This is a genomic window from Pelomonas margarita, from assembly GCF_043555875.1.
GTDB classification, from domain to species: Bacteria; Pseudomonadota; Gammaproteobacteria; order Burkholderiales; family Burkholderiaceae_C; genus Pelomonas; species Pelomonas margarita.
Genome location: NZ_JBIGHW010000017.1, coordinates 1 through 57,671, shown reverse-complemented (window position 1 = coordinate 57,671; position 57,671 = coordinate 1). Strand labels below are relative to the sequence as shown.

Below are 57,671 nucleotides of genomic sequence, written 5' to 3'. Positions count from 1 at the left end.
CCATTCAATACACGCTGCGCGACAGCAGCGGCGTCGACGCGCTGCAGCCTGGCCTGGTCACCGTCACCATCACGCCGCAGAACGTCAGCATCGCGCTGCCCACGCTGGTCAACCTGCTGAACGAGGACCAGCCGCTGCTGCTGGTGGGCTTGGGCGGCAACACCATCAGCATCGGCGACGTCAATGGCAACCTGATCTCGGTGACGCTGAGCGTGGGCAGTGGTGACCTGACCCTGGGTTCCACTGCCAATCTCACGCTGGCCAGCGGCGACGGCGTGAACGACAGCTCGATGACCTTCTCGGGCCTGGCCACCGACATCAACGCCGCGCTTGCAGGCTTGATCTACACCCCGGGCGCCGACTACAACGGGCCGGTAACGCTCAACATCACGGCGCTGGACACGCTGCTCGGCCTGCCGGTGGTGACGGCTCAACTGCCCATCGGCATCGCACCGGTCGCCGACGTGGTCGACGACGCCGTGCTGCTGGTGCAAGACCAGCCCGTCAGCCTGAACGTGCTGGCCAACGACAACTTCGAGAATCCAGGCCGCGCCGTCACAAGCTACACACAAGGCGCGCACGGCAGCGTGACCATCGATGCTGCAGGCAACGCCGTCTACACGCCAGGCGCCGGCTACTACGGCCCGGACAGCTTCACCTACACCGTCACCAGCAACGGCACCACCGAGACCGCCACCGTCACACTCAGCGTGGACGCGCACCCGGTAGCCGCCGCGCCGCTGCCCCCCCGCGCAGCCGTCGACGGTCAGGCGCAGAGCTTCAACGTGGCCGGGGCCTTCAACGACCCGGACGGCGACACCCTCACCTACAGCGCCAGCGGCCTGCCGCCAGGCCTGTCACTGGACGCCGTCACGGGCCAGGTCAGCGGCACGCTCACCCCCAGCGCATCGGCCGGCGGTGCCGGCGGCGCCTACACGGTCAACATCACCGCCAGCGACGGCAAAGGCGGCACGCTGACGCGCAGCTTCACCTTCACCGTCGCCAACCCCGGCCCGACGGCCAACGCCGACAGTGCCAGCGGCGCCGAAGACACCACCATCAGCGGCAACGTGCTGACCAACGACAGCGACGACGACGGCCTCACCGCCACCCTGGCCAGCGGCCCGGTGAACGGCAGCGTCGTGCTCAACGCCGACGGCAGCTACGTCTACACGCCAGCAGTCGACTTCAACGGCAGCGACACCTTCACCTACACGGTGACCGACGCCCAGGGCGCCACCAGCACGGCCACTGTCACGCTGACGGTGACGCCCGTGAACGATGCCCCTGCCGGCACCACACTGGCTGCGCGCAGCGGCATGGACGGCCAGGCGGTGTCCATCGCCACCGCGACGGCCTTCAGCGATGCCGATGGCCAGGCGCTGACCTACAGCGCCAGCGGCCTGCCCACCGGGCTGACCATCGACCCTGCCACGGGCGCCATCACCGGCACGCTCGCTGCTGCCGCTTCCGCCGGCGGCAGCAGCGGCGTCTACGCCATCACCGTCACGGCCAGCGACGGCCAGGCCAGCAGCAGCCAGACCTTCCACCTGACGGTGAGCAACCCCGGCCCGACGGCCAATGCCGACAGTGCCAGCGGCGCCGAAGACACCACCATCAGCGGCAACGTGCTGACCAACGACAGCGACGACGACAGCCTCACCGCCACCCTGGCCAGCGGCCCGGTGAACGGCAGCGTCGTGCTCAACGCCGACGGCAGCTACGTCTACACGCCGGCAACCAACTTCAACGGCAGCGACACCTTCACCTACACGGTGACCGACGCCCAGGGCGCCACCAGCACGGCCACTGTCACGCTGACGGTGACGCCCGTGAACGATGCCCCTGCCGGCACCACACTGGCTGCGCGCAGTGGCGTGGACGGCCAGGCGGTGTCCATCGCCACCGCGACGGCCTTCAGCGATACCGATGGCCAGGCGCTGACCTACAGCGCCAGCGGCCTGCCCACCGGGCTGACCATCGACCCTGCCACGGGCGCCATCACCGGCACGCTCGCTGCTGCCGCTTCCGCCGGCGGCAGCAGCGGCGTCTACGCCATCACCGTCACGGCCAGCGACGGCCAGGCCAGCAGCAGCCAGACCTTCCACCTGACGGTGAGCAACCCCGGCCCGACGGCCAATGCCGACAGTGCCAGCAGCGCCGAAGACACCACCATCAGCGGCAACGTGCTGACCAACGACAGCGACGACGACAGCCTCACCGCCACCCTGGCCAGCGGCCCGGTGAACGGCAGCGTCGTGCTCAACGCCGACGGCAGCTACGTCTACACGCCGGCAACCAACTTCAACGGCAGCGACACCTTCACCTACACGGTGACCGACGCCCAGGGCGCCACCAGCACGGCCACCGTCACGCTGACGGTGACGCCCGTGAACGATGCCCCTGCCGGCACCACACTGGCTGCGCGCAGCAGCATGGACGGCCAGGCGGTGTCCATCGCCACCGCCGCAGCCTTCACCGACCCCGACGGCCCCGCTGCGAGCTACAGCGCCACCGGCCTGCCACCCGGACTGAGCATCGACGCCAGCACCGGCATCATCAGCGGCACGCTCACTGCTGCCGCCTCGGCCGGCGGTGCGGCTGGCGTCTACAGCGTCACGGTCACCGTCAGCGACGGCCTGGGCGGCACGGCCAGCCAGAGCTTTGCCTTCACCGCCAGCAACCCCGGCCCGACGGCCAATGCCGACAGTGCCAGCAGCGCCGAGGACACCGTCATCAGCGGCAACGTGCTGGCCAACGACGGCGACGACGACACCCACACGGCCAGCCTCGCCAGCGGGCCCTCGCACGGCAGCGTCAACCTCAACGCCGACGGCAGCTACACCTACACGCCGGCAGCCGACTTCAATGGCACCGACACCTTCACCTACACGGTGACCGACGCCCAGGGCGCCACGGCCACGGCGACCGTCACCGTCACCATCGCTGCGGTCAACGACAGCCCCGCAGTCAGCGGTACGCCGCTGGCCACGGCGGGAGCCAGCGACGGCCAGGCGGTGTCCATCGCCACCGCCGCAGCCTTCACCGACCCCGACGGCCCCGCTGCGAGCTACAGCGCCACCGGCCTGCCACCCGGACTGAGCATCGACGCCAGCACCGGCCTGATCAGCGGCACGCTCACAGCGGCGGCATCGACGGGCGGCGCCGGGGGTGTCTACAACGTCACCGTCACGGCGAACGACGGCCTCGGTGGCAGCAGCAGCCAGACCTTCGCCTTCACGGCCACGAACCCGGGGCCGATGGCCACCGCTGACAACACCAGCGTCAACGAAAGCAGCAGCGTCAGCGGCCAGGTCCTGAGCAACGATACGGACGACGACACGCTGACCGCTGCCGTAGCCAGCCCGCCCACCCACGGCAGCCTCATCTTCAACACCGACGGCACCTACACCTACACCCCCACGCCGGGCTACAACGGCAACGACAGCTTCACCTACACCGCCACCGACGCGCAGGGCGCCACCGCCACGGCGACAGTCACCATCACCGTGGTGGCCGTGAACTCATCGCCGGGACCGTCGGCCACACCGCTGACCAACATCAGCCTCATCGACGGACAGGCCGTCAGCATCGACGCCGGTGCCGCCTTCACCGACCCCGACGGCCCATCGCTGAGCTACAGCGCCACCGGCCTGCCCACCGGGCTGAGCATCCATGCCGTCACAGGGCAGATCATGGGCAGCCTGGGCGTCGCCGCCTCTGCCGGCGGCGCCGGCGGCGTCTACACCGTGACCGTGACCGCCGACGACGGGATTGGCGGCGTGGCGGCACAAACGGTGCAATTCACCGTTTCCAACCCCGGCCCCACCGCCGCAGCCGACAGCGCCAGCGGCGACGAGGACAGCGCCATCACCGGCAATGTGCTGAGCAACGACAGCGACGACGACATGTTCACCGCCACCCTGTCCAGCGGGCCGACACACGGCACGGTGACGCTGAACCCCGACGGCAGCTACAGCTACACCGCCAATACCAACTACAGCGGCAGCGACAGCTTCACCTACACCGTGACCGATGCCCAAGGCGCCACGGCCATGGCCACGGTGGCCATCAGCGTGAGGCCCGTGAACGACGCCCCGGCTCCCAGCGGCACGCCGCTGACCGCCCAGACCGCCGCCGACGGCCAGGCGGTGACCGTCGACACGGCGGCCGGCTTCGCCGACGTCGAGGGCCAGGCGCTCAGCTACAGCGCCACCGGCCTGCCACCGGGCCTGGCCATCGACCCGCTCAGCGGCGTCATCAGCGGCACCTTGGCGGCCAACGCCTCGGCCGGCGGCGCAACCGGCGTGTACAGCGTCACCGTCACCGCCAGCGACGGCAGCGGCGGCCAGGGCAGTCAAGCCTTCACGTTCACCGCCACCAACCCCGGCCCCTCGGCCAACGCCGACAGCCTCAGCCTGAGCATGGGCAGCAGTGCCGGCGGGAACGTGCTGGCCAATGACAGCGATGACGACACGCTGACCGCAGCGCTCACCTCGCCACCGGCCCACGGCAGCGCCACCCTCAGCGCCGACGGCAGCTACACCTACACACCGAACACCGGTTTCAGCGGCACCGACACCTTCAGCTACGTCGTGACCGACGCCCAGGGCGCCAGCGCCACGGCCACGGTGACCTTGACGGTCAGCCCAGCATCCAACACGCCGCCCACTGCCAGCGGCACGCCGCTGGCCGCCAGCAGCGCAGCCGACGGGCAGACCGTGAACCTGCCCACGGCCGGCGCCTTCAGCGACGCCGACGGCGACGCCCTGCGCTACAGCGCCGCCGGCCTGCCGCCGGGGCTGGCCATCGACACCACCACCGGCCTCATCAGCGGCACACTGACGGCCAACGCCTCGGCCGGTGGTGCGGGCGGCGTCTACGCGGTGACCGTCACGGCCAGCGACGGCAACGGCGGCACCAGCAGCCAGACCTTCACCCTCACCGCCACCAATCCTGCACCCGCCGCAGCGGCCGACAGCACCACCGGTGCCGAGGACGGCACGATCACCGGCAATGTGCTGGCCAATGACCGTGACGACGACACGCTGACCGCCACGCTGGCCACGGCCCCGTCGAATGGCAGCGTGGTGGTGGCCGCCGACGGCAGCTACACCTACACCCCCGATGCCAACTTCAACGGCATCGACAGCTTCACCTACACGGTGACCGACGCCCAGGGCGGCATCGCCACGGCAACCGTCACGGTCACGGTCGCCACCGTCAACGATGCGCCTGCGGCGAGCGGCGCACCGCTGACCGCCAAAGCCGCAGCAGACGGCCAGGCCCTGGCCCTCGGCACCGCCATGGCCTTCGCCGACGCCGACGGCGACGCCCTGAGCTACAGCGCCGCCGGTCTGCCGCCTGGCCTGGCCATCGACCCGGCCACCGGTGTCATCAGCGGCTCGCTGGCGGCCAACGCCTCGGCCGGTGGTGCGGCCGGCGTCTACGCGGTGACCGTCACCGCCAGCGACGGCCAGGGCGGCAGCAGCAGCCAGACCTTCAACGTCACCGCCAGCAACCCCGGCCCCACGGCCAGGCCTGACACGCTGAACGCCACCAGCGGCGTCCCCAGCGGCGGCAACGTGCTCGCCAACGACAGCGACGACGACACGCTGACCGCGTCGTTGGCCTCGGCGCCAAACAACGGCCGCCTCACGCTCAACGCCGACGGCAGCTTCAGCTACACCCCGAACGCCGGCTACACCGGCACCGACACCTTCAGCTACACCGCCACCGATGCACAGGGCGCCACGGCTGCGGCGACGGTCGCCGTGACCGTGAGTTCGGCGCCGAACACCGCGCCCACGGTCGGCGGCAGCCCGCTGGCCGACACCAGCGCCGACGACGGCCAGCGGGTGCTTCTGCCCACCAGTGGCGCGTTCAGCGACGCCGACGGCGACGCGCTGCGCTACAGCGCCACCGGCCTGCCACCGGGCCTAGCCATCGACGCCGTCACCGGCGTCATCAGCGGCACGCTGGCCGCTGGGGCCTCGGGTGCAGCATCAGGCGGCGTGTTCACCGTCACCGTCACCGCCGACGACGGCAACGAGGGCCGGCTGAGCCAGACCTTCGGCTTCACCGCCACCAACCCTGGCCCGACTGTCACGGCCGACACCGCCCTCGTCCCCGAGGACGGCGCCATCTCCGGCAACCTGCTGTCCAACGACAGCGATGACGACGCCTTCACCTCGACGCTGGCCTCCGGCCCGGCCCATGGCAGCGTCACATTGAATCTGGACGGCAGCTACACCTACACGCCCGACGCCAACTTCAACGGCACCGACACCTTCAGCTACACAGTGACCGACGCGCAGGGCGCCACCGCCACCTCGACGGTGTCGGTGACGATCAACGCCGTCAACGACGCCCCCTTGGCCAGCGGTGCAGCCCTGGTCAACGTGAACGGCATCGAGGGCCAGGCCTTGACGCTGAACGCCGCCCTGCCCTTCAGCGACGCCGACAACGATGCGCTCAGCTACAGCGTCAGCGGCCTGCCGCCAGGTCTCGCCATCAACCCCGCCACGGGCGTGATCAGCGGCCGCCTCGACCCGGCAGCCGCGAGTGGCGGCACCGGCGGTGTCTACACGGTGACGGTGACCGCCGCCGATGGCAAGGGAGGCAGTGTCGGCCAGGCCTTCACGCTGACGGCCACGAACCCGCCGCCGGTGCTGGCCTCGCCAGTCGCCACCAGCCCCGAGGACACGCCCGTGACCGGCAATGTGCTGATCGGGGCCAGCGACGACGACTCGCTGGCAGCCACGCTGGCCAGCGCGCCGGCCAACGGCAGCGTCACGCTTAATACCGACGGCAGCTACACCTACACGCCCAACGCCAACTTCAGCGGCGTCGACAGCTTCCGCTTCACGGTGACCGACAGCCAGGGCGAGGCCCGCACTGCCACGGTCACGATCACCGTGACAGCGCAGAACGACGCCCCCGCAGCATCAGGCGCACCGCTGGGCGCCTCCCTTGCGCAGGTCGGTCAACCGGTCAACCTGAGCGTGGCCGCAGCCTTCGCGGACGTGGACGTCGATGCGCTGACGCTCTCGGCCGACGGCCTGCCTGCGGGAGTCACGCTGAATCCGAACACCGGCGTCATCACGGGAACGCCGACGCAGGCGGGCACCTTCACGGTCACCATCACCGCCACCGACCCCAGCGCTGCCATGGCCACGCAGACCTTCACGTGGATCGTCGAGCCGGCGCCCGCAATCGGGACAACCGGCGCCCCTGCGGCCGACGCACCGCCGCCGCCCACCCAGAACCTGCGCACCGCCAGCTACGACACCGTGCTGATCAAGGCCGTGAACGACGTCAAACGCCTGGGCGGCACGGAGGCACTCACGGGCAGCCAGGCGCTCGGCTTTTCCGTCGGCGAGGTACAGAACCTCTCGGCCACCGCCGACCTCAATCAAAGCAGCCCCATGGCCGCCGTCGTCGGCGACTTGAGCGAGGGCTTTCGGGCCCCGACGCGTCTGGACTCTGGAGGCGGCAACGCCTACGGCAGCGGCGCCAGCGCGCTGAGCCCCGGCCTGGCCGCCGGCCTGCCGCGCCTGGACGATGAGCTTGGGCGCGGCGGCCTGCCCTCAGCGGAGCCGGCTGGCCAGCCCGCCGCCCCGGCGCCCGAAACCCTCGCAGAACAGCTCGTGAAGAACGAGCGCCGCCGCCGCGACGAGCTGGACGATCTGGCCCATGCACTCGGCTGAGCGCCCGCCAGGCATGCTCTGACAGGACTTCGAAATGAACCGCCCAACACCGACCCTGCCCCGCCGCCGCCTGCTTGTCGCCAGCGGCTCCGCAGCCCTGGTGGGCCTGGCGGGATGCAGCACCACACCAGCTCCGCTGAATCACGACCGGCGGGCGGTGGACAACCTCAAGAACCTGCGCGCCGAAATCGCCTTGGAGGAACCGGTCAAAGGCCCGATCTCGCTGTACGAGGCCATGGCAAGGGCCATCAAGTACAACCTGGACGGCCGCATAGAAGCCATGAGCGAGTCCTTGAAGCTCAAGCAGGCGGAATTGCGGCGTGTGGACATGTTGCCCGCCCTGGTGGCGCAAAGCGGCTTCGTCGGGCGCAGCAACGATGCCGGCTCACGCAGCCGCTCGCTGCTCAGCGGCAATCAGTCGCTGGAGCCCTCCACCTCAAGCGAGCGCCGCAGCACCAGTGCCGACATCCGCGCCAGCTGGGACGTTCTCGATTTCGGGCTGGCCTACGTGCGCAGCCTCCAGCAGGCGCATGAGAGCAGCATCTCGGCCGAGCGCCGCCGCAAGGTCTTGACCCGCATCATCGAGGACGTGCGCACCGCCTACTGGCGCGCCGTCAGCGCCGACCGCACCTTCAGGCACCTGTCGGAGGTCGAGGGGATGGCATTGAAGGCCCTGGCCCAGGCCGAAGCACTGGAGAGCCGGCGTGTGGCGTCACCGCTGACGGTCCTGGCCTTCCAGCGCGACCTGTTGGGCGTGCAAAGCGAGGCCCAGAAGCTGCAACGCGAACTGACGCTGGCCAAGACCCAACTGGCGGCGCTGATGAATCTGACGCCGGCGACGCCCTACCAGTTGGTGCTGCCGGATCGGACCGATCTGGTCCCCGAGCTGCCGGGCTCGGCCAACGAGATGGTGCTGACCGGCCTGCGCTTTCGCCCGGAGCTGCGCGAAGCCGGCTACCAGCGCAAGATCACCGAGCTGGAGGACCGCGCCTCCCTGCTGCGCAGTCTGCCTTCGCTGAAAGCCATGCTGGGGCTGAACTACGACAGCAACCAGTTCCTGTACAACAACGATTGGCTGGACTTCAGCGCCCGCGTCAGCTGGAGCTTGATGTCGGTGTTCCGGCGCCCGCTGGAGAAAGCTGCGCTGCTGGCGGAACTCGACGTGCAGGACCAGCGCGACCTCGCGCTCACCATGGCCGTGATGACCCAGGTCCACGTGGCCCGCGTGCGCTTCATACGGCTGTCACAGGAACTGTCGGTCGTGCGCCAGGCCAACGGCGTGCAGACCCGGCTAACCGAAGCGTCGCGCGGCGCCTACAAGGCCCGCGCCATCAGCCAGCAAAGCCTGGTTCGTGAAGAAATGAATTCGGTGCTGGCCGAGGTTCGCTACGACACCGCCTATGCTGACCTGCAAAACGCATACGCCAATTTGTACGCGTCCATGGGCCTGGACAATTTCGACATCAAGCTGGACGGTTCAGAACCGCTGGCGCAGATCGTCGACAAGCTGGAGATCCACTGGAGCGACCGTGCCCTGTCACTGCCCCCCTTGCCGAAGGATTCGTGATGCGCGCCCTGATGCTGCCCCTGCTGCTATCGGCCATTCTGGCCAGCACGCCTTCGCCGGCTCAACCAGCCCGGCGCCCCCCGGCGCCGAGCACCACGTCAGGGCTCGCCGTGGAGGCTTCGGCGGCCGGCGCCGTGCAGGCGCGGGCCGTTGTGCGTGCGGTGCGCGAGGCCACGCTGTCCTCGCGCCTGGCGGCGCGCATCTCCCAGATGCCGGTGCGCGAGGGCGAGTCCTTCACCGCAGGCACGCTGCTGGTGGCCTTTGATTGCGAGCGCCAGCTGGCCGAGGCCAAGGCCGCCGCCGCTGCGGTGCAGGTGCAGACGAAGACGGTGGAGACCAACCATGAGCTGGACCGCTTCGAGTCCATCGGCAAGAACGACCTGCTGATCTCCATCGCGCAGCTCGACAAGGTCTCCGCCGAAGCCGAGGCCCTGAACGCGGCCGTGAAGGACTGCAGAATCGCCGCGCCGTTCAACGGCCGCGTGGTTCAGCACCTGGCTCGAGCGCACGAAGCCGTGTCCCCGAGCCAGCCGCTGCTGAAGATCGTCGACCCCGACGACCTGGAGCTGGACATCCTCGTCCCCTCCGCCTGGCTGGCGCACCTGAGGCCCGGCACGCCGCTGCTGCTGACGGTGGACGAAACCAGCGGACGCTGGAAAGGCCGCGTCGAGCGGATCATGCCCAGCATCGACCCGGTGAGCCGGACCGCCCGCCTCGTGGGAAAGCTGCAACGGCCCACGGCGAATTCCCCCCTGCCACTGCCCGGGATGAGCGGCCATGCGGTCTTCCAAAGCCAAACGCGCTGAGCGCAAGCCGCCGCCGGAGTCGGCTCCGGCAGCGGCGGCCACGCCGGAGACTGCGGCCCGGTCGTCGGCGCCCGGGCGCCCCAGGGCCTCGGCAGACGCCATGTCAGCGCGACCCGGGCCTGCGACCGCGCCCGCAGCGCGCCTCGTTGCCGGCAGCGAGCCCACGCCAACGAACCACGGCCCAGCGCTGCGCCTGCTGCAGCACGAGGCCGACGTGCGCCGCCTCGGCACGGAAGACGCACTGCTGCACCAGCTCTGCAACGGCAGCTCGGAGCTGGTGCGCAGTGACGTGGTCCTGGTGTTCCGCCGCCGCCACAACCGCCATGCCTGGGTCTGCGTGGCCCACAGCGCAGTACCCGAGGTCGACCGGGAGGCGTCGCTGGTGCGGGCGCTGGAAGCACGGCTGGGCGAGCTGAACGCCAGCGGCAACCTGGCCACCGCCGGGCCACACCTGCTGCATGCCCGGCTGGCGGCCACCGATGACGAGACCCACGATGCGCTGGCGGCCTGCAGCGCGCCGCATGGGCACTGGGTGCCGATGCCGGATCACGACGGCAGCATAGGCGCAGGGGTTCTCTACCTGCGCCACCAGCCCTACATCCCCGCCGAGGTGGTGTTGTTGCAGCGCTTGGCCGATACCTACGGTCATGCCTGGCATGCGCTGGCGGGGCGCCCCCGACTGGGCCTGGCGCGCCGGCGTTCCGTGCAGATGTCCGTGGCGGCACTGCTGGCGGCGACCGTGGCCGGCCTGGTGCCGGTGCAGCGCCATGTGATGGCGCCCATGGAAGTCGCCCCCCGCAACCCCGTGCTGATCACCGCCCCGCTGAACGGTGCCGTTCGCACCATGCTCGTCGCGCCCAACCAGGTGGTGAAGGCCGGCCAGCCACTGGTGCAATTTGAAGATCTGCAGGCCCGCAACGAGGCCACGCTGTCACAGCAGCGCGTCGCGGTGGCCGAAGCCCGGCACGCCACGCTGGGGGCGCTGGCCTTCACAGAGCCGAATGCCCGGCAGGAACTCGCCAGCGCCTATGCCGAACTGAAGCTGGCGCGGCTGACGCTGCGCTATGCCGAGGACATGCTCGCCCGCAGCGTGGTGCGCGCGCCGCTGGACGGCGTGGCGCTCTATGCCGACCGCCGCGACTGGGAAGGCCGTGCGGTGCAGGTCGGCGAGGAGTTGCTGCAGGTGGCGCAGCCGCTGGATGTGCGCTATCGCGTCGAGATGAGCATCAACGATGCGCTGGTGCTCAGGCCCGGCGCCGCCGTGTCCGTGTACCTGGACAACGCGCCCCTGGGCGGCTATCGGGCGCGGGTGCTCAGCATGGCTTACACCCCGAAGCAGCGGCCGGGCTCGGCCGAGAGCAGCTACACCGTGTGGGCCGAGCCGGTCGACGGCCAGGCGCCGCGCATCGGAGGACGCGGCACGGCGCGGCTGTACGGCGATGAGGTGCCGCTGGCCCTGCAGTTGCTGCACCGTCCGTGGTCGGCTTTGCGCCAGACGCTGGGCCTCTGAGGGCGCGCCGTGAGCCCGCCACTGCCACTGCCACCCCTGCGCCAGGAACTGCGTTTGCAGGCGCGCCCGGCAGGGCTGGACCGTGTGCCCGTCTGGCTGCTGCTCGATCCCCTGCGCGACCGGCACTTCGTCATCAGCGACGACGACCGGCAACTGCTCATGCACTGGGACGAGGGCAACAGCGCCCGCCTGGGCCAGGCGCTGGCGCGCCGGGGGCGGCGCCTCGACTTGCAGCGGCTGCAGCGGCTGCTGGATTTCCTGCGCCAGCACCACCTCGTTGTGGTGGACGAACCGCCGAAGCCGCCCACGCCACTGCAACGCTTCGTCGCTGCGCTGCAGTGGCGCTTCGTGCTGCTGCGGCCCCAAGCCTTGCTGGAGCGCAGCCTGCCGCTGGTGCGCACGCTGACATCTCCGGCCTGGTTGCTGATCTGGCTGGCGGCCACAGGCCTGGGCCTGGTGATGGCCAGCCGTCAATGGGACGCGCTCGTTCGGGATGTGCAGACGCTGCTGACGCCCTGGGGTGCCATGGGCTTCATGCTCACGCTGGTGGTGCTGAAAGTGATCCACGAACTGGGGCACGCCTGGGCCTGCGCCGCCCAGGGTGTGCGCGTGCCGCACATGGGCCTGATGCTGTCCATCGGGCTGCCCGTCGTCTACACCGAGACCGGCGGCACCCACGCCCTGCACAGCCGGCGCGGGCGGGTGCTGGTGGGAGCGGCCGGGATGCTGGCCGAGACATGGGTGGCCGGCTGGGCCCTGCTGGCCTGGTCCATCCTCCCGGACGGCGCCGCACGCAGCATCGCCGCCATGCTCGCCACCACCAGCCTGGCCACCAGCCTGGCGGTCAACCTGAACCCGTTGGCGCGCTTCGACGGCTACCACATGCTGTGCGATGCGCTGGGCGTCGAGAACCTGCAGACCCGTTCCCTGGCCTACGCGGGCTGGTGCTGGTCGCGCCTGCTGTTCGGGGCCGCCGAGCCCGCGCCGGAGTCGCCCCCACCGCGCCTGGCTGCTGGCCTGGCGCTGTTCGGCCACGCGGTCTGGCTCTACCGCCTGGTGCTGTTCGGCGGCCTCAGCTGGCTGGCCTACCATGTCGTCGGCACCTCGCTGGTGCTGCCGGTGGCGGCAGTGGCCATGTGGGTGCTCCTGCTGCTGCCGATCTGGCGGCGGCTGCAACGCGGGTGGCAGCTGGGCCTGTTCGGTCAGGCCGCCAACCGCCTGCGCCTGGCCACCACGCTGGCCGGGCTGGCGCTGCTGCTGAGCTGGCCTCTTGATCGCAGCGTGACCGTGCCCGCCGTGCTGGGCTGGACACAGCAGACCGTCATCGAAGCGCCCGAGCCCGCGCAGCTGCGAGAGCTGTCGGTGGTGGACGGCCAGCGCGTGCAGGCCGGCCAGGCGCTGCTGGAACTCGTGGCGCCAGAGGTGGAGCGCCGCATCGCGGCGGCTCAGGTGGACGAAGCCCTCGCGCGCTTGCGGCTGGACCGCGCGCCGGCCAGCGACAAGGACCGCCACGCGACGCTCATCCTGACGGCCCAGGCAGCGACGGCCCAGGCGGACCGCGAAGGTGCTCAGGGCCGGCGCTCGCAGATGGCCGTCAGGGCGCCAAGCGACGGCACCGCCGCCGATGTGGCGCCCGGCTTGCGCGCCGGCATGTGGGTGCGCCCCGGACAGACACTGCTGCGGGTGCTGCACGGCAACCGCCAGGACGTGCGGGGCTACCTGGCCGAGCGGGACTTGCGGCGGGTGCGCCCGGGCGCCCGTGGCCGCTTCGTCCCCGACGACCCCTCGATGCCGACGATGGCCGTGCAGTTGATCGGCATCGACGACCTCGCTGCCGAGCAGTTGACCCCTGAAGCCCTCGCCTCCACGCAAGGCGGCCGCGTCGCCGCCCAGACCGATGCCAAGGGGCGCGCCATCCCCCTGCAGGCGCAATTCGCCGTTCGCTTCGATCTCCAGGCTCCTGCCGACAACGGCCGCCTTGCTATGCTGCAGCGTGGTTTGGTGGTTATGGAAGCGACCCCCGAAAGCCTAGGCGCACAAGCGCTGCGCCAGGCCTGGCGGCTCCTGATTGCCGAACTGCGCACCTGAGGCGCCGTCAACCGGGATTCCGCCATGAAGCCACGTCGACACTTCCTCCGCCAAGCGGGCCACGTTGGCGCAGCCGCGATGCTGCCGGCCTGGGCCTTGGCGCAACCCCCGGTGGAAAGATGCCGGCTGCTCTTCAACCTTCCGGCGCAATCGGTGATGGGCCGCTTCGCACGCGAGGTCAGCAGCCTGATGGCGCCGCACTACACGCCGCCGCTGGTCGCGGAAAGCCAGACCATCGGCGGGCCGCTGCGCTTTGTGGATGCCATCCGCAAGGCGCCGCCGGATGGCTCCTTGCTGATGCACTCGCAGAACAGCCTGGTCACGCTGACACCCCAGCTGGCCCCCAACAAAGGCGGCTACGACCCGCTGAAAGACCTGACGCCCATCGCCGCCCTGGCGGACTTCACCTGGGTGCTGGTGGTGGCGCCGCATGTCGACGCCAAGGTGCTCACCGTCAAGGACTACCTGGCCTGGGTGACCGACAACCCCGAGAGCCGCAGCTACGGCGTCACCCAGTTCGGCTCCATTCCCCACCTGATGGGCACCATGCTGGCCAGACGAGCGGGCGCCAGCATCCGGCCGGTCAGCTACGCCAGCTCCGACTCCATCCGACGCGATCTGATGGGCCAGTCTCTGGCAGCCGCCATCGTCCCCGTCGATGCCCTGCGTACCACCGATGCGATGCGCTTGCGGCCGCTGGCCGTGGTGGGCAAGCAGCGCTGGCCCACCATTCCCGACGTGCCCACCTTTGCCGAAGCCGGCTTCCGGGATCTGGAGGTCACCGGCTGGTATGTGTGGGCCGGGCCCGCCGGGCTGGCGCCTGCGGTGCACAAGCGCCTCGTCGAAGGCCTGGACAAGGCGCTGGCCGACACCGATTTCGCCGGCATCCCGGCGCTGGCCAACGTGATCGGCAACCTCGTCACGGGAGATGCCCTGCTGGAGCGCCTGCGACGCGAGAGCCAGTACTTCGCGTCGCTGACGCAGGAGATGCGCTTCAGCACCGCGACCTGAGCGCCGGGCCTGCACCGGTTTGAGGAACACCGCGCAACGGTGAAGGCGTCGGCCGGCCGGCACGGCATGGGCCCAACGGGCAACCCAGGCCTCGCGAGCTCGGTCCGATAGAGTCCGGGCCGCCCCTGCCTTCAACGGAGAAACCGAGTGCTCACGCCACGCTTGTCCGCCAACCTCGACTGGCTGTACACGGAGCACGCCTACCTGGACCGCCCGGCCGCCGCCCGCGCCGACGGTTTCTCGGCCGTCGAGCTGCAGCAGCCTCATCTGCACGACGCCACAGCACTAAAGACAGCCCTGGCCGGGCTGCGCGTCGTGCTGATCAACGCGCCTGCGGGCGACTGGCCGGCGGGTGAGCGCGGGTTCGCCGCGCTGCCTGCCGCCCAGGCGCGGTTTCGCAACGGCACGCTGCGCGGGCTGGAGCTCGCGCACCAACTGGGCGCCTCGCGCGTGCATCTGCTGTCAGGCCTGGCGGACGACAACACCGAGACCCGCGCCACCTGGCTGGCCAACCTGGCCTGGGCGGCCGCGCAGTCGACGCTGCCGCTGGTCGTCGAGCCCATCAACCGGCGCGACATGCCGGGCTACTTCCTGCACCGCCAGGCGCAGGCGCTGGAACTGCTCGCCTTGCTGAACGCGCCACGCGTGCAGCTGCAGCTGGATCTCTATCACTGCCGCGTTGCCGAAGGCGACTCCCTGATCCATCTGCGCCGCGCGCTGGACCTCGGCGTGCTGGGCCATGTGCAGGTCGCCGGCGTGGCCGGCCGCCACGAGCCGGCAGCCGGCGACTACGACGCCGAGGTCCAGTTGCTGGCAGACCGCAACTGGCCCGGCGCCATCGGCCTGGAATACCGGCCACGCGCCGGCACCTCGGCCGGCCTGGGCTGGCTTACAGCCTCGCGCTGATCACACCGCGCAGCGCCTCGGCCAACGCACGGCGATCCCGGCCGGCCACGTCCACGCCGGGCAGGATCTGCACATCGATGCCCAGGCCACGCGCCGAGGCAATGGCCCACAGGCTCTGCACCAGCGTCGTGTCGCCGATGAAGCGCGCTGACGCGCTGAAGCGCTCACCCGGCTCGTGCCAGCGCAACACCAGCGGCAGCACCGGCGCCTGCGCAGACACCGCCGCCTGCAGCAGGTTGGCATGGAAGGGCAGCAACTCAGGGCCGGGGCCGGTGGTGCCCTCCGGGAAGAACGCCACGCAGTCGCCTGCCTGCAGCGCCGCCGCCGCCTGATGCACGACGCGCAGCGCGTCGCGCTTGCTCTCGCGCTCGATGAACAGCGTGCCCGCGCCTTCCACCAGCGCGCCCACCATCGGCCAGTGCCGCACATCGGCCTTGGACACGAAGCGCGCCTGTGGCAGCACCGCATGCACGGCCGCAATGTCCAGCCACGACACATGGTTGGCCACGAGCAGATGGCCCGTCGGCAGGGCCTGGCCCTCGACCTTCAGCGTGACGCCCAGGATGCGCAGCGTCTTGGCCGACCACCACTGGATCAGCTGATGCCGCTCGACAGCGGACAGCAACTCGAAGCGGCGCTTGACCAGCCACAGCCCATGCAGCACATGCGGCACGAGGCGCGCGAGGCGCCAGACGGCGCGCATCAGGCCTCCCGCCGGGCAGCCCCTCGGGGGGCTGCGCGCGACGCTCGCATGAGGAGCGTCATGCCGTTTCGAAGGCCACGTGCCCGGCCACCAGCGTGCAACGCACGCGCGCCGGCAGCTCGAAGCCGGTGCGCTCGAACGCGAACGGCGTGTGCTTGCCCTGGCTGGCGAGCTGCTCCGGCGTGACGGACCAGCTGGCGTCGGCGTCAAACACGCAGACGTCGGCAACGCCGCCTTCCACCAGGCGGCCGGCGCTGGCCGCCAGCGAGCCCAAGGCGCCGCCCATCACACGCACCGGCTCGGCGGTCACGACGGCCAGCGCACGCTGCAGCGGCAGGTCGGCGTCGCGAGCCCAGCGCAGCGCCAGGCTCAGCAGCAGCTCCAGGCCCGTGGCGCCCGGCGTGGCCTCGGCGAAGGGCACGGCCTTCTCGTCGGTGGTCACGGGCATGTGGTCGGACACGAGCGCATCGATGGTGCCGTCGGCCAGGCCGGCGCGCAGCGCATCGCGGTCGCGGCCCTGGCGCAGCGGCGGCGTCAGGCGCATGGCGGAGTCGAAAAAGCCGATGTCCACGTCGCTGAGGTGCAGCGAGTTGATGGACACGTCGGCCGTCACCGGCAGGCCTTCCTTCTTGGCCGTGCGCACGAGCTCGACGCCGGCGGCACTGCTGAGGCGGCAGATGTGCACGCGCGCGCCGGTCGCGCGCACCAGCTCGAAGAGGGTGTGCAGCGCAATCGTCTCGGCGCTGACCGGCACGCCGGACAGGCCCAGCCGCGTGGCCACCGAGCCGCTGGCCGCCACGCCGCCGCCCAGGTAGGCGTCCTGCGGGCGCAGCCAGACGGTGTAGCCGTAGGTGGCCGCGTACTGCAGCGCACGGCTGAGCACGACCGTGTCCTTGATGGGTACCTCGGCCTGCGAGAAGCCGATGCAGCCGGCCTCGGTCAGCTCGGCCATCTCGGTGAGCGCCTTGCCCTCCAGCGCACGCGTCAGCGCGCCCAGCGGGAACAGCCGGCAGCGGCTGAGCTTGCGGGCACGGAACTTCAGCATCTCCACCAGGCCGGGCTCGTCCAGCACGGGGTCGGTGTCGGGCGGGCAGACCAGGCTGGTCACGCCGCCGGCGGCTGCCGCCGCCAGTTCGCTTTCCAGCAGGCCTTCGTGCTCGTGGCCGGGCTCGCGCAAGCGGGCGCACAGATCCACGAGGCCAGGCGCCACGATGAGGCCGGTGGCGTCGATGGTCCGGTCAGCCGCGAATTCGCCCACGTCGCCCAGCTTGACGATGCGGCCGTTCGCGATCGCGACGTCGCCGATGCGGTCGAGGTTGGAGGCCGGATCGACAAGGCGGCCGTTCTTGATGAGGATCTTCACTTGCAGCACTCCCGTGCAGAAAAGGCGCGCGCAGCGTCGCCGTCCATCCAGTGACTCCCGCCGATCCGGCTTTGCCGGGCGGCCGGGAGTGCCCCCTTGAGGGGGTGGCGCGAAGCGCCGCGGGGGTGGGATGTCCTCATGCTTCGTTCCCTGCGAGGATGGCCATGACAGCCATTCGGACAGCGATGCCGAATGTCACTTGAGGAAGGATGACGCTGCTCTTGCCGTCCGCCACCTCGGACGCGATTTCCACGCCGCGGTTGATGGGCCCCGGGTGCATGACGATGGCGTCGGGCTTGGCCAGCGCCAGCTTGTCCGGCGTCAGGCCGAAGTGCTTGAAGAACTCGCCGCTGCTGGGCAGCATGCCGCCGTTCATGCGCTCGTTCTGCAGGCGCAGCATGATGATGACGTCGGCGTCCTTCACGCCCTCGGCCATGTCGTGGCAGACGCGCACGCCCATGTCGCGCAGGTCGCCGGGCACCAGGGTCTTGGGGCCCACCGCGCGGATCTCGGGCACGCCCAGGATGTTCAGCGCGTGGATGTCGGAGCGGGCCACGCGCGAGTGCACGATGTCGCCGACGATGGCCACCGTCAGGTTGCGGAAGTCCTTCTTGAAGTGCCGGATCGTGTACATGTCCAGCAGGCCCTGCGTCGGGTGCGCATGGCGGCCGTCACCGGCATTCACGACGTGCACATGCGGCGCACAGTGCTGGGCGATCAGGTGCGGCGCGCCGCTCTCGCTGTGGCGCACGACGAACATGTCGGCGTGCATCGCGCTGAGGTTGGCCACCGTGTCCAGCAGCGTCTCGCCCTTGGCGGTGGAGCTGCGCGCGATGTCCAGGTTGATGACGTCGGCGCTCAGGCGCTTGGCCGCGATCTCGAAGGTAGTGCGGGTGCGCGTGCTGTTCTCGAAGAACAGGTTGAACACCGACTTGCCGCGCAGCAGCGGCACCTTCTTGACCTCGCGGTCGTTGACGGACAGGAAGCTGCCGGCGGTGTCCAGGATCTGCTCCACGACCGCGCGCGGCAGGCCTTCGATGGACAGCAGGTGGATGAGCTCGCCGTGCTTGTTGAGTTGAGGGTTGCGTTTGCTGAGCATCACCGGACTCCCGCAGGGCCGCCCCAAGGGAGGCCGACGCCCCCTTGGGGGGCAGTGAACGAAGTGAACGTGGGGGCCATCACTTCACCTCGAAGCTGAAGCGGCCATCTTCGCCGCGGGCCAGGCGCAGTTGTTGCGCCCGGTCAAGCGTCACGCGCGCGGCCGAGAACGCCGGCTCGATGGGCAGCTCGCGGCCACCACGGTCCACCAGCACCACGAGCTGCACATTCGCCGGGCGGCCGAAGTCGAACAGCTCGTTGATGACGGCACGCGTCGTGCGACCGGTGTAGAGCACGTCGTCGATGAGCACGATGTGCCGGCCGTTGACCTCGAAGGGCAGCTTGGTGTGGTCGGCCTTGGCCAGGCCGCGCGAGCCGAAGTCGTCGCGGTGCATGGCGCTGGAGATGGTGCCGGCCGCCACGCCGAGGTCGGCCGCCAGCCGTTCGGCCAGCCAGGCGCCACCGCTCCAGATGCCCACCAGGGCGGTGTCGGCGGTCAGCAGTCGCTGCACACCCTTCTTGAGCTCGAGGTACAGGGCCTCGGCATCCAGCTTGAGGTCGCTCATGGATGTTCTCTGAAAAATTGTTCGAGGATCAGGGCGGCGGCGGCGGCGTCCACATCGTGTGCGCCTTCGGCTTCAGCTTCGACGCTGGTGTAGCGCTCGTCCACCTCGAAGACCGGCAGGTGGTAGCGCCCCGAGAGGCGGCGGCCGAAGTTCTGCGCCTTGGTCGTCATCTCGTGCGGCGCTCCGTCGGGATGGCGCGGCACGCCGATGACGAGGGCATCGGGCTGCCAGGTCTTGATGAGGGCGGCAATGGCGTCGAAGTCGCCGCTCTTGAGCGTGCCACGCGGTTCGGCCGCGCCGAGCAGGCGCGTGCCACTGGCCACGCCGATGCGGCGGGTGCCGAAATCAAAAGCCAGAAAGGACTGAAGCGTCGCCGCGGCAGCGTCGCGCTTCATCAGGCGTGGCCCGCGTCCGCGCTGAGCATGCGCGGGTCCACGCCCAGCAGCGCCAGCGCGCGCTCATAGCGCTGCTCCACCGGCGTGTCGAAGATGACCTCCGGCGCGGCGTCCACCGTGAGCCAGCCGTTGCGGCCGATCTCTTCCTCCAGCTGGCCGGCGGCCCAGCCGCTGTAGCCCAGCGTGACGAGCAGCTTCTTGGGGCCTGCGCCATTGGACAGCGCCTCCAGCACGTCGCGGCTGGTGGTCATCTCCAGGCCGCCGGGCACGGCCAGCGTGGCGTTGTAGTGGCCGCCCTGCTCGTCCAGCGGCTCGTGCAGCACGAAGCCACGGTCCGTCTGCACCGGGCCGCCGTAGTAGACCGGCGTCTCGGCCAGCGGGTCGGCGGGCGGGCTGAGCTCCACCTTTTCGAACAGCGTGCCCAGCGTCAGCTCGGTGGGCTTGTTGACCACCAGGCCGAGCGCGCCGTTGTCGTTGTGCTCGCACAGGTAGATCACCGTGCCCGCAAAAGCCTCGTCGGCCATGCCGGGCATGGCGATGAGGAACTGGTTGGTCAGGACGATCCGGTCGGCAGGCATGGGAGTCATTTTATTCTGCGGGTATGCATTCCCCTCTTGAAAGCGCCCTGGTCTGGTTCCGGCGCGACCTGCGCGTCGACGACAACGCCGCGCTGTACCGCGCCCTGACGCAGTCCCGCCGGGTGTACGGGGTCTTCGTGCTGGACCGGGACATCCTCGACGCCCTGCCCCGCGCCGACCGACGCGTGGAGTTCATCCTCGGCGCGCTGCGCGTGCTGGACGAGGACCTGCGCCGGCTGGGCGGCGCGCTCATCGTGCGCCACGGCGGGGCGGCGCAGGAGATCCCGCAGCTGGCGGCGGCCCTGGGCGTGCAGGCCGTGTTCACCAACCACGACGACGAGCCCCAGGCGCTGCTGCGCGATGCTCAGGTCGCCGAACTGCTGCAGGCCGGCGGCACGGCCTTTCACACCTTCAAGGACCACGTCATCTTCGAGCGCCGCGAGGTGCTGACGGCCACGGGCGGCCCCTACGGCGTGTTCACGCCCTACAAGAACGCCTGGCTGCGCAAGGTGGACGAGTTCTACCTGCGCAGCTACCCGGTCGAGCGGCACGCGCACGCGCTGGCGACAACACCGCTGGCCACCGGCGTGCCGGCGCTCGCGGACATCGGCTTCCAGCCCGCCGGGCTGATCGCCCATGTCGGCGAAGGCAGCCGTGGCGCCGAGGCGCTGCTGGACGACTTCCTGGATCGCATCACCGACTACGGCGACCGGCGCGACTTCCCCGCCGTCAAGGGCCCCAGCTACCTCAGCGTGCACCTGCGCTTCGGCACGGTGTCGATCCGGCGCCTGGCGCGCATCGCCCACCAGCGCATGCAGGGCGGTGACCGGGGCGCCGAGGTCTGGCTGTCAGAGCTGATCTGGCGGGACTTCTATCACCAGGTCATGTACCACCACCCCCATGCGATGCGGGCAGCCTTCCGCCCCGAATACGACGCGATCACGTGGGACACGGGCCCCGACGCCGACGCGCTCTTGCAGGCCTGGTGCGAGGGCCGCACCGGCTACCCCCTCGTGGACGCCGCGATGCGCCAGCTCCACCAGACCGGCTACATGCACAACCGGCTGCGCATGGTGACGGCCAGCTTCCTGACCAAGGACCTGGGGCTGGACTGGCGGCGGGGCGAGGCCTGGTTTGCGCAGCAGTTGCTGGACTTCGACCTCGCCGCCAACAACGGCGGCTGGCAATGGGCCAGCAGCAGCGGCTGCGACGCCCAGCCCTACTTCCGCATCTTCAACCCGATCGCCCAGAGCGAGAAGTTCGATGCCGAGGGCCGCTTCATCCGCCGCTACTGCCCGGAGCTGGCCGGCCTGGACAACAAGGCCATCCACGCGCCGTGGGAGCGCGCGCCGCTGGCCATGCAGCGTGTGGACTACCCGCGCCCCGTGGTGGACCACGCCGCTGCGCGCGAGCGAACGCTGGCCCGCTACAGCGTGGTGAAGAGCCGCAAGATCTGACACCCATCGCCGCCGCGTTGCCGCGTGCGGCGGTTGGGCTCAGAAAAACTCGACGTCGCTGCCCTGCTGCGTGGCTTCGACGATCAGGCCACTGGCCACCAGCGCCGCGTAGTTGTGGACCTGGTTACGGCCGTGGCCCTTGGCGTGGTAGACCGCCTTGTCGGCCCGCTCGAAGGCGGCGGCCGGCGCATCGCCCGCCCGCACTTCCGTGAAGCCGACGCTGACCGTGATGCGCCCGACCTGCGGGAACGCATAGCGCTCGGTGTTGACCCGCAGCCGCTCGAAGGCCTCGCCCGCGTGAACCTCCTCGTCGCAGCGCATCAGCACGACGAACTCCTCGCCGCCGAAGCGGTACAGCAGGTCATGGAAGCGGAACGAGCCCCGCATCAGCCGCGACAGCAGCAGCAGCACCTCATCGCCGATGAGGTGGCCGAAGCGGTCGTTGACGGACTTGAAGTGGTCGATGTCGATGACGCCCAGCACATAGTGCGGCGTCGCCGGGTCGTGGCGGCGGTCCTCGGCCTCGTGCTCGGCCGACGGCCGGGCCGGGATCTCGGTCAACACCTTCAGGAAACTCTCGTCGAAGGTCTTGCGGTTCAGCAGGCCGGTCAGCGTGTCGCGCTCGGAGTAGTCCAGCAGCCCCTGGAAGTTGTGATAGATCCGCAGCACGCTGCTGACCATGCGCTGCGCGCCCGTGCCCAGGCGGCGCGTGGACAGGATCTCGATGACGCCCACCACATCCCGCTCGGTGGCGATGGGGAAGAGGTACAGCCACTGCCCGCCCTCCACCACCTGCGTGACGCTGCGCGTGCGCATCGCCTCCAGTCGCAGCGGGTGCGTGGCCACCAGCGGCAGCGCCTCGGGCTTGGCCCACAGCGGATCGGCCGAGGCCACGGCATCGCCCGCCCGCAGGTGGGCGCGGGTCAGCCAGCGCTCCTGGCCGGGCTCGCCCACCGTGCGGTAGATGGCGACCGACTCGGGCTCCAGCAGATCGCGCAAGGCCATGACCAGCGTGACGTCCATGACGTCACGGTCACGGAAGCCGGTCAGTTCGGCAAGATGGTCGACAACCTGGGTCATGGCTTCAGGCGGTCGCCGCGGCTTGCGTGTACTGGCGGATCAGCCCCAGCAGCTGCTCCTCGTCATAGGGCTTGCCGAGGTAGTGATCCACACCCAGCTGTGCCGCGTAGTCGCGGTGCTTCTGCGCGATGCGCGACGTGATCATGATGACCGGCAGGCGGGCCAGCCGCGAGTCGGCGTGCATGTTGCGCACCAGGTCGAAACCGTCCATGCGCGGCATCTCGATGTCCGACAGCACCACCGACGGCAGCTCGTCGCCAGCCAGCTTCTCCATCGCATCCAGGCCGTCCTTGGCCAGCAGCACGCGCAGGCCCACGCGCTCCAGCAGACGCTGGGTCACGCGGCGCACGGTCAGCGAGTCGTCCACCACCATCACAAGCGGCGCCCGGCTGCCTTCCTCGGCGGCCGGCGCTGCCGGCATGGGTGCGCCGACCTGGGCCTGCGCCTCGGCCAGACGCGCCTGGGCCGCAGCGCCATACCAGTCGGCCAGCGCGACGACGTTGTAGATCAGCGCCACATCGCCGGACGCCAGCAGGCTGATGCCAGCCAGACCCGGCACGCGGTTCAGCTGCGCGCCGAGGTTCTTGACCACCACTTCCTGGTTGCCCACCACCTCGTCCACGTGCAGGGCCAGCGAGGCGTGCGCCGTGCGCACCAGCACCACCGGCGCGTGCCGGCCATGCGTGTGCCCGCGGCCGGCATGGCCCAGCAGGCCACCCAGCCAGTAGAACGGCATCTCGACCCCGGCCAACTGCAGCTGGCCCGTCGCGTAGGCCGCCTCGACGGCCTCCACCGGCACACGCTGCACCGAGGCCATCAGGGCCGCCGGCACGGCCACGGTCTGGTCGCCGCTCTTGAGCAGCACGATCTGCGTGAGCGCCGTCGTCAGTGGCAGGCGCAGCAGGAAGCTGGTGCCCTTGCCGGTGGCCGACTGCGTCTCGATGCTGCCGCCCAGCGTGCCCACCTCGGCCCGCACCACGTCCATGCCGATGCCGCGCCCGCTGAGCTCGGTGATCTGGCTGGCCGTGGAGAAGCCGGGCGCGAAGATCAGCCGGCGCAGCTGGGCCTCGTCGGGCTCGGCGCCCGGCGCGATCAGGCCCAGTTGCAGGCCGCGTTCGCGGATGCGGGCCAGATCCAGGCCGGCGCCGTCGTCGCTGAAGTTCAGCAGCACTTCATTGCCCTGCTGGCCGACCTCGATGCGCAGCGTGCCCGTGGCGTCCTTGCCCTGGGCCGTGCGCACCGCCGGCGTTTCCACGCCGTGGGCCACGCTGTTGCGCAACAGGTGCTCGAAGGCACCGGCCGTGCGTTCCAGCACCGAGCGGTCCAGCTCCGTCTGACCGCCGGCAATCTCCAGCTTCACCTGCTTGCCGGCATCGCGCGCGGCCTGGCGCACCACGCGGTGCATGCGCTCGCCGATGCTGTCGAAGTCCACCAGGCGGGTGCGCAGCAGGTCGTCCTGCAGTTCGCGCGTCAGTCGCGACTGTGCGGCCAGCTCGTCTTCACCGGTCTGCACGTTGCGGCTGAGCGTGCGCTGCAGCGTGGCCACGTCGCCGACCGATTCGGCCAGCATGCGGGTCAGTTCCTGGAAGCGGGTGTAGCGGTCGAACTCCAGCGGGTCGAACTCGCGGCCGCCCTGCTGCGCCAGCTCCTGCTGGGTGTGCATCTGGGCCTCGGCCTGCAGTTCCAGCTCACGCAGCTGGGCGCGCAGGCGCTCCAGGTTGTCGTCCAGGTCCAGCAGCGCGCCCTTCATCTGGGCGAGTTCGGACTCCAGGCGGGCGCGGCGGATGCTGACCTCGCCGGCCTGCGTGGCCATGCGCTCCAGCAGGCTGCCGCGCACGCGCACCAGCGCCTGGCCGATGGCCAGGTTGTCGGCGGACTGCGCCACCTCCGCCTCGTCGGCGAAGCGGCTCCAGTCGATCTCGCGCGCCGATTCGGCCGACACCTCCTCCACCACCGGCGCCGGCTGCGCGAAACGCGCCAGCGGCTCGGGGCGGGGCTCGACGACCGGTTCGGGCTCGGGCTGGGCCTGCGCAGCGGCCAGGCTCAGGCCCAGCGCCTCGAAGGCCTGCTCCAGCGCGTCGGCGTCCAGCTGCAGGGCCTGCACCTGAGCGGCATCGGCCGCGCCGGCATGCAGCAAGGCCTCGATGCCGGACTCCAGGCGGTGCGCCTGTTCGCCCAGGCGCATTGCGCCGGCCAGGCGGGCACCACCCTTGAAGGTGTGCAGCGCACGCATGCTGGCGTCGGAACGCCCCAGGTCGGCCGGATCGGCCAGCCAGTCGCGCAGCGCCGCATGCAGGTCGCGCAGCAGGTCGCGGCCTTCCTCGGCAAAGATGGGGAAGAGCTCGGGCTCGATGGCGTCCGGCAGACCCGGCTCGGGTTCGGGCTCGACCGCCACGACGGCCGGCGCCTCAGACTCAGACTCAAGCTCAGGTTCGGGCGCGACAGCCGGCTCGACGTCCAGCAGCGGCGCCACCACGGTCAGTTCGATGTCGTCGATCGGCTCGGCCTCGTCCAGCGGCGCGGCCACCGTCAGCGGCTCCTCCTGCGGCTGGTAGGCATGCAGGCGCGCAACGACATCCGGGTCGTTGGGCTTCAGGAAGCCGGCAGCGAACTGATGCAACAGCACGCGCACGTCGTCCGCAGCCCGCACGAACAGCTCGACGTCCTCGGCCTCGTAGGCGACGGCGCGCTGGGCACGCCCCAGCGCATGCTCCAGCTCGCGGGCCAGGCCGGACAGGGCTTCATAACCCACCGTGCCGGCGTTGCCGGCCAGCGCGTGGGCCTGCACCTCGCAGCTCTGGGGCACGACGCTGCCGGGGTCGGCCGCCCATTCGGCCAGCCCGACGGCCAGCTTGCGGGACAGCTCGTCCGCCTCGTTCAGGAAGATGTTGAACAGCGCGATGCTGATGCGCAGCGGGCCGATGAGCTTGTAGCCCTCGTCCGGATCCTGGTCCTGCGCCTCCTCGGCCACCGGCTCCACCAGCATGAGCTGGGGCGCCGCGCGCTGCACCGGCGCCTCGGCCTGCAGCTCCTCCTCGGCGGCCAGGGCCGGGAGGACGATCGTCTGCTCCTCGGGTTGCACCGGCAGTTCGCCGACAGCCGGGACCTGCGCGGCCTCGGCCAGCGGTTCGTCCAGCGCGAGTTCGAGGTGGAAGTTCGCGAGCGTCACCTCGTCGGCCATGGCCACCGGCAGCGGCATGGGCTCGGTGGCGGCGTGCGCCGGCTCGCCGAGATCCAGCGTGGGCTCGTCGTGGGCGAACGCCACGGCCGGCGCCGGCGCCGGCGCCGGCGCTTCTAGGTCGAGCAGGAAGTCCGGGGCGAGCTGCGTCGGCAGCTCGGCCGGCGCCATGGCGATCTCGACCGCCTCCGTCACCCCTGCCATGGGCATGGGCGCGGCTTCAGGCAGCGCCGGCACGGCGACGTCCGGCGCCACAGGTTCGGGTTCCAGCGCCAGGTCCACGGCAGCCGGCTCGGCCAGCGGCAGGTGCTCGCCGCTCAGGCGCAGCGCGTCGGCACTGCGGCGCAGCGGCGCGGGCTCGCTGTGGCCCGGCGCATGGCCGGCGATCTGCTCGCGCCAGTGCGCGAAGTAATCCAGCGCCTCGGTCGTGAAACCCAGCAGCGCCGCGTCGGCCAGCGGCGAGGCCTCGGCCAGGCGCGCGTTGTAGAGCTGCTCGCAGGCCCAGGCGCCTTCGCCGAAGTCGCCCAGCCCCACCATGCGGGCACTGCCCTTGAGCGTGTGGAAGGCGCGGCGGATGACGGTCAGCTGGCCATGGTCGGCCGGCGCATCGCGCAGCGCGGCGAGCGCGGCACGGGCGTTGGTGATGACCTCGTCGGCCTCTTCCAGGAAGATCTCGCGCATCTCCGGGTCGTCGGCGACGCTGGGCTCCGACGCCATCGCAGCCGCTGGCGGCGCCACGGGCGTGGGCACCGGGGCCGGCTGGGAGAGATCGAGGTCGGGCAGGCTGAGGTCGGGCAGGTCCAGCGACGCCAGGTCGATGCGCAGCGGCTGCGTGGCCTCCATGGACGGCTCGGTGTCGGGCCCGGTGTCGGGTTCGGGGTCCAGGTCGACATGGAAGCCGCTGGCCTCGAAGTCGGGCAGCTCGACGGCGCCTTCGCGGCGGCCCATCACGGCGTCCAGGCGGCCGCTCGTCTCGTCGAACTGGAACATGCGCTTGGCCAAGGCCGGCTGCACGCTCAGCATGTCGATGAGGAAGCCCAACGCGCCCAGGTTGTTGGCCAGGCGCTCGAACACGTCACGAGCGCCGGGCCGGTCGAAGTCGATCTCGGTGTTGGCCAGCCCGTCGATCTCGTCGCGCATGCGCACGGTGGCGTGGGCGGCCTGGTCCAGACCCAGCACGCTGAGCACGCCGCGCATGGCCTGCAGCTGGCCGGGCACGGGAATCAGCAGCTCGCGCTGCGTGGGGCTGCGGAAGTACTCGTCGCACTGCCGCTCGACCTCGGACAGGCTGGCGCGCAGCTCATGCACCACGCTGCCCAGCGTCTGGCGATCGGACACGCGGCGGTACAGGTCCTCCATCCAGTCTTCCAGCGGCTCGGCCGGCTGGCCGTGGGCCACGGCCTCGACGCGGCGCGCCAGGCGGCGCACGCGCTCAGCCTGCTCGGGCTGGTCGAACGCGGCGTCTTCCAGCGCAGCCTCGACGTAGAGCAGGCTGGTGGCCACTTCCATGGCAAGCGCCGGTGCCGGCGTGGCGCGCGAGCGCAGCGTCGCGACGACGGCGCGCTGCAGCGTCTGCGCCAGCACCTCGCCGCTGGGGAACAAGCGGGTCAGCGACTCGGCCAGGCCGGCGAACTGCTCATCAAGGCTGGTCAGGCGGTGCTGGTCGCCCTCGGCGGCGCTGGACCAGCTCTCCTTGGCGGCCAGCACGCGGCGGCGGGCCTGGACCACCCAGGCCGGGTCGATGCGGCCGAGGCTGTCGTCCTCGTAGTCGCCGGCGTCGGCCTCGCCCAGGCGGTAGGCCTCGTGCACAGCCGCCAGTCGCGGGCCGGCGCCCTGGGTGACGCGGCACTGCGCGCAGAAGAACAGCAGGTCCTGCGCGAGGCGCTCGGAGGCGTCGGCCCGGCCCAGCACACGCAGCTCATGCAGCAGCTTGGAGCCCAGCCGCTTGGTGTAAGCACCACTGCCCAACAGCCGCAGCGCCTGGCCTTCGAAGACCGCCGCGGCCAGCTGCCACAGCGTGCGCGCCTGACCGGCCGGCAAGGCGGCAGCCAAGCCGGCGCACAGGCCAGAGAGGTTGGCGGCATGCGCGGAGCTGGGCTCGCGCATGTGGCGCAGCAGCGCCGCTTCGAAGGACGCCCGCACGGTGTCCGCCGGACGTGGCGTCAGGCCCGCCTCCAGCGGGATGGCGCGCCAGGCCCAGTCGTGGGCCCACAGGTCGGCCGGGTGGATGCGCTCCGCGCCGTTGAGCTGCTGCAGCGCCCGGTAGCCGGGATACAGCGACAGCGACGACGTCTTGTTGCCGGCCAGCTGCCGCGCAACGAAGGACAGCAGCGCGAAGTTGGCGCGCTCGATGACCTCGACGCTGGCAGTCTCGACCTCCAGCGGCCGTTCGGCGAACCGGGCCACGGCGGCCTCGGCCGCACGCAGCAGCACTGCACCGGCATGCAGGCCCACCATGGCCAGCACGCCGCTGACCTGGTGCAGCTGCGCCGCCGCCTGCTGCAGCGGTACGCTGGGCTGGGCGTCGCTGCCCAGCGCCGAGGCGCGGTTGTCACCACCATCGCGCACGAGGCGGCGCAAGGTCTTGTGCACCGACTCCAGCGAGCGGCGCAGTTCCTCCTGCACCCACGCCAGCGGGCTCAGGTCGGCCGGGAGTTCGGAGTCTCGCGGGGAGCTGTGCATGCGGGGGTGGGTCAAGCGACCTTGAATCGGGCCACGGAGGTGCGCAGCGCTTCGGCAGAGCGCGACAGCTCATGCACCATTTGCGCGGTGGAGCGCGTGCCCTCGGACGTCTGCTCGGTCACGGCAAAGATGTGCTGGATGTTGGATGCCACCTCGTTGGCGTGCATGGCTTCCTGTTGCGCCTGCGAGGAGATGCGCACGATGAGCCCGTCCAGCTGGCGGGACACGTTGTCGATGTCTTCCAGCGCGCGGCCGGCCGCGTCGGACAGCTGCGTACCTTCCACCACGCCGCGCGTCGAGCGCTCCATGGCGGCCACGGCGTCATGGGTGTCGGTCTGAATGGTCTTGACCAGCGCGGCAATGCGGCGCGTCGCGTCGCCGGAGCGTTCGGCCAGGCGCTGCACTTCTTCCGCCACCACCGAGAAGCCGCGACCCGCTTCACCAGCGGACGCCGCCTGGATGGCCGCGTTCAGCGCCAGCACGTTGGTCTGCTCGGTAATGTCCGAGATCAGCTCCGTGATCTCGCCGATCTCCTGCGACGACTCGCCCAGGCGCTTGATGCGCTTGGAGGTTTCCTGGATGGAGTCGCGGATGGTGTTCATACCGGCGATGTTGTTCTGCATCGCGGACAGGCCCTGCTCGGCCACTTCCCGGCTCTTGCGCGCCACCTCGGCGGTGGTCTGCGCCTGCGCGGACACCTCGGTAATGCGGCTCGCCATGCCCAGCACGGCCTCGCCGGTGGCACGGATCTCGTGCAGCTGTTCCTTGGACGCAGCCAGCAGGTCGGTGGACGTCTGGTCCACCGCGCCGGTGGTGTCCGTCACGCGGGCTGCCGTGGCCTGCACCTGGCCCACCAGGTTGCGCAGCTCCTCCACCGTGTAGTTCACGGAGTCGGCGATGGCGCCGGTGATGTCTTCCGTCACCGTGGCCTGCTGCGTCAGGTCACCTTCAGCGACCGAGGACAGCTCGTTCATCAGCCGCAGAATGGCGGCCTGGTTGGCGTCGTTGACGCGCTTGGCCTCCTGCTCCTGCGCTTCCGCTTCGCGACGCTGCGCCTCGGCCAGCTCGGCACGACCGGCCTGGTCGGCCAGGTACAGGCGCAGGAAACCGACCGCACCGGCCACCAGCGCCATCAGCGAGGCAATCAGCGTCAGGCCCAGGCCCCAGCCGGCGCCGCCGGACTTCTCCAGCTCGGCTGCGGCCTGCTCCAGGCCTTTGCGCAGCGGCTCGGAGTCGCCCAGGATGGCCGTCTGCGCCTCACGCGCCGACACCAGGCCCTGCAGGTTGCTCAGAATGGCCGACGCCTGCGTGCGGGTCTGCTCGTACTGCTTGAGCAGGGTCTGCAGGCGCTCTTTCAGCTGCGCATCGCGCGCGGCGTTCAGGCGCAGCTCGGGGCTGCCGTTGATCAGCGCCTCGGTGACGAGCTTGAAGGAATTCAAGTCCTTGCCGAGCAGGAACACGGCCTCGGGGCTCACGCCTTCCTGCGTCAGGAACTCGTTGGCGCTCTTGCCGATGCGCTGGGTCAGCATCACCAGCTGACCGACCGCCGACACCTCACCGGCCGACGCGCCGATCTGCAGCGCCTGGGACGACACGGCCTCGGCGCTTTCCAGCAGGTCGCTGGACTGGCGGTTGATGGCGCGCAGCGCAGAGCCCACCTGGGTCAGGATCTTTTCCTGGCCCTGCACGATCTTGCCGTTCTTCTCGGCGCGTTCGACCAGCGGCTTGAGCTGCTCCAGCGTGGGCTGCACGGCGGCCGGAGCGATCGCCAGATCACCCTCGCCGGTACGCAGGCTGCCCACCACGGTGCTCAGCGTGCTGACCGATTCACGCAGTTCCGCGAACGCGGCCTGGTTGCCCACCAGCGCGGCAGACACGGACTTGGCCATGCGCTGCGAATGCATCAGCGCCTGACCGGCCGCACGCACCTGCGCCGCGCTGCGGTTGGAGCTGACGAGCACCAGGCTCACCGAGGCCGCCGTGCCCAGCAGGCCCAGGGCCACCAGGCCCGTCAGCACGCGCTGGCGGTGGCGACCGAACAGGTCGGCCAGCTTGGCAGAGGCCGACAGGGCCGCTGGCGGCGCGGCCAGCAGCGTCGGATCGGCCGCCTGCGTGGAGGGTGCGAAGTTGATGGTGCTGGCCGCGAACTCGCTGTTGGGCCCCGGCTCGGTCGGCACCGCCTGCGAAATGATGGAGGCAGGCTCTGCCCGCACGAGGGTCTCGGGGCGCGGCATCTCGACGCCGGCCAGCGTGGAATCGGCAGGACGGGTGCCGTCAAAGCCGGCCCCGCGCGAGTCGAACGTCGTATCGGCAGCCTCGGCCGGTGCAGCCAGCGACGACTCGTCGGCCTCGGACTTTCCCCTGATCTTGTCCAACAGACTCATCTCACCCTCGTCCTTCAATGTGTATGGACCCACGTTCCCGCGCGGGTCATGGACCTAGGAAGCGCGCATCACGCCACGATGTGCAGGAAGTTCTCCTGCCTTGACAACGCTTCCAGATTGATTTCTTGCCAATGGCGGCCGGCCTCGTCGCGGCGCAACGCGCCGGCAAAACGAGGCAGCGGGCCGGCCGGCTGCTCGGCCGCGAGCGGCAGTTGCTCGTCGCTGCGCAGGCCGGCCAGGCGGTCGACCAGCAGCGCGCAATTGAGGTTCAGCTCGGCGTTCAGCGACACCAGCCGCGTCTGGGCCGAGGCCTGGCGGCCGGGTGACGGCTCGCGCAGCCCGAGGTAGACAGCCAGGTCCACCACCGTGAACAGACCGCCACGCAGGTTGGCGACGCCCGCCAACCAGGGCTTGGCGTAGGGCACCGCCTTGATGGGCACCGGCGCAAAGATCTCGCTGGCCTGCTTCAGCGAGAACAGCAGGCCCACACCGGCGCACTCGACGGCCAGCCAGTTCGCGATGAGCGTGGTGTCACGCGCGGCCTGCATGCGCTCGGCCAGGCGCTGCTGCAGTTCACGGAGCGCCGTCTTGTTCGTCATGTCAGTGCCGCCCGGCCGCCCGAAGGCGCTGATGCGCCCCCTCGGGGGGCAGTGAACGAAGTGAACGTGGGGGCTGCGTCATGTCAGCCCAGGGCCTTGATCTTGGCGAGCAGCTCTTCCGCCTTGACGGGCTTGACGACGTAGTCGCTCGCGCCCTGGCGCATGCCCCAGACCTTGTCGGTCTCCTGGCCCTTGCTCGTACACATGATGACCGGCACGCCGGCGTAGCGCTCGTCACGCGTGATGGCGCGGGTCAGCTGGAAGCCGTTCTGGCCCGGCATGACGACGTCCATCAGGATCAGGTCGGGCTTGGCCTCGGCCAGGCGCTTCATGGCTTCCTCGCCGTTCTCGGCGGTGCGCACGCTGTAGCCGCGCTTGATCAGCATCTCCGACAGCGCGTGCAGCTCGGTCTTGGAATCGTCAACCAGCAGGATGTTTTGGATGCTCATGGCAGGGTCTCTTTTCTACGCGCTGGTCAGGGCCGGTGCTGAAGCACCGCCTGGAGCAGCTGGTCCTTGGTGAACGGCTTGGTGAGGTAGTCCTGCGACCCCACCATGCGGCCGCGCGCCTTGTCGAACAAGCCGTCCTTGGACGACAACATGATGACCGGCACGCCGGAGAAATGCGGGTTGCGCTTGATGATGGCGCAGGTCTGGTAGCCATCGAGGCGCGGCATCAGGATGTCGCAGAACACCAGGTCGGGATGGAAATCGCCGAGCTTGGACAGCGCATCGAAGCCGTCCTCCGCCAGCACCACCTCGTGCCCCCCCTGTTTCAGGAAGATCTCGGCACTGCGGCGGATGGTGTTGCTGTCGTCGATCACCAGGACCCGGGTCGGCCCTGCAGCAGAAACTCGCTCGTTCAAACCGGGTCTCCTCGGAACATCGACTCGGGCCGAAGCCGGGTCAGATGCGCACCATCTCGAAGTCTTCCTTGCGAGCGCCGCAGTCCGGGCAGACCCAGTTCATGTCGACATCGGCCCACTTCGTTCCCGGCGCAATGCCATGGTCCGGATCACCGGCTTCCTCGTCGTAGATCCATCCACAGATCAGGCACATCCAGGTACTGGGTTCGCTCACGTTGCTCAGACTTTGATCACTACAATCAACCCATTCTAGCCAGGGGCCGAGAGCGCAATGCTGAGGGCAAACGCCTGTGCCCAGGGCCTCGCGACGGCCCGTTTAGCGGCAGACTCCACGCTTGCGGCGGCTCTTGCGCCCGCACTCGCCAAGAACTCCACATGAGCCCAACTCCCCTCCCCCCCGCCCTCGAGGCCGACCTCCAGGACGAGCAGGAAAGCCCGCCGCCAGCCTGTGTCATGAGCTTCAACGCCAGCGACGCCAGCGGCGCAGGCGGCCTGGCCGGTGACGTGGCCACTATCGCGGCCATGGGTGCGCACTGCCTGCCTGTCGTGACCGCCGTCGTGCTGCGCGACACGGCCGAGACGTTCGAGCACGCCAACCTCGACCCCGACACCATCGCCGAGCAGGCCCGCCACATCCTGGAAGACGTGCCCATCACGGCCTGGAAGGTGGGCTTCCTCGGCAACGCCGAGGCGGTGAGCGCCGTGGCCGAGGTGTTGAGCGACTACCCGGACGTGCCGCTGGTGACCTACCTGCCGTCAGTGGCCTGGATCGACGAAGACGAGCAGCAGCAATACCTGGACGCCCTGCGCGAGCTGGTCCTGCCGCAAACCGTGGTGCTGGTGGGCAACCACAAGACGCTGACCGACTTCCTGCTGCCCGACTGGGACAGCGAGCGCAGCCCCTCGGCCCGCGAGCTGGCCGTGGCCGCCGCGCAGTCCGGCGCCCAGCATGTGCTGGTGACCGGCATGCAGCTGCCCAACCAGTACGTGGACAACGTGCTGGCCAATTCGTCAGGCCCCATCACGGGCGAGAAGTTCGAGCGCTTCGAGACGGCCTTCGTCGGCGCGGGTGACACGCTGGCGGCGGCGCTGGCCGCCCTGCTGTCGGTGGGTGCCGAGCTGCACTCGGCTGTCAGCGAGGCCCTGTCCTTCCTGGACCAGTCCCTGGACGCAGGTTTTCGGCCTGGCATGGGCAATGTCGTGCCCGACCGCTTCTTTTGGGCGCTGCCGCCGGCCGACGAGGAAGGCGCGGAGCCCGCAGCGTTCGAGGACATCGAGCCCGAACCGTCCCCGAAGACGCCCCGGCGCATGCACTGAACCCAACACACCTTTCCGATGGTTACCAATTCCCTGTTGTTTGAGCGCGCCGCGCGCGTCATTCCCGGCGGCGTGAACTCGCCGGTGCGCGCTTTCCGCGCCGTCGGCGGCACGCCGCGCTTCATCGCCCGCGGTGAAGGTGCCTACATCGTCGATGCCGAAGGCAAGCGCTATGTGGACTACATCGGCTCCTGGGGTCCGATGATCCTGGGCCACGGCCACCCGGCCGTGCTGGAGGCCGTCATGAAGGCCGCCACCGAAGGCTTCTCCTTCGGCGCGCCGACCGAGCGCGAGATCGAGCTGGCCGAGGAGATCCTCAAGCTCGTGCCCAGCATGGAGCAGGTGCGCCTGGTCAGCTCCGGCACCGAGGCGACGATGAGCGCCATCCGCCTGGCGCGCGGCGCCACCGGCCGGCCCAAGTTCATCAAGTTCGAGGGCTGCTACCACGGCCACACCGACGCGCTGCTGGTGAAGGCCGGCTCGGGCCTGGCCACCTTCGGCCACCCGACCAGCGCCGGCGTGACGCCCGGCGCCGCCGCCGACACCGTCGTCCTCGAATACAACAACGTCGAGCAACTGGAAGCCGCCTTCGCCGAGCATGGGCCGCAACTGGCCTGCGTCATCATCGAGCCCATTGCCGGCAACATGAACTTCGTGCGCGCCTCCGTGCCGTTCATGACGGCACTGCGCCGGCTGTGCACGCAGCACGGCGCGCTGCTGGTGCTGGACGAAGTCATGACGGGCTTCCGCGTCGCGCTGGGCTCCGCCCAGTCGCACTACGCCAAGCTCATCCCCGGCTTCGCACCGGACATCTCGGTGTTCGGCAAGGTCATCGGCGGCGGCATGCCGCTGGCGGCCTTCGGTGCCAAGCGCGATGTCATGCAACACCTGGCCCCGCTGGGCGGCGTCTACCAGGCGGGCACGCTGTCGGGCAACCCGGTGGCCACGGCCTGCGGCCTGGCGACGCTGCGCGAGATCCAGAAGCCCGGCTTCTTCGAGTCGCTGTCGGCAAAGACCCGGCAACTGGTCGACGGCCTGCAGGCTGTGGCCGCCGAGAACGGCGTGCCGTTCAGCGCCGACTGCGAGGGCGGCATGTTCGGCTTCTTCCTGCTGCCCGAGCTGCCGCAGAACTACACCACCGTCATGACGACGGACAAAGAGCGCTTCAACCGCTTCTTCCACGCGATGCTGGACGCCGGCATCTATCTTGCTCCGGCCCTGTACGAGGCGGGTTTCGTGTCGGCGGCGCACAGCCAGGCCGACATCGAGGCCACCCTCGCGGCCGCGCGCACCGCCCTGCGCTGAACCCAGGCGCTCCCTCGGGAGCGACCCCGACATGCATCTCCACATCCTCGGCATCTGCGGCACCTTCATGGGCGGCCTCGCGGCGCTGGCGCGTGAGGCCGGCCACCGCGTCACCGGCTGTGACGCCAACGTCTACCCGCCCATGAGTACGCAGCTGGAGGCGCTGGGCATCGAGCTCATCGAAGGCTTCGGCGCCGAGCAGCTGGAACTCCGGCCGGATGTGTTCGTCATCGGCAACGTCGTCACGCGCGGCGACCGCTTCCCGCTGATGGAGGCCATCCTGGATGCCGGCCTGCCCTATGTGTCGGGCCCGCAGTGGCTGGCGGAGAACGTGCTGCAGGGGCGGCACACACTCGCCGTCGCCGGCACGCATGGCAAGACGACGACGACGTCCATGCTCGCGTGGATCCTGGAACATGCCGGTCAGAAGCCGGGCTTCCTGGTCGGCGGCGTGCCGCAGAACTTCGGCGTGTCGGCGCGGCTGGGCGAGGGCCCGAGCGCCGCCGGGCCGTCCCAAGGCGCGAGAGCCCCCTCGGGGGGCAGCGCAGTGCCCGCAGGGCCAAGCGTGGGGGCCTCAAGTCCCTTCGTCATCGAGGCGGACGAATACGACACCGCCTTCTTCGACAAGCGCAGCAAGTTCGTCCACTACCGGCCGCGCACGGCCATCCTGAACAACCTCGAGCACGACCACGCCGACATCTTCCCGGACCTGGCCGCCATCGAGACCCAGTTCCACCACCTCGTGCGCACGGTGCCGGCCAGCGGCCGTCTCGTCGTCAACGCCCGCGAGGAGGCACTGCAGCGCGTCATCGCGCGCGGCTGCTGGAGCGAGGTGCAGCGCTTCGGCGCCAAGAAGGAAGAAGCCGGCATGCTGCGCGCCCGCGGCGAGCCGCAGGCCTTCGACGTGCTGCGCGGCAGCCTGAAGGTGGCCCGCGTCGAGTGGAGCCTGATCGGCGAGCACAACCAGCTCAACGCCCTGGCTGCCATCGCGGCGGCCGAGCATGTGGGCGTGTCTCCGGAGCAGTCGGCGGCAGCCCTGGCCGAGTTCCAGAACGTGCGCCGCCGCATGGAGCTGCGCGGCGAGGCCGGCGGCATCAAGGTCTACGACGACTTCGCCCACCACCCGACGGCCATCCGCACCACCATCAACGGCCTGCGCCGCCGCATCGCGCCGGCCGACCGCATCCTGGCCATCTTCGAGCCGCGCTCCAACACGATGAAGCTAGGCACGATGAAGGCGCAGCTGCCCTGGGCACTGGAGGAAGCCGACCTGGCCTTCTGCAACCAGCAGGGGCTGAGCTGGGATGCCAAGGACGCGCTGGCACCGATGGGCGCGCAAGCCGTCGTGGGCGCCGATGTGGACGCCCTGGTGGCCGCCGTCATGAAGGCCGCCAAGCCGGGCGACCATCTGCTGTGCATGAGCAACGGCGGTTTTGGCGGCATTCACGACAAGCTATTGCAAAGCCTGGCCGCCCGGACCTAAGGGTCCGAAGAGCGGCATTCACGACAAGCTATTGCAAAGCCTGGCCGCCCGGACCTAAGGGTCCGAAGAGCGGCATTCACAACAAGCTATTGCAAAGCCTGGCCGCCCGGACCTAAGGGTCCGAAGAGCGGCATTCACAACAAGCTACTGCAAAGCCTGGCCGCCCGGACCTAAGGGTCCGAAGAGCGGCATTCACGACAAGCTATTGCAAAGCTTGGCTGCCCGGACCTAAGGCTCCGGGGAGCGGCATTCGCAACAAGCTGCTGAAGGCACTGGCTGGATAAGCCCAAAGGTCACCAGGCGCGGCCTGCGCCGTACCTAGGCACTTCGCGGTTAGGGGTGGCCACCATGCTGCGGCGGGCATGAAATAGCGCCGCTCGCACTTGTCGCCGCGATCCCGCCAGGAGGCCATCCATGAAATCGCGCTCGTTTCTCATCGCCTCGATCCGTGCGACAGCCTGCGCCGCACTGGCGTTTGGGTTGCTGCACGCCAAGGCTGACACGACATCCCTGGAGATCGCAGGCGTTCTGACGGACGGGTTCGGCAATCGGATCACCGCCTCGCCCTACATGGTCTACAACGAGAGCCTCTACGACAACCCGACGGGTGGCAATCTCCTGGTCAGCCTGGGCACCGCACAAGTCCAAGTCAACAACGGTGTTTACTTCCAGGTCGTCAAGCTGGACGACGCCGCATTCGCCGGTACGGCCTACCTGCAGGTGAACATCAACGGCTTCGACATGGGGCCCCGGCTGGACATCTTTTTCAACGGCAGCAACTACTTCGCCAACGGCATGACTGGCGGCGGCCCTGGCCTGGAAGGCTCCCAGCTGTTTGTGATGTACGCCGGGCTGGTGACACCGGTACCCGAGCCGAGCGGCGGCGCACTGCTGGCCGCCGGCCTGGCATGGCTCGGCATGCTTGCGCGCGGCCGGGAAGCGCGCGAGACCCGCACCTGATCGCGCCTACGTCCCGTCCCCGGCAGCGCAGAAAAAGGAAAACCCCGCAGCCGGTCTTACCAGCGCGGGGTTCGGTAGCCCTCAAAACCGGCTGATCAGGCCGCAGGCGTCGCGTTGCGCAGGCGGATGTGCAGCTCGCGCAGCTGCTTCTCGTCGACCAGCGACGGTGCGCCGGTCAGCAGGCACTGGGCGCGCTGGGTCTTGGGGAAGGCGATGACGTCGCGGATGGACTCGGCCTTGGTCATCATCGTGACGATGCGGTCCAGGCCGAAGGCCAGGCCGCCGTGCGGCGGCGCGCCGTATTGCAGCGCGTCCAGCAGGAAGCCGAACTTGATGCGCTGATCTTCCTCGCTGATGTTCAGCGCCGCGAACACCTTGGCCTGCACGTCGGCACGGTGGATACGCACCGAGCCGCCGCCCAGTTCCCAGCCGTTGAGCACCATGTCGTAGGCCTTGGCGATGCACTCGCCCGGGTTGGACGTCATCAGGTCCTCGTGGCCGTCCTTCGGCGCCGTGAACGGGTGGTGAACGGCCGCCCAGCGGTTGTTCTCTTCGTCGTGCTCGAACATCGGGAAGTCAACCACCCACAGCGGCGCCCACACGTCGTCGAACAGGCCGTTGGCCTTGCCGAACTCGCTGTGGCCGACCTTCAGGCGCAGCGCGCCGATGGCGTCGTTGACGACCTTGGCCTTGTCGGCACCGAAGAACAACAGGTCGCCATCCTGCGCGCCGGTGCGCTTGAGGACTTCGGCCACGGCCTCGTCGTGCAGGTTCTTGACGATGGGCGACTGCAGGCCTTCGCGGCCCTTGGCGACTTCGTTGACCTTGATCCAGGCCAGGCCCTTGGCGCCGTAGATCTTGACGAACTCGGTGTAGGCGTCGATCTCGCCGCGGCTCATCGCCGCGCCCTTGGGCACGCGCAGCGCGACGACGCGGCCGCCCGGCGTCGTGGCAGGGCCACTGAACACCTTGAAGTCGACCGTGGTCATCGCGTCGGTCAGCTCGGTGAACTCGAGCTTCACGCGCAGGTCCGGCTTGTCGGAGCCGAAGCGGTGCATGGCCTCGGCGTACTTCATCACCGGGTAGTCGCCCAGTTCGACGTTCAGGTTCTTGCGGAAGACGTGGCGGATCATGCCCTCGAACATCGAGCGGATCTCTTCCTCGGTCAGGAAAGAGGTCTCGATATCGATCTGCGTGAATTCGGGCTGGCGGTCGGCGCGCAGGTCCTCGTCACGGAAGCACTTGGTGATCTGGTAGTAGCGGTCGAAGCCCGACACCATCAGCAGCTGCTTGAACAGCTGGGGCGACTGCGGCAGCGCGAAGAAGTGGCCGTCGTGCACGCGGCTGGGCACGAGGTAGTCGCGCGCGCCTTCGGGCGTGCTCTTCGTGAGCATGGGCGTCTCGATGTCGATGAAGCCGTGCTCGTCGAGAAAACGTCGAACTTCCATCGCAACCCGATAGCGCAGCATCAGGTTGTTCTGCATGTACGGGCGGCGCAGGTCCAGCACGCGGTGCGTGAGGCGCGTCGTCTCGGACAGGTTGTCCTCGTCGATCTGGAACGGGATGGGCACCGACGCGTTCAGCACCTCGATCTCGTGGCACAGCACCTCGACCTTGCCGGACACGAGGTTGGCGTTCTCAGTGCCGGCCGGGCGGGCGCGCACCTTGCCGACGATCTTCAGGCAGAACTCGCTGCGGACGTCTTCCGCAATCTTGAACATGTCGGCGCGGTCGGGGTCGCAGACGACCTGGACCAGGCCTTCGCGGTCGCGCAGGTCGATGAAGATGACGCCGCCGTGGTCACGGCGGCGATGGGCCCAGCCCATCAGGGTCACGGTCTGGTCGAGCAGCTTCTCGCTGACTTGGCCGGCATAGCAGGTACGCATGGGATTACTCCGGATTCTTTGCAGGGTGTGTGTGTCTTGCAGGCGGCGCGAATGAGCTCATGGCCCTCAGGATTGGGCGCCTGCCGAGGCGCCCAACCCTTTTAATTTCGGCCCGGCTGTTGGGAGGCGTCGGCCAGCGGCGCGCAGGGCTGGCCCGCCTGCGTCAGCGGCGCCACGGTGCCCATGGAAATGATGTACTTCAACGCCTCGTCCACCGTCATCTGCAGCGGCTTGACGTCGGCGCGCGGCACGATGAGGAAGAAGCCCGAGGTCGGGTTGGGTGTCGTCGGCACGTAGAGGCTGACATGCTCGTCCGGCAGGTGGCAGGCCACCTCGCCGCTGGGCGAGCCGGTGACGAAGGCAATCGTCCAGCTGCCGGCGCGCGGGTACTGCACCAGCACCGCCTCGCGGAACGCGTTGCCGCTGCTGGAGAACAGCGTGTCCGACACCTGCTTGACCGAGCTGTAGATGCTCTTGACGATGGGGATGTTGGACATCAGCCGGTCCCACTGCGTCAGCAGCCACTGGCCGAAGATGTTGGCAACGAACACGCCGGTCGCCAGCAGGCCGCCGGCCAGGATGGCCAGGCCCAGGCCAGGCACATGCTGCAGCGACAGGATGCTGTCGCGCCAGGCGCCGGGCATGACGAGCGCGAGCGCAGACAGCAGCGCACCGAAGACGCCGTTGACGACGTCCAGCGCCCCCGTCAGCACCCAGACGGTGATGGCGAGCGGCAGCCAGACCAGCAGGCCGGCAACCAGGTACTTGCGAAGAGAAGCGCCCACGGAGTTCCGATCAGTGGCAGGCGCAAGAGCCGCCGCAGGGGGTGGACGACGCGCTGGCGGCCTCGGCCTTGGGCGCTTCGGCGGCCGGCGCCGCAGGCTCGGCACTCGTCGTAGCCGCAGACGCTGCGGCCGCAGCGCCGGCACCGGCGGCAGCGGCGCCGCCACTGCCGCCACGGAAGTCGGTCACGTACCAGCCGGAGCCCTTGAGCTGGAAGCCGGCGGCGGTGACCTGCTTGCTGAAGGCTTCCGCCGAGCACGCCGGGCAGGTGGTCAGTGGCGCGTCGGACATCTTCTGCAGCACGTCCTTGGCGTGGCCACAGGCGCTGCAGCGGTAGGCGTAGATGGGCATGGTGTCAGGCTCGCGGGAGCAGGGTGAGACGCAAAACCCGCGATTTTAGGCGAGGCTCAGCCCTGCGGCTTCAGATGGTGGCTGACATGCTCGTGGCGGTTGGTCAGGAACTGCGGCATCAACGACCCCACCACCATGCCCACCAGTGCCGCCAGCAGGCCGGCCAGCTGGCCCGGGAAGTACTCGCTCCAGGTGGACACCTGCGGGAAGAAGGCCACCCAGACGCCGACGCCGGCAAAGATGGAGAACACGGCGCCCTGCGTCGTCGCACGCTGCCAGTACAGCCCGAACACCAGCGGCGTGAAGGCCGCCACCAGCGTGACCTGGTAGGCCGCGCTGACGAGGTCGTAGATGGGTGTGCCCTGCAGCGCGATGGCATAGGCCAGCACCGCGAACGCGAAGATCACCAGCGTCACGCGCATCGCGACCAGCGACTGCCGGTCGCTCATGCCGGGGCGGATCTGCTTCAGGATGTTCTCGACGAAGCTGGTCGTCGGCGCCAGCAGCGTGGCCGACGAAGTGCTCTTGATGGCCGACAGCAGCGCGCCGAAGAACAGGATCTGCATTAGCAGCGGCATGTGGCCCATGATGAAGCTGGGCAGCACGCGCTGGTAGTCGTTCTGGGCCAGTTCCAGCGCCTGGTCGCCCATGACGACGACCGCCGCCAGCACGATGAACATGGGCACGAAGGCGAAGGCGATGTAGCTGAAGCCGCCGATGATGGCGCCGCGCTGGGCGGTCTCGGCATCCTTGGCGGACATGACGCGCTGGAACACGTCCTGCTGCGGGATGGAGCCCAGCATCATGGTCAGCGCCGCGCCGAGGAACATCGCGATCTCGGTGAAGCTGGGCTCGGGCAGGAACTTGCCCAGGTCCTTCTGCGCGGCCAGGTTCAGCACCTTGTCGGCACCGCCGGCGAGGTCGGCCGAGAACACGGCGATGGCCGTCAGCCCCAGCACCAGCACGATCATCTGGATGAAGTCCGTCCACGCCACGGCCAGGAAGCCGCCGATGACGACGTACACCAGCACCGCCAGCAGGCCGACGATCATGCCCATCTCGGGGCTCATCGCGCCGTTGGTCAGGATGCTGAACACCAGGCCCAGCGCCGTGACCTGCGCCGCCACCCAGCCCAGGTAGCTCAGGATGATGGCCAGCGAGCAGAAGATCTCGACGCCGCGCCCGTAGCGCTGGCGGTAGAAGTCACCGATGGTCAGCAGGTTCTTGCGGTACAGCTTGGCCGCGAAGAAGGTGCCCACCAGCACCAGGCACAGGCCGGCGCCGAACGGGTCTTCCACGATGGCGCCCAGGCCGCCCTGCACGAACTTGGCCGGGATGCCCATCACCGTCTCGGCGCCGAACCAGGTCGCGAACGTCGTCGTGATGACCATCACCAGCGGCAGGCTGCGGCCCGCCACGGCGAAATCCGAGGTGTTCTTGACCCGCGTGCCGGCCCAGACGCCGATGGCCAGCGTGCCGAGCAGGTAGAGCACGACAAAGACGATGAGCGTGGTGTTCATGGGCGTGAGAACGGGTGGGGCCAGAAAATTTGGCGGGAATTATGGCGGCGCGTAGGGCGGGTCGCGACCCGCCGTTGGGTGGAAGCAGCCTTGCTCCCAGCAAGCGGCGGGTCGTGACCCGCCCTACAAGCCCAGGTCCAAAAAGCGCAGGGCCAGCCACGCAAGGCCGATGCCAAGCGAAAAGCCCACCGCCCCCCACAGCAGCCCCGACAGCAGCCGGTTGGTGCTGCGCAGCTCGCGCACCAGCGCCTTCAGCTCGGCATCGCCCTGCCCCCGGGCCTGCTGCTTCAGCGCGTCGTGCAGCAGGCGCGGCATCTGCGGCACCAGCTGCGCGAAGCGCGGCGCCTCCTTCATCAGCTGCGCCTGGAACGCCGGCCAGCCGACCTGCTCGTTCATCCAGCGCTCCAGGAAGGGCTTGGCCGTGGCCCACAGGTCCAGCTCGGGATCCAGCTCGCGGCCCAGGCCTTCGACATTGAGCAGCGTCTTCTGCAGCAGCACCAGTTGCGGCTGGATCTCGACATTGAAGCGACGCGAGGTCTGGAACAACCGCATCAGCACCTGGCCCAGCGAGATGTCCTTCAGCGGCCGGTCAAAGTGCGGCTCGCACACGGCCCGCACGGCGCTTTCCAGCGCATCCACCCGCGTCTCGGACGGCACCCAGCCCGACGCGATGTGCAACTCGGCCACGCGCTTGTAGTCGCGCTGGAAGAAGGCGATGAAGTTCTGCGCCAGGTAGTCCTTGTCCACCTCGGTCAGCGTGCCGATGATGCCGAAGTCCAGCGCGATATAGCGGCCGAAGGTCTCGGGCGCCAGGCTCACCTGAATGTTGCCGGGGTGCATGTCGGCGTGGAAGAAGCCGTCGCGGAACACCTGCGTGAAGAAGATGGTCACGCCATCGCGGGCCAGCTTCTTGATGTCGATGCCGGCGGCGTCCAGCGCGGCGCGCTGCGAGATGGGCACGCCCTTCATGCGCTCCATGACGATGACCTCCGGGCTGCACAGGTCCCAGTGCATCTCCGGCACCATGACGAGGCCCAGGCCATCCATGTTGCGGCGCAGCTGCGCCGCGTTGGCCGCCTCGCGCACCAGGTCGAGCTCGTCATGCAGGTACATGTCGAACTCGGCGACCACCTCGCGCGGCTTGAGCCGGCGGCCGTCGGCCGAGAAGCGCTCGATCCACACCGCCAGCCGGCGCATCAGCGCCAGGTCGTCGTCGATGATGTCCAGCATGCCCGGCCGCAGCACCTTGACGGCCACCTCGCGGCCGTCCTTGAGCGTGGCGAAATGCACCTGCGCGATGCTGGCACTGGCCACCGGCTCGGCGTCGAAGCTGGCGAACAGCTCGGTCAGCGGCCGGCCGAAAGCCCGCTCCACCAGCTCTCGCGACTGGGCCGCCGGGAACGGCGGCACGCGGTCCTGCAGCTTGGCCAACTCCAGCGACACATCCGGCGGCAGCAGGTCGCGCCGCGTGGACAGCACCTGACCGAACTTCACAAAAATGGGGCCCAGGCGCTCCAAGGCGAGGCGCAGACGCACGCCGCGCGGCTCCTGCCAGCGCCGGCCCAGACGGGTGGCGCGCCTCAGCAGTTGGAAGCGGCGGCGCTGCAGGCCCGACAGGGCCAGGTCATCGAGGCCGAAGCGCCAGATCGTCCACAGGATGACCAGCAGCCGGGAGACAAACCTCATGCGCCGCTACCGGCCGTCTTGGGGGCGAACCGCCCGGCCACGCCGGACAGCGTGCGCCGCAGCGCCCGGCCGAACTGGCCCAGCTGCCGGGCCGGCAAGGGACCGACGATGCCGGCCAGGTCGTCCTCGATGTCCCAGCGCAGGTTGTCCATCAACCAGTGCATCTCGCCGGCAAAGGCAGCGTCGCCCTGCACGCTGACGCGTGGAGCCTCGCCGCTGAGCGCCCCCAAGGCAAGCTTCGCCGGATTGGAAGCGTCGATCTCGATGCGCAGACCGCCCTGCCCTGCGGGCGGCGCATCAAGCCGCTCGAACAGGCCGGCGGGCGTGACGCCCAGCATCAGGTCCGGCGCCGCCGGCAGCACGGATGGCCAGCCCGACAGCGTCACCACCAGGCCCCGCCCGGCCAATGGCCGCAGCCGCTGCGCGGCGATGGGCTCGCGTGACACCACATGGTTGATCAACAGCACGAGGCGGTCCTGGAGGGCCGGCATCAGCAGTGGCGACAGGGAGGGCAAGGGCCAGGGAGAGGGCATGCGCAAGATTGTAGGCAGCGGACCCTGAACAGGGGACGGCCCTGGAACGGTTGTCAAAATTGTTAGGGGAGAATCCCGGATCGCTTTTTGCAAGCCCCTAGTCACGTCAGACCAACACCGGAACACGATGTTCGAGGACAGAAGCTACAAGAGAACGTTCTACAGCGCCCCGCAATCGGTTGAGTCGCTGGTGGCCGCCTTTCTTGAGCCGGGCATCATCGTGTTGACGTTCCTGCTCGTGAACGGCCACTTCGACGAGCCGGTGCTGCGCCCCACCCTCACGCTGTGTCTGCTGGTGTTCGCGCTGACCTTCCCGGGCCGCAACCGCTTCAACGACCACCCGGCCAGCGCCATCGTGGATGTGGTGTCGTCGTGGCTGGTGCTGCTGGGCATCCTGCTGCTGTGCGGCTACGCGACCAACAGCCTGCATTACTTCGAGACCGAGGTGCTGGCCTGGTGGGCGGCGCTCACGCCGCCCTTGCAGATCGTCGCCATCGAGGTCGGCCGGCGCGTGCAGCGCTGGCGCGGCAGCGACCCGTCCGCGCGGCGCACCGCCGTCATCGTCGGTGCGGGCCCGCTGGGCCACAAGGTGGCGCGGGCGCTGCGTGACTCGCAGGGCGTTGTCTGCCTGGGCTACTTTGACGACCGCAACCGCGATCGCCTGCACCCCGACGCCGGCGGCGAGCTGCTGGGGCCGCTGAACCGGCTCAGCGAATTCGTCCGCGAGAAAGGCGTGCGCGAGGTCTACATCACGCTGCCGCTGGGCTCGCAGCCACGCATCGTGGAGCTGCTGGAGCAGGTGCAGGGCACCACGGCCTCGCTGTTCTTCGTGCCCGACGTGTTCGGCATCAGCATCATCCAGGGCCGGCTGCAGGACATGAACGGCGTGCCCGTCGTCGGCATCTGCGAAACCCCGTTCACCGGCACCAACCGGCTGGTCAAGCGCATCAGCGACATCCTGCTGGCGTCCGTCATCCTGGTGCTGATCTCGCCCATCCTGCTGGCGCTGGCCATTGGCGTGAAGCTCAGTTCGCCCGGGCCCGTCATCTTCAAACAGCGCCGCAACGGCCTGGATGGCGAGGAAATCATCGTCTACAAGTTCCGCTCCATGCGCACGCAGGACAACGGCGCCGTCGTCAAGCAGGCCACCAAGGGCGACTCCCGCATCACGCGATTCGGCGCCTTCATCCGCAAGACCTCGCTGGACGAACTGCCGCAGTTCATCAACGTGTTGCAGGGCCGCATGAGCATCGTGGGCCCGCGCCCGCACGCCGTGGCCCACAACGAGGAATACCGCAAGCTCATCAAGGCCTACATGGTGCGCCACAAGGTCAAGCCGGGCATCACCGGCTGGGCCCAGGTGAACGGGCTGCGGGGCGAGACCGACACCATCGACAAGATGGTGGCCCGCGTCGAATACGACCTGGAATACCTGCGCAACTGGTCGCTGGCACTGGACCTGCAGATCATCCTGCGCACCGTGCGGCTGGTGGTGTTTGATCGACATGCCTACTGAACCTCTTCGCGCCCTGCGCCGGGCACGCCCGGCCCGCCTCGTCCTCGCAGCAGCCCTGGCGGCCGCGCTGCCGGGCGCCCATGCCCAGACCGACGACGCCGTCCCGTTCTACGCGGGCGGCTCGCTGGGCGTGTCGCACCTGTCCAATGTCTACCGCCAGGCCAACGCCCCCAACAGCGACACGGTGATGAGCGCCGGCCTGCTGGGCGGCCTCGACACGCGGCTGGGCCGCCAGCACCTGACGCTGGACGGCGCGCTGCAAAACAACCGCTACAGCGACAACCGCGAGCTGAACTACCGCTCGCACAGCCTGCGCGGCGCACTGAACTGGGAGACCGTGGGCAACCTGTCGGGCACGCTGAGCGCCAAGTCCGACCGCTCCATGGCCGACTTCAACCGCGGCGACGGCACGACGCAGATCTTCAAGAAGAACATCGAGAGCAACGACGAATACCAGGCCCTGGCCCGCCTGGGCGTCGGCACGCGCTACTCGCTGGAGGCCGGCCTCACGCAGCGCCAGCGCGACTTCAGCGCCGAGGAATACAGCCGCTACGTCTACCGCCAGAACGCCGGCTCGCTGGGCGCCTACGCGACGCCGGCCGGCAACGTGCGGCTGGGCCTGGTGGGGCGGCGCACCAAGGGCCACAACCCGCATTACCCGACCGGCCAGTTCGCGCTGGATCCGACCACGCTGCGGCCCGTGGCCGTCACCGCGCGCAACGACTACACGCGCGACGACATCGATTTCACGACCCGCTGGGCGCTCGGCGGCCGCAGCAGCCTGAACACCCGCATCAGCCGCAGCAAGACCAGCAACAGCCTGGACCAGCTGCGCGATTTCAGCGGCACCACCGGCTCCGTGGGCCTGGCCTGGCAACCCACGGCCAAGCTGCAGCTCAACCTGCAGTACGCGCGCGATACCGGCCAGGAGAGCACCGTCCGCACCGGTGACCTGAACCGCGTCTACACCAGCTGGCAGCTCGGCGGCAGCTACGCGCTGACCGCCAAGCTCAGCCTCAGCGCCCGGGCCAGCAACAACAGCTCGCGGCGCAGCAGCGATTCGGGCGCTGCCATCGTCGACACGCTGGACGACACCAAGGCCTACAACCTCGGCCTGCGCTGGGCTTTCTCGCGCAGCTTCAACCTGAGCTGCCAGGCAGACCATGTCGCGCGCGACAGCAGCGTGGCGGAATACATCTTCAGCGCCAACAGCTACGGCTGCACCGGCCAGGCCATCTTCTACTGACTCCACCCCATGACGACCGTCCTGCTCACCGGCGCCGCCGGCTACATCGCCTCGCACACCTGGCTGGCCCTGCAGGCGGCGGGCTACCGTGTCGTCGGCGTGGACAACTTCGCCAACAGCTCGCCGCGCGTGCTGGAGCGCCTGGCCGAGCTGGCGCCGGCCGCCATCGAGTTCGAGCAGGCCGACGTCTGCGACCCCGCGCAGATGGACGCCGTCTTCGCGCGCCACCGCCCGGCCGCCGTCGTGCACTTCGCGGCCTTCAAGGCCGTGGGTGAGTCGGTCAGCCAGCCGCTGGCCTACTACCGCAACAACATCGGCGGCCTGGTCAACACCTGCGACGTCATGAAGCGCCACGGCTGCATGCGCATCGTGTTCAGCTCCAGCGCCACCGTGTACGGCTCGCCGGACCAACTGCCACTGCGCGAGGACGCACCGACCTCCGCCACCAACCCCTACGGCGCCACAAAGCTGATGGGCGAGCAGATCCTGCGCGACCTGGGCGCGGCCGAGCCGGCCTGGCAGACCGCCAGCCTGCGCTACTTCAACCCCGTCGGCGCGCATGAAAGCGGCCGCATCGGCGAAGACCCGCGCGGCACGCCCAACAACCTGATGCCCTACGTGGCCCAGGTGGCCGTGGGCCGGCGCGCGGCGCTGTCGGTGTTCGGCAACGACTACCCCACGCCCGACGGCACCGGCGTGCGCGACTACATCCACGTCACCGACCTGGCCGAGGGCCATGTCGCCGCACTGCGCCGGCTGCTGGGCCAGCCCGGCTCGCTGACCGTCAACCTCGGCACCGGCCAGGGCTACAGCGTGCTGGACCTGGTGCGCGCCTACGAGGCCGCCAGCGGCCGCCCGGTGCCCTACGAGATCGTCGCGCGTCGCCCCGGCGACGTGGCGGCCTGCTGGGCCGACCCGGCACTGGCTCGCGAGTTGCTTGGCTGGGAGGCCAAGCTGGACCTGGCTCGCATGTGTGCCGACAGCTGGCGCTGGCAGCACGACAACCCCCAGGGCTTCAACTGATCCGAGAACTCAACATGTCGACCTCCAAGACCCCCGTTCTGCCCGTCATCATGGCCGGCGGCTCCGGCACCCGGCTGTGGCCGCTGTCGCGCGCCGGCTATCCCAAGCAATTCCTCGTGCTGTCGGGCAACGAGAGCCTGTTCCAGCTGGCCGCGCGCCGGCTGGCGGCACTGGCCGCGCCGGACCTTGAACTGGCCCCGCCCTGCATCGTCGGCAATGACGAGCATCGCTTCCTCGTACTGGACCAACTGCGCGAAACCCGCCAGGAGCCCGGCAGCGTGCTGCTGGAGCCGCTGGGCCGCAACACCGCCCCGGCGCTGACGCTGGCGGCACTCGCCGCGCTGGAAGGCGGGCAGGACCCCGTGCTCGTCGTCACCCCGGCCGACCAGACCGTCACCGACGGCGCCGCCTTCACGGCCGCGCTGCAGCAGGCCGTGCGCATCGCCGCCGAAGGCGCCATCACCATCCTCGGCATCACGCCTGACCGGCCCGAGACCGGCTACGGCTACATCCGCACCACCGCCGACACCGGCGGCCTGGCTGTGGCGCAGTTCGTTGAGAAGCCCGACCTCGCCACCGCCGAGAAGTACCTCGCCGAAGGCGGCTATTACTGGAACAGCGGCATGTTCGTGCTGCGCGCCAGCGTCTGGATGACCGCGCTGGAGCGCTTCCGCCCCGACATCGCCGAAGCCACCCGTGCGGCCTGGGCGGCGCGCAAGACCGACGGCAAGTTCGTGCGCCCGGGCAAGGCCGAGTTCGCCGCCGTGCCCAGCGAGTCCGTCGACTACGCCGTCATGGAGCGTTGCCCTGGCACGGACATCCCGCTGCGCATGGTCGCGCTGGACGCCGGCTGGAACGACCTCGGCGCCTGGGAAGCCGTCTGGCAAGTCGCCGAAAAGGACGAGGCCGGCAACGCCTTCGTCGGCGACGCGCTGATCGCCGACAGCCAGAACACGCTGGTGCACGCCACCAGCCGCCTGGTGGGCGTCGTGGGCCTGAAGGACATCGTCGTCGTCGAGACGGCCGACGCCGTGCTGGTCAGCGACCGCGCCCGCAGCCAGGAGGTCAAGCAGATCGTCAACCGCCTGGGCGCCGAGCAGCGCGGCGAGCAATCGCTGCACCGCAAGGTGCACCGCCCCTGGGGCTGGTACGACAGCATCGACAACGGCCCGCGCCACCAGGTCAAGCGCATCATGGTCAAGCCCGGCGCCTCGCTGAGCCTGCAGATGCACCACCACCGCGCCGAGCACTGGATCGTCGTCAGCGGCACCGCCGAGATCGTCAACGGTGACAAGACCATCCTGCTGACCGAGAACCAGTCCACCTACATCCCGCTGGGCCAGACCCACCGCCTGGCCAACCCGGGCAAGGTGCCGCTGGAAATCATCGAAGTCCAGTCCGGCTCCTATCTGGGCGAGGACGACATCGTCCGTTTTGAAGACACCTACGGCAGGGCCTGACATGACCATCCTCGTCACCGGCGGTGCCGGCTTCATCGGCAGCAACTTCGTGCTCGACTGGCTGCGCCAGTCCGACGAACCCGTCGTCAACCTCGACGTGCTGACCTACGCCGGCAACCTCGAAAACCTCAGCAGCCTGGACGGCGACGCGCGCCACACCTTCGTCAAGGGCGACATCTGCGACCGCGCCCTCATCGACAGCCTGCTGGCGACGCACCAGCCCCGCGCCATCGTGCACTTCGCAGCAGAAAGCCACGTCGACCGCTCCATCAGCGGCCCCGGCGCCTTCATGCGCACCAACGTCGACGGCACCTTCACGCTGCTGGAAGCCGCGCGTGCGTACTGGGGCGCGCTGGAAGGCGAGGCCAAGGCCGCCTTCCGCTTCCACCACGTCTCCACCGACGAGGTCTACGGCTCGCTCAAGCCCAGCGACCCGCCCTTCGCCGAGACCAACGCCTACGAGCCCAACAGCCCCTACAGCGCCAGCAAGGCCGCCAGCGACCACCTCGTGCGCGCCTGGCACCACACCTACGGCCTGCCGGTGGTCACCACCAACTGCTCCAACAACTACGGCCCCTATCACTTCCCCGAGAAGCTGATCCCGCTGATGATCGTCAACGCGCTGGCCGGCAAGCCGCTGCCCGTGTACGGCGACGGCCAGCAGATCCGCGACTGGCTGTACGTCACCGACCACTGCAGCGGCATCCGCGCCGTGCTGGCCGGCGGCACGCTGGGCGAGACCTACAACATCGGCGGCTGGAACGAGAAGGCCAACATCGACATCGTCAAGACGGTGTGCGCGCTGCTGGACGAACTGCGCCCCTCGGCCGAAGGCCCCTACGCCCGCCTGATCACCTACGTGAAGGACCGCCCGGGCCACGACCGCCGCTACGCCATCGACGCGCGCAAGATCGAGCGCGAGCTGGGCTGGCGCCCGGCCGAGACCTTCGAGACCGGCATCCGCAAGACGGTGCAGTGGTACCTCGACCACCCCGAGTGGGTCGCCCGCGTGCAGAGCGGCGCCTACAAGGATTGGGTCTCCAAGCAATACGCCGCGTAGGGCGGGTCATGACCCGCCGTTTGTCGGCAAGACACCCGCCTCCTCGGCGGCGGGTCGCGACCCGCCCTACAGCCCCGAACCCCCACGACTGACACGATGAAGATTCTTTTGCTCGGCAAGAGCGGCCAGGTCGGCTGGGAGCTGCAACGCTCGCTGGCCGTGGCTGGCGAGGTGGTGGCGCTGGGCCACGGTGACGGTGGCGACTTCACGCAGCCCGATGCTCTGCTGGCGCGCGTGCAGGCCATCGAGCCGCAGGTGATCGTCAACGCCGCCGCCCACACCGCCGTCGACAAGGCCGAGAGCGAGCCCGAGCTCGCCCGCCAGATCAACACCACCACGCCCGCGCTGCTGGCCATCGAGGCCAGGCGCCTGGGCGCGCTGCTGCTGCACTACTCCACCGACTACGTGTTCGACGGCAGCGGCCAGCACGCCCGCGACGAAGACGCCCCCACGGCGCCGCTCAGCGTCTACGGCCACACCAAGGTCGAGGGCGAGGAAGCCATCCGCGCCAGCGGCTGCCAGCACCTCATCCTGCGCACCAGCTGGGTCTACGCCGCGCGCGGCGGCAACTTCGCCAAGACCATGCTGCGCCTGGCCGCCGAGCGCGATCAGCTCAAGGTCATCGCCGACCAGATCGGCGCCCCCACCGGCGCCGACCTGCTGGCCGACCTCAGCGTGCACATGCTGCGCGCCGCGCGCGTGAACCCGGCCCTCTCGGGCACCTACCACGCCGTGGCCGGCGGCGAGGCCAGCTGGCACGAGTACGCCCGCTTCGTCATCGAGTTCGCACGCACGCAGGGCAAGATCATCAAGGTCGCGCCGGACCAGGTCCTGCCCATCCCCACCAGCGACTACCCCACGCCGGCCGCGCGCCCGCTGAACTCGCGCCTGTCCACCGCCAAGCTGCAGCAGCGCTTCGGCCTGCAACTGCCGCACTGGCAACAGGGCGTGCAGCGCATGCTCACTGAAATCCTCTGATCTGGAACCGCAGGGAGTGCATCCATGAAAAACCGCAAAGGCATCATCCTCGCCGGGGGCTCCGGCACCCGGCTGCACCCGGCCACGCTGGCCATCAGCAAGCAGCTGCTGCCGGTCTACGACAAGCCCATGATCTATTACCCGCTCAGCACGCTGATGCTGGCGGGCATCCGCGACATCCTCATCATCAGCACGCCGCAGGACACGCCGCGCTTCGAGGCGCTGCTGGGTGACGGCGCCCGCTGGGGCCTGAACATCAGCTACTGCGTGCAGCCCAGCCCGGACGGCCTGGCCCAGGCCTTCATCCTGGGCCGCGACTTCGTCGACGGCGCCCCCAGCGCACTGGTGCTGGGCGACAACATCTTCTACGGCCACGACTTCGCCGGCCTGCTGAGCAACGCCACCAGCCAGGGCACCGGCGCCAGCGTCTTCGCCTACCACGTGCACGACCCCGAGCGCTACGGCGTCGTCGAGTTCGATGCCGACAAGCGCGCGCTGTCCATCGAAGAAAAGCCCAAGGCCCCCAAGAGCAACTACGCCGTCACGGGCCTGTACTTCTACGACGAGCAGGTGTGCGACATCGCCGCCGCCATCAAGCCCAGCCCGCGGGGCGAGCTGGAGATCACCGACGTCAATGCCGAGTACCTGAAGCGCGGCCAGCTCAACGTCGAGATCATGGGCCGGGGCTATGCCTGGCTGGACACCGGCACGCACGACAGCCTGATGGAAGCCGGCCAGTTCATCGCCACGCTGGAAAAGCGCCAGGGCCTGAAGGTGGCCTGCCCCGAGGAAATCGCGTTCCGCTCGGGCTGGATCGACGCCGCCCAGCTGGAAGTGCTGGCCAAGCCGCTGGCCAAGAACGGCTACGGCCAGTACCTGCAGAAGCTGCTGGTCGAGAAGGCGTTCTGAGCATGAGGCCGTCGTGCACCGCCAGCGGCGGCAGGCATGGCGCCACCCAACGGCGGGTCATGACCCGCCCTACAACCCACGCCGTAGGGCGGGTCGCGACCCGCCAGCCCGGTCGGCATGCGGCCAACAATCGGCGGGTCATGACCCGCCCTACCCGCTGATGAACCTGCTGCAAGTCACCCCCACAGCCCTGCCCGAGGTCTGCATCGTCGAGCCCAAGGTCTTCGGCGATGCCCGCGGCTTCTTCACCGAAAGCTGGAACGAAGCGCGCTTCAACGCAGCCCTCGGCCACGACGTGCATTTCGTGCAGGACAACCACTCCCGCTCCTCACGCGGCGTGCTGCGCGGCCTGCACTACCAGCTCGACCCGCACCCCCAGGGCAAGCTGGTGCGCTGCACCTCGGGCGCGGTGTTCGACGTGGCGGTGGACGTGCGCCGCTCCAGCCCCAACTTCGGCCGCTGGGTGGGCGTGGAGCTGACGGCAGACAACCACCGCCAGCTGTGGATTCCGCCGGGCTTTGCACACGGCTTCGTCGTCATCAGCGAGACCGCCGACTTCCTCTACAAGACCAGCGGCCGCTACGCCCCCGAGTGCGAGGGCGCCGTGCGTTGGGACGATCCCGCCATCGGCATTCAATGGCCGCTGGACGGCATCACGCCGCAGCTGTCGGCCAAGGATGTAGCTGCGCCACTGCTGGCCGACGCCAAGACCTTCGATTGACAACCCCGTAGGGCGGGTCGCGACCCGCCGGCCCGGTTGGCATGTGGCCACCGAGCGGCGGGTCATGACCCGCCCTACGCCAACGCCAACGGGTGGGTTGCGACCCGCCGGCTCGGTCGGCATGTGGCCATCGAACGGCGGGTCATGACCCGCCCTACACCGGACCCATGCCGTAGGGCGGGTCGGCATGCGGTCATCGGACGGCGGGGCATGGCATGACCCGCCGTACAACCGAACCATGCCGTAGGGCGGGTCGCGACCCGCCGGCTCGGTTGGCATGTGGCCACCAAACGGCGGGTCTTGACCCGCCCATGCTGGGCCCCCACGGCTCAGAGGTTGAGAGTTCTTCGGCCGTGCCAGAAAGGCGCGTCAAAACGCCCTCGAACTAGGCGCAAAGCGCAGCCATAGCTCGGGCTATGGCGAGCATTTGCAACGACGGGCGAGGGCGTTTTGGCGTGCAAGGCGGGCATGGGTGAAAGACTCTCAACCTCTCAGGCCCCTGCGCTGGCAAGCAATGTGGCCGTGCGCCGCAGGCCCGCAAAAATGGAAGTCGCGACCGCCTCCGGGTAGCCGGCCGGCAGTCGGGCCGTGACGGCCGTGATCGCTCGCTCAAGGTCCTTCAGCACCTCTTCGATCACGTCCTCCGCACTTTCTCGCTGGAAGAACTTGGCAGCCGTCGCGTTGAAGTGGCGACGCTGGATGTCCTTGAAGTGGTAGTGCCGATTCTTGCTCTGCAGCGCCATCGCGAGCTTGGCCCGGTGCCAGGAGAACTGGCTTGCGCCATTTCCTTCAACAGGCCAGATGGACATCACGTCGTAGAGCGGTGTGAGCGCGTAGCGGCCGCGCGGCAAGATGCGCAGACTGAAGTTCTTGGCGTGACCGTCTGGGGCGGCCAACATCCAGAACAGCAGCTGCGCCTTGAGAAAGTTCGTGAGGTCGGCTTGCGCGTTCACGGAACCCGCAAGAACACCGGCGATGTCTGCGATGCCGGGCCCGCCATCGGCTTCGTACTTGCGGTGAGGCGCCATGCCACTGACTTGGCAGAAATCTTCCTGGGGAAGGCGCAGCAGCCAGGAGCCTGAGGAATGCATCTGCCGGTCGAATCGCTCGACGCTGAGAACCTTCTGCCCACCGAACTGAAGCATCTCGGTCTTGGCCGTCGGCAGCCCGAGCTCTCGCATCAGCTCCATGCAGAGCCACTCGTTCTCCACCGACGTGCCGAAGTCCGCCTTGCGCGCTCCCACCAGCCCGATGGGCAGCTTCAGGATGTGCGTGGTGGGCGTGGAGCCGCGAGGACGCTTCCACTGGCCGTCATGCCACAACAACGCCGTCTTCTCTTGCGCGCCCGCAAGCGAGATTCGAAAGTCGTCATCTTCGCCGCCCACGTGCTCGCCTGCCCCCGCGGCCGCCAGCAGCAGCGCCTCCACCTCAGCATCGCTGAGCGACGCGCCCTCGAGGGTTGTGACGTTGACCGGCGACTCGTCGGCGCCGAGCAGTTGAACGGCGCCCACGCAATCACGCCCGATGGCCGCGAGCAGGTCAAACGCTTCCAGCGTGTCAGTTTTGAAGCGGGTGGCCAAGCGCCTTCGGATGGACTCGCTGTCCGGCAGCAGGTTGTCGAAGTAGTGGTTGACCACGGCGCCTCGCAAGGCTTGCCCGCCCGTGAAGGGCATGGACAGCGACAGCGGTCGACCGGCGTCTGAGGCCATCCAGCCCGGGTCGTAGGCGAAAGCCATGTCGCCCCGGGCAGGGATGGTCCAGGTGCCCACCCGTTCGCCGTTGGCCCAGACAGATAGCGCCCTGGCGTGTGTCGGACGTCCCACGCCTACCACTCCACCTTGCCAACGGGCGGCACGTCCACATGCCCCTCGCCATCAGCCGCTGGCAGGCCGCCCCGAGCCTGCACCTGCAGCTCCATGCCCAGCACGGACATGACCGCAAAGAGCTGGTCCACCCGCATGCAGCCCGGGTCGGTCTCCAGCTCTGACACGCGGTTCTGGCTCAGGCCAAGTTTCGCGGCCAGCTGCTTCTGGCTGAGCTTGGCGCTCTTGCGCGCGGCTCGAAGGACAAGACCGACCTGGCTGGGAACGGAGAGGACTTGATTCATGGGCGGAGGCAGTGCGGCAGGCATATCGCCAAAGCCGATATTCGCACAATATCGCCATGGGCGATAAGCACCGAATATCGCCTATCGCGATGCAGACGGCTCGGGCGGCATGTGGCCATCGAACGGCGGGGCATCACCCGCCCGCCGCCAACGCCAACGGGTGGGTTGCAACCCGCCGGCCCGGGCGGCATGTGGCCACCGTGCGGCGGGTCATGACCCGCCCTACGCCAACCCCGTAGGGCGGGTCGCGACCCGCCGGCCCGGTTGGCATGTGGCCATCGAACGGCGGGGCATCACCCGCCCGCCGCCAACCCCAACGGCGTGGGTTGCAACCCGCCGGCTCGGGCGGCATGTGGCCATCGAACGGCGGGGCATCACCCGCCCGCCGCCAACCCCAACGGGTGGGTCGCAACCCGCCGGCTCGGGCGGCATGTGGCTATCGAACGGCGGGGCATCACCCGCCCGCCGCCAACCCCGTAGGGCGGGTCGCGACCCGCCGGCCCGGTGGCATGTGGCCACCGTGCGGCGGGGCATCACCCGCCCGCCGCCAACGCCAACGGGCGGGTTGCAACCCGCCGGCCCGGGCGGCATGTGGCCACCGAACGGCGGGGCATCACCCGCCCGCCGCCAACGCCACCGGGCGGGTCGCAACCCGCCGGCCCGGTTGGCATGTGGCCATCGAACGGCGGGGCATCACCCGCCCGCCGCCAACCCCGTAGGGTGGGTTGCAACCCGCCGGCCCGGTAGGCATGTGGCCACCGAGCGGCGGGTCATGACCCGCCCGACAACCGAACCCATGCCGTTGGGCGGGACATCACCCGCCCAACGCCAGCAAATCAGGCCTCAACCCGTCAAGCCCTGGCGTCGCCCCAGCGCAGCGGCGTCAGCTCGTCGCCCACATAGGTCGTGTGCCCGCTGCGGTCCACGCAGTACTGCGGCGAGATGATCATCTCGCGCACCGCCTGGCCTTCGCCGATGCGCGTGTGCTCGATCAGCACCGACCGCTCCACCACCGCGCCGCTGCGCAGGTGCGAGCCGTGGCCGATCCACGTCGGGCCCACCACGCGGGCGCCCGGCTCGATGCGCACGTTGGAGCCGATGTACACCGGCCCTTCGATCTGCACCTTGTCCCAGTCCACCGACGTGTTCAGCCCCACCCACACCTGCGGGCGCACCTCGCGGCCCGGGATGTCCATCTGCGCCACGCCACCGGCCATCACCTGCTGCGTGACCGACCAGTAATCCGTCACCCGGCCAATGTCGATCCAGTTGAACGGCCGGCTCTGCGCAAAAAACGGCAGGCCCTTCTCCACCAGCAGCGGGAACAGCTGGCTGCCGATGTCGAACTCCACGCCCGGCGGGATCAGGTCCAGCACCGCCGGCTCAAAGATGTAGATGCCCGTGGACGCCAGCGTGCTCCTGGCCTCTTCCGGCTTGGGCTTCTCCTGGAAGGACGTGACACGCCCGTCCGCATCAGCCACCACGATGCCGTAGTTCTTGGTCTGCTCGCGCGGCACGTCCAGCGTCACCACGCTGGCAATCGCGCCCTTGGCCTTGTGCTCGGCCACGGCGGCCGTGATGTCCAGGTCGATGACGGCGTCACCGCAGATCACGATGAAGGTCTCGTCGAAGAAACCGCCGAAGTCCTGGATCTTGCGCATGCCGCCGGCCGAACCCACCGGCTTGCACACCACCTCGCCCTGCTCGCGCACGCCCTCGTACGAGTAGCCCAGCTCCACGCCCCAGCGCCGGCCCGCGCCGAAGTAGTTCTCGATCTTCCAGTGCATGAAGGCCACGTTGACCATGATCTGCTTCACGTCGTGGCGAGCCAGGTGCTCCACCAGGTACTCCATCACCGGCTTGCCCAGGATGGGCACCATCGGCTTGGGGGTGTGCTTGGTCAGCGGCCGCACACGCGTGCCCTGGCCCGCTGCCAGGATCATTGCCTTGGTCATCAGTCTCTCCCTCTCTCTTGAATTCAACACAGCCCGCAGCAAGCAAGCTGCAGGCCAGCAGTTGCGCTTAAACCGACAGCCCGCGGCCAATGCCGCGGTACTCGATGCCCAGCGTCTTCATCAGCGCCGGGTCGTACAGGTTGCGACCGTCCAGCACCACCGGCTGCTTCAGCGCCGCTTTGATCGCGTCGAAGTCCGGTGTGCGGAACTCCTTCCACTCCGTCACGATCAGCAGCGCGTCCGCGCCCTGCAGCGCCGCGTCGGCGCGCTCCACCAGCGTCACGTCGTCGCGCGGGCCCAGCACCCGCGCCGTCTCGGGCATGGACA

The 57,671-nt window shown here is 69.5% G+C and carries 43 protein-coding genes (1 of these 43 running past the window's edge); 20 read left to right on the top strand and 23 right to left on the bottom strand.

The window, feature by feature from the left end:
* The 7 genes from ACG0Z3_RS21210 to ACG0Z3_RS21180 all read left to right on the top strand — a co-directional run.
* Window positions 1-7,709, top strand: the 3' portion of a protein-coding gene (locus ACG0Z3_RS21210) for an Ig-like domain-containing protein (protein WP_394401502.1). Its footprint begins 2,824 nt before the window's first position; 7,709 of the gene's 10,533 nt are visible here — the last part of the coding sequence; its start codon lies off the left edge, out of view; the stop codon is at window positions 7,707-7,709.
* 34 nt (window positions 7,710-7,743) lie between these two features.
* Window positions 7,744-9,276: a TolC family protein gene (locus ACG0Z3_RS21205; RefSeq protein ID WP_394401499.1), complete on the top strand. Its 1,533-nt coding sequence runs from the start codon at window positions 7,744-7,746 to the stop codon at window positions 9,274-9,276.
* Window positions 9,276-10,082 (top strand): efflux RND transporter periplasmic adaptor subunit, encoded by an 807-nt coding sequence (locus tag ACG0Z3_RS21200; RefSeq protein ID WP_394401497.1) that lies wholly within the window; start codon window positions 9,276-9,278, stop codon window positions 10,080-10,082. The genes ACG0Z3_RS21205 and ACG0Z3_RS21200 overlap by 1 nt, the downstream gene beginning before the upstream one ends.
* Before the next feature lie 100 nt (window positions 10,083-10,182).
* Entirely contained in the window at window positions 10,183-11,592 is a 1,410-nt protein-coding gene (locus ACG0Z3_RS21195) for an efflux RND transporter periplasmic adaptor subunit (RefSeq protein ID WP_394401495.1), read from the top strand.
* A 9-nt stretch (window positions 11,593-11,601) separates the two neighbouring features.
* A complete protein-coding gene (locus ACG0Z3_RS21190) occupies window positions 11,602-13,680 on the top strand; it encodes an HlyD family efflux transporter periplasmic adaptor subunit (protein WP_394401492.1) in 2,079 nt (692 codons plus the stop codon).
* Between the two features lie 156 nt (window positions 13,681-13,836).
* A complete protein-coding gene (locus ACG0Z3_RS21185; RefSeq protein ID WP_394401490.1) occupies window positions 13,837-14,691 on the top strand; it encodes a tripartite tricarboxylate transporter substrate-binding protein in 855 nt (284 codons plus the stop codon).
* Between the two features lie 147 nt (window positions 14,692-14,838).
* The gene (locus ACG0Z3_RS21180; RefSeq protein ID WP_394401487.1) at window positions 14,839-15,597 is read left to right on the top strand and encodes a hydroxypyruvate isomerase family protein; all 759 of its coding nucleotides are present in this window, start codon (window positions 14,839-14,841) and stop codon (window positions 15,595-15,597) included.
* Here the strand turns inward: ACG0Z3_RS21180 and ACG0Z3_RS21175 are convergent.
* The 6 genes from ACG0Z3_RS21175 to ACG0Z3_RS21150 all read right to left on the bottom strand — a co-directional run bounded on the left by ACG0Z3_RS21175 (window position 15,581) and on the right by ACG0Z3_RS21150 (window position 20,300).
* Window positions 15,581-16,300, bottom strand: a complete 720-nt coding sequence (locus tag ACG0Z3_RS21175) for a lysophospholipid acyltransferase family protein (RefSeq protein WP_394401485.1) — start codon at window positions 16,298-16,300, stop codon at window positions 15,581-15,583. The two genes, ACG0Z3_RS21180 and ACG0Z3_RS21175, sit on opposite strands and share 17 nt — an antisense overlap.
* 58 nt (window positions 16,301-16,358) lie before the next feature.
* Window positions 16,359-17,663 carry a dihydroorotase gene (locus tag ACG0Z3_RS21170; RefSeq protein ID WP_394401482.1) on the bottom strand — a complete coding sequence of 435 codons (1,305 nt, stop codon included), beginning with the start codon at window positions 17,661-17,663 and terminating at the stop codon, window positions 16,359-16,361.
* A gap of 136 nt (window positions 17,664-17,799) precedes the next feature.
* On the bottom strand, window positions 17,800-18,762 hold the full coding sequence (locus tag ACG0Z3_RS21165) for an aspartate carbamoyltransferase catalytic subunit (RefSeq protein WP_268165264.1): 963 nt from the start codon (window positions 18,760-18,762) through the stop codon (window positions 17,800-17,802).
* Between the two features lie 79 nt (window positions 18,763-18,841).
* Window positions 18,842-19,327 (bottom strand): bifunctional pyr operon transcriptional regulator/uracil phosphoribosyltransferase PyrR, encoded by a 486-nt coding sequence (gene pyrR, locus ACG0Z3_RS21160; protein WP_394401479.1) that lies wholly within the window; start codon window positions 19,325-19,327, stop codon window positions 18,842-18,844.
* Complete coding sequence (gene ruvX, locus ACG0Z3_RS21155; protein ID WP_394401476.1) at window positions 19,324-19,722, bottom strand: Holliday junction resolvase RuvX; 399 nt, start codon at window positions 19,720-19,722, stop codon at window positions 19,324-19,326. Before ruvX ends, pyrR begins: the two co-directional genes overlap by 4 nt.
* Complete coding sequence (locus ACG0Z3_RS21150; protein WP_394401474.1) at window positions 19,722-20,300, bottom strand: YqgE/AlgH family protein; 579 nt, start codon at window positions 20,298-20,300, stop codon at window positions 19,722-19,724. Before ACG0Z3_RS21150 ends, ruvX begins: the two co-directional genes overlap by 1 nt.
* A 23-nt stretch (window positions 20,301-20,323) precedes the next feature.
* Between ACG0Z3_RS21150 and ACG0Z3_RS21145 the strand changes: the two genes are divergently transcribed.
* A complete protein-coding gene (locus tag ACG0Z3_RS21145) occupies window positions 20,324-21,757 on the top strand; it encodes a cryptochrome/photolyase family protein (protein ID WP_394401472.1) in 1,434 nt (477 codons plus the stop codon).
* A 39-nt stretch (window positions 21,758-21,796) separates the two neighbouring features.
* Here ACG0Z3_RS21145 and ACG0Z3_RS21140 read toward each other — a convergent pair whose 3' ends face one another.
* From ACG0Z3_RS21140 to ACG0Z3_RS21110, 7 genes are all read right to left on the bottom strand, one after another.
* The gene (locus tag ACG0Z3_RS21140) at window positions 21,797-22,837 is read right to left on the bottom strand and encodes a GGDEF domain-containing protein (RefSeq protein WP_394401470.1); all 1,041 of its coding nucleotides are present in this window, start codon (window positions 22,835-22,837) and stop codon (window positions 21,797-21,799) included.
* Between the two features lie 4 nt (window positions 22,838-22,841).
* Window positions 22,842-28,697: an Hpt domain-containing protein gene (locus tag ACG0Z3_RS21135; RefSeq protein WP_394401467.1), complete on the bottom strand. Its 5,856-nt coding sequence runs from the start codon at window positions 28,695-28,697 to the stop codon at window positions 22,842-22,844.
* 11 nt (window positions 28,698-28,708) lie between these two features.
* Window positions 28,709-31,081, bottom strand: a complete 2,373-nt coding sequence (locus ACG0Z3_RS21130; RefSeq protein WP_394401464.1) for a methyl-accepting chemotaxis protein — start codon at window positions 31,079-31,081, stop codon at window positions 28,709-28,711.
* A gap of 68 nt (window positions 31,082-31,149) precedes the next feature.
* Window positions 31,150-31,680 carry a chemotaxis protein CheW gene (locus ACG0Z3_RS21125; RefSeq protein ID WP_394401462.1) on the bottom strand — a complete coding sequence of 177 codons (531 nt, stop codon included), beginning with the start codon at window positions 31,678-31,680 and terminating at the stop codon, window positions 31,150-31,152.
* Window positions 31,681-31,763: 83 nt separating this feature from the next.
* A complete protein-coding gene (locus ACG0Z3_RS21120) occupies window positions 31,764-32,129 on the bottom strand; it encodes a response regulator transcription factor (RefSeq protein ID WP_394401459.1) in 366 nt (121 codons plus the stop codon).
* 26 nt (window positions 32,130-32,155) lie between these two features.
* Window positions 32,156-32,545 (bottom strand): response regulator, encoded by a 390-nt coding sequence (locus tag ACG0Z3_RS21115; protein ID WP_394401457.1) that lies wholly within the window; start codon window positions 32,543-32,545, stop codon window positions 32,156-32,158.
* A 40-nt stretch (window positions 32,546-32,585) separates the two neighbouring features.
* Window positions 32,586-32,738: a rubredoxin gene (locus tag ACG0Z3_RS21110; RefSeq protein ID WP_268166436.1), complete on the bottom strand. Its 153-nt coding sequence runs from the start codon at window positions 32,736-32,738 to the stop codon at window positions 32,586-32,588.
* 182 nt (window positions 32,739-32,920) lie between these two features.
* On the opposite strand from ACG0Z3_RS21110, the gene thiD reads away from it, so the two are divergent.
* The 4 genes from thiD to ACG0Z3_RS21090 all read left to right on the top strand — a co-directional run bounded on the left by thiD (window position 32,921) and on the right by ACG0Z3_RS21090 (window position 37,610).
* Window positions 32,921-33,862: a bifunctional hydroxymethylpyrimidine kinase/phosphomethylpyrimidine kinase gene (thiD, locus tag ACG0Z3_RS21105; RefSeq protein WP_394401455.1), complete on the top strand. Its 942-nt coding sequence runs from the start codon at window positions 32,921-32,923 to the stop codon at window positions 33,860-33,862.
* An 18-nt stretch (window positions 33,863-33,880) separates the two neighbouring features.
* Window positions 33,881-35,167: a glutamate-1-semialdehyde 2,1-aminomutase gene (gene hemL / locus ACG0Z3_RS21100; protein WP_394401452.1), complete on the top strand. Its 1,287-nt coding sequence runs from the start codon at window positions 33,881-33,883 to the stop codon at window positions 35,165-35,167.
* Between the two features lie 31 nt (window positions 35,168-35,198).
* Window positions 35,199-36,650 carry a UDP-N-acetylmuramate:L-alanyl-gamma-D-glutamyl-meso-diaminopimelate ligase gene (gene mpl / locus ACG0Z3_RS21095; protein ID WP_394401449.1) on the top strand — a complete coding sequence of 484 codons (1,452 nt, stop codon included), beginning with the start codon at window positions 35,199-35,201 and terminating at the stop codon, window positions 36,648-36,650.
* Between the two features lie 414 nt (window positions 36,651-37,064).
* On the top strand, window positions 37,065-37,610 hold the full coding sequence (locus ACG0Z3_RS21090; protein ID WP_394401446.1) for a hypothetical protein: 546 nt from the start codon (window positions 37,065-37,067) through the stop codon (window positions 37,608-37,610).
* A 95-nt stretch (window positions 37,611-37,705) separates the two neighbouring features.
* Here the strand turns inward: ACG0Z3_RS21090 and aspS are convergent, their stop codons facing one another.
* The 6 genes from aspS to ACG0Z3_RS21060 form a co-directional block, all read right to left on the bottom strand.
* Window positions 37,706-39,496 (bottom strand): aspartate--tRNA ligase, encoded by a 1,791-nt coding sequence (aspS, locus tag ACG0Z3_RS21085; protein ID WP_394401443.1) that lies wholly within the window; start codon window positions 39,494-39,496, stop codon window positions 37,706-37,708.
* Between the two features lie 101 nt (window positions 39,497-39,597).
* Window positions 39,598-40,281, bottom strand: coding sequence for a DUF502 domain-containing protein (locus tag ACG0Z3_RS21080; RefSeq protein ID WP_394401440.1), 684 nt, complete (start codon window positions 40,279-40,281; stop codon window positions 39,598-39,600).
* A gap of 10 nt (window positions 40,282-40,291) precedes the next feature.
* The gene (locus ACG0Z3_RS21075) at window positions 40,292-40,630 is read right to left on the bottom strand and encodes an FmdB family zinc ribbon protein (protein ID WP_394401437.1); all 339 of its coding nucleotides are present in this window, start codon (window positions 40,628-40,630) and stop codon (window positions 40,292-40,294) included.
* Window positions 40,631-40,686: 56 nt separating this feature from the next.
* Window positions 40,687-42,150, bottom strand: a complete 1,464-nt coding sequence (locus ACG0Z3_RS21070; RefSeq protein ID WP_394401435.1) for a high affinity choline transporter 1 — start codon at window positions 42,148-42,150, stop codon at window positions 40,687-40,689.
* Window positions 42,151-42,273: 123 nt separating this feature from the next.
* Window positions 42,274-43,836, bottom strand: a complete 1,563-nt coding sequence (gene ubiB, locus ACG0Z3_RS21065) for a ubiquinone biosynthesis regulatory protein kinase UbiB (RefSeq protein WP_394401433.1) — start codon at window positions 43,834-43,836, stop codon at window positions 42,274-42,276.
* Window positions 43,833-44,369 (bottom strand): hypothetical protein, encoded by a 537-nt coding sequence (locus ACG0Z3_RS21060; protein WP_394401430.1) that lies wholly within the window; start codon window positions 44,367-44,369, stop codon window positions 43,833-43,835. The genes ubiB and ACG0Z3_RS21060 overlap by 4 nt, the downstream gene beginning before the upstream one ends.
* A gap of 127 nt (window positions 44,370-44,496) precedes the next feature.
* On the opposite strand from ACG0Z3_RS21060, the gene ACG0Z3_RS21055 reads away from it, so the two are divergent.
* The 8 genes from ACG0Z3_RS21055 to rfbC all read left to right on the top strand — a co-directional run bounded on the left by ACG0Z3_RS21055 (window position 44,497) and on the right by rfbC (window position 53,282).
* On the top strand, window positions 44,497-45,885 hold the full coding sequence (locus ACG0Z3_RS21055; RefSeq protein ID WP_394401427.1) for an undecaprenyl-phosphate glucose phosphotransferase: 1,389 nt from the start codon (window positions 44,497-44,499) through the stop codon (window positions 45,883-45,885).
* Complete coding sequence (locus ACG0Z3_RS21050) at window positions 45,875-47,131, top strand: hypothetical protein (protein WP_394401424.1); 1,257 nt, start codon at window positions 45,875-45,877, stop codon at window positions 47,129-47,131. The genes ACG0Z3_RS21055 and ACG0Z3_RS21050 overlap by 11 nt, the downstream gene beginning before the upstream one ends.
* A 9-nt stretch (window positions 47,132-47,140) precedes the next feature.
* On the top strand, window positions 47,141-48,154 hold the full coding sequence (galE, locus tag ACG0Z3_RS21045; RefSeq protein WP_394401421.1) for a UDP-glucose 4-epimerase GalE: 1,014 nt from the start codon (window positions 47,141-47,143) through the stop codon (window positions 48,152-48,154).
* Window positions 48,155-48,168: 14 nt separating this feature from the next.
* A complete protein-coding gene (locus ACG0Z3_RS21040) occupies window positions 48,169-49,614 on the top strand; it encodes a mannose-1-phosphate guanylyltransferase/mannose-6-phosphate isomerase (protein ID WP_394401418.1) in 1,446 nt (481 codons plus the stop codon).
* A gap of 1 nt (window position 49,615) precedes the next feature.
* On the top strand, window positions 49,616-50,674 hold the full coding sequence (gene rfbB / locus ACG0Z3_RS21035; RefSeq protein ID WP_394401416.1) for a dTDP-glucose 4,6-dehydratase: 1,059 nt from the start codon (window positions 49,616-49,618) through the stop codon (window positions 50,672-50,674).
* Window positions 50,675-50,770: 96 nt separating this feature from the next.
* The gene (gene rfbD / locus ACG0Z3_RS21030; RefSeq protein ID WP_394401414.1) at window positions 50,771-51,652 is read left to right on the top strand and encodes a dTDP-4-dehydrorhamnose reductase; all 882 of its coding nucleotides are present in this window, start codon (window positions 50,771-50,773) and stop codon (window positions 51,650-51,652) included.
* A 24-nt stretch (window positions 51,653-51,676) separates the two neighbouring features.
* On the top strand, window positions 51,677-52,561 hold the full coding sequence (rfbA, locus tag ACG0Z3_RS21025) for a glucose-1-phosphate thymidylyltransferase RfbA (protein WP_394401412.1): 885 nt from the start codon (window positions 51,677-51,679) through the stop codon (window positions 52,559-52,561).
* 169 nt (window positions 52,562-52,730) lie between these two features.
* Window positions 52,731-53,282 (top strand): dTDP-4-dehydrorhamnose 3,5-epimerase, encoded by a 552-nt coding sequence (gene rfbC, locus ACG0Z3_RS21020; RefSeq protein ID WP_394401535.1) that lies wholly within the window; start codon window positions 52,731-52,733, stop codon window positions 53,280-53,282.
* A gap of 491 nt (window positions 53,283-53,773) precedes the next feature.
* Here the strand turns inward: rfbC and ACG0Z3_RS21015 are convergent, their stop codons facing one another.
* The 4 genes from ACG0Z3_RS21015 to ACG0Z3_RS21000 all read right to left on the bottom strand — a co-directional run.
* Window positions 53,774-55,105, bottom strand: coding sequence for a type II toxin-antitoxin system HipA family toxin (locus tag ACG0Z3_RS21015; RefSeq protein ID WP_394401409.1), 1,332 nt, complete (start codon window positions 55,103-55,105; stop codon window positions 53,774-53,776).
* Between the two features lie 2 nt (window positions 55,106-55,107).
* The gene (locus ACG0Z3_RS21010; protein ID WP_394401406.1) at window positions 55,108-55,389 is read right to left on the bottom strand and encodes a helix-turn-helix domain-containing protein; all 282 of its coding nucleotides are present in this window, start codon (window positions 55,387-55,389) and stop codon (window positions 55,108-55,110) included.
* Window positions 55,390-56,240: 851 nt separating this feature from the next.
* Window positions 56,241-57,344, bottom strand: a complete 1,104-nt coding sequence (locus ACG0Z3_RS21005; RefSeq protein ID WP_394401403.1) for a nucleotidyltransferase family protein — start codon at window positions 57,342-57,344, stop codon at window positions 56,241-56,243.
* Window positions 57,345-57,411: 67 nt separating this feature from the next.
* A partial coding sequence (locus ACG0Z3_RS21000; RefSeq protein WP_394401400.1) for a UDP binding domain-containing protein occupies window positions 57,412-57,671 on the bottom strand: 260 nt, incomplete at its 5' end.

What these genes read in the sequence shown, in the direction of transcription:
- ACG0Z3_RS21205 (WP_394401499.1), top strand. Translation starts at nt 7,744, where the DNA reads ATGAACCGCCCAACACCGACCCTGCCCCGCCGCCGCCTGCTTGTCGCC.
- ACG0Z3_RS21200 (WP_394401497.1), top strand. Translation starts at nt 9,276, where the DNA reads ATGCGCGCCCTGATGCTGCCCCTGCTGCTATCGGCCATTCTGGCCAGC.
- ACG0Z3_RS21195 (WP_394401495.1), top strand. Translation starts at nt 10,183, where the DNA reads ATGTCAGCGCGACCCGGGCCTGCGACCGCGCCCGCAGCGCGCCTCGTT.
- ACG0Z3_RS21185 (WP_394401490.1), top strand. Translation starts at nt 13,837, where the DNA reads ATGGGCCGCTTCGCACGCGAGGTCAGCAGCCTGATGGCGCCGCACTAC.
- ACG0Z3_RS21175 (WP_394401485.1), bottom strand. Translation starts at nt 16,300, where the DNA reads ATGCGCGCCGTCTGGCGCCTCGCGCGCCTCGTGCCGCATGTGCTGCAT.
- ACG0Z3_RS21165 (WP_268165264.1), bottom strand. Translation starts at nt 18,762, where the DNA reads ATGCTCAGCAAACGCAACCCTCAACTCAACAAGCACGGCGAGCTCATC.
- pyrR (WP_394401479.1), bottom strand. Translation starts at nt 19,327, where the DNA reads ATGAGCGACCTCAAGCTGGATGCCGAGGCCCTGTACCTCGAGCTCAAG.
- ruvX (WP_394401476.1), bottom strand. Translation starts at nt 19,722, where the DNA reads ATGAAGCGCGACGCTGCCGCGGCGACGCTTCAGTCCTTTCTGGCTTTT.
- ACG0Z3_RS21150 (WP_394401474.1), bottom strand. Translation starts at nt 20,300, where the DNA reads ATGCCTGCCGACCGGATCGTCCTGACCAACCAGTTCCTCATCGCCATG.
- ACG0Z3_RS21145 (WP_394401472.1), top strand. Translation starts at nt 20,324, where the DNA reads ATGCATTCCCCTCTTGAAAGCGCCCTGGTCTGGTTCCGGCGCGACCTG.
- ACG0Z3_RS21140 (WP_394401470.1), bottom strand. Translation starts at nt 22,837, where the DNA reads ATGACCCAGGTTGTCGACCATCTTGCCGAACTGACCGGCTTCCGTGAC.
- ACG0Z3_RS21135 (WP_394401467.1), bottom strand. Translation starts at nt 28,697, where the DNA reads ATGCACAGCTCCCCGCGAGACTCCGAACTCCCGGCCGACCTGAGCCCG.
- ACG0Z3_RS21130 (WP_394401464.1), bottom strand. Translation starts at nt 31,081, where the DNA reads ATGAGTCTGTTGGACAAGATCAGGGGAAAGTCCGAGGCCGACGAGTCG.
- ACG0Z3_RS21125 (WP_394401462.1), bottom strand. Translation starts at nt 31,680, where the DNA reads ATGACGAACAAGACGGCGCTCCGTGAACTGCAGCAGCGCCTGGCCGAG.
- ACG0Z3_RS21120 (WP_394401459.1), bottom strand. Translation starts at nt 32,129, where the DNA reads ATGAGCATCCAAAACATCCTGCTGGTTGACGATTCCAAGACCGAGCTG.
- ACG0Z3_RS21110 (WP_268166436.1), bottom strand. Translation starts at nt 32,738, where the DNA reads ATGTGCCTGATCTGTGGATGGATCTACGACGAGGAAGCCGGTGATCCG.
- thiD (WP_394401455.1), top strand. Translation starts at nt 32,921, where the DNA reads ATGAGCCCAACTCCCCTCCCCCCCGCCCTCGAGGCCGACCTCCAGGAC.
- hemL (WP_394401452.1), top strand. Translation starts at nt 33,881, where the DNA reads ATGGTTACCAATTCCCTGTTGTTTGAGCGCGCCGCGCGCGTCATTCCC.
- mpl (WP_394401449.1), top strand. Translation starts at nt 35,199, where the DNA reads ATGCATCTCCACATCCTCGGCATCTGCGGCACCTTCATGGGCGGCCTC.
- ACG0Z3_RS21090 (WP_394401446.1), top strand. Translation starts at nt 37,065, where the DNA reads ATGAAATCGCGCTCGTTTCTCATCGCCTCGATCCGTGCGACAGCCTGC.
- aspS (WP_394401443.1), bottom strand. Translation starts at nt 39,496, where the DNA reads ATGCGTACCTGCTATGCCGGCCAAGTCAGCGAGAAGCTGCTCGACCAG.
- ACG0Z3_RS21075 (WP_394401437.1), bottom strand. Translation starts at nt 40,630, where the DNA reads ATGCCCATCTACGCCTACCGCTGCAGCGCCTGTGGCCACGCCAAGGAC.
- ACG0Z3_RS21070 (WP_394401435.1), bottom strand. Translation starts at nt 42,150, where the DNA reads ATGAACACCACGCTCATCGTCTTTGTCGTGCTCTACCTGCTCGGCACG.
- ubiB (WP_394401433.1), bottom strand. Translation starts at nt 43,836, where the DNA reads ATGAGGTTTGTCTCCCGGCTGCTGGTCATCCTGTGGACGATCTGGCGC.
- ACG0Z3_RS21060 (WP_394401430.1), bottom strand. Translation starts at nt 44,369, where the DNA reads ATGCCCTCTCCCTGGCCCTTGCCCTCCCTGTCGCCACTGCTGATGCCG.
- ACG0Z3_RS21055 (WP_394401427.1), top strand. Translation starts at nt 44,497, where the DNA reads ATGTTCGAGGACAGAAGCTACAAGAGAACGTTCTACAGCGCCCCGCAA.
- ACG0Z3_RS21050 (WP_394401424.1), top strand. Translation starts at nt 45,875, where the DNA reads ATGCCTACTGAACCTCTTCGCGCCCTGCGCCGGGCACGCCCGGCCCGC.
- galE (WP_394401421.1), top strand. Translation starts at nt 47,141, where the DNA reads ATGACGACCGTCCTGCTCACCGGCGCCGCCGGCTACATCGCCTCGCAC.
- ACG0Z3_RS21040 (WP_394401418.1), top strand. Translation starts at nt 48,169, where the DNA reads ATGTCGACCTCCAAGACCCCCGTTCTGCCCGTCATCATGGCCGGCGGC.
- rfbB (WP_394401416.1), top strand. Translation starts at nt 49,616, where the DNA reads ATGACCATCCTCGTCACCGGCGGTGCCGGCTTCATCGGCAGCAACTTC.
- rfbD (WP_394401414.1), top strand. Translation starts at nt 50,771, where the DNA reads ATGAAGATTCTTTTGCTCGGCAAGAGCGGCCAGGTCGGCTGGGAGCTG.
- rfbA (WP_394401412.1), top strand. Translation starts at nt 51,677, where the DNA reads ATGAAAAACCGCAAAGGCATCATCCTCGCCGGGGGCTCCGGCACCCGG.
- ACG0Z3_RS21010 (WP_394401406.1), bottom strand. Translation starts at nt 55,389, where the DNA reads ATGAATCAAGTCCTCTCCGTTCCCAGCCAGGTCGGTCTTGTCCTTCGA.
- ACG0Z3_RS21005 (WP_394401403.1), bottom strand. Translation starts at nt 57,344, where the DNA reads ATGACCAAGGCAATGATCCTGGCAGCGGGCCAGGGCACGCGTGTGCGG.